This window comes from Pseudomonas extremorientalis, from assembly GCF_001870465.1.
In the GTDB taxonomy this organism is placed as follows: domain Bacteria; phylum Pseudomonadota; class Gammaproteobacteria; order Pseudomonadales; family Pseudomonadaceae; genus Aquipseudomonas; species Aquipseudomonas extremorientalis.
In genome coordinates this window covers 1-51,060 of record NZ_MDGK01000020.1, presented here as the reverse complement: position 1 = coordinate 51,060, position 51,060 = coordinate 1, and the positions used below count along the sequence as shown (strand labels likewise).

At 60.4% G+C, this 51,060-nt stretch carries 45 protein-coding genes and 2 pseudogenes; 33 read left to right on the top strand and 14 right to left on the bottom strand.

The window, feature by feature from the left end:
• The first annotated feature begins 103 nt into the window (after nt 1–103).
• The 3 genes from BFN10_RS10225 (at nt 104) to BFN10_RS10215 (ending at nt 3,484) form a co-directional block, all read left to right on the top strand.
• Complete coding sequence (locus BFN10_RS10225) at nt 104–1,252, top strand: integrase core domain-containing protein (protein ID WP_071488463.1); 1,149 nt, start codon at nt 104–106, stop codon at nt 1,250–1,252.
• 265 nt (nt 1,253–1,517) lie between these two features.
• Complete coding sequence (locus tag BFN10_RS10220; RefSeq protein ID WP_016972153.1) at nt 1,518–1,829, top strand: DUF485 domain-containing protein; 312 nt, start codon at nt 1,518–1,520, stop codon at nt 1,827–1,829.
• On the top strand, nt 1,826–3,484 hold the full coding sequence (locus BFN10_RS10215) for a cation acetate symporter (RefSeq protein ID WP_071489586.1): 1,659 nt from the start codon (nt 1,826–1,828) through the stop codon (nt 3,482–3,484). Before BFN10_RS10220 ends, BFN10_RS10215 begins: the two co-directional genes overlap by 4 nt.
• A 183-nt stretch (nt 3,485–3,667) precedes the next feature.
• Here BFN10_RS10215 and gltA read toward each other — a convergent pair whose 3' ends face one another.
• Nucleotides 3,668–4,957 (bottom strand): citrate synthase, encoded by a 1,290-nt coding sequence (gene gltA / locus BFN10_RS10210; protein WP_028615712.1) that lies wholly within the window; start codon nt 4,955–4,957, stop codon nt 3,668–3,670.
• A gap of 365 nt (nt 4,958–5,322) precedes the next feature.
• Here gltA and sdhC point away from each other — a divergent pair, with 365 nt between their 5' ends.
• From sdhC to BFN10_RS10155, 11 genes are all read left to right on the top strand, one after another.
• Nucleotides 5,323–5,697 (top strand): succinate dehydrogenase, cytochrome b556 subunit, encoded by a 375-nt coding sequence (gene sdhC, locus BFN10_RS10205; protein ID WP_003172804.1) that lies wholly within the window; start codon nt 5,323–5,325, stop codon nt 5,695–5,697.
• Nucleotides 5,691–6,059 carry a succinate dehydrogenase, hydrophobic membrane anchor protein gene (gene sdhD, locus BFN10_RS10200; protein ID WP_003172805.1) on the top strand — a complete coding sequence of 123 codons (369 nt, stop codon included), beginning with the start codon at nt 5,691–5,693 and terminating at the stop codon, nt 6,057–6,059. The genes sdhC and sdhD overlap by 7 nt, the downstream gene beginning before the upstream one ends.
• Before the next feature lie 3 nt (nt 6,060–6,062).
• On the top strand, nt 6,063–7,835 hold the full coding sequence (gene sdhA / locus BFN10_RS10195) for a succinate dehydrogenase flavoprotein subunit (RefSeq protein WP_071489585.1): 1,773 nt from the start codon (nt 6,063–6,065) through the stop codon (nt 7,833–7,835).
• Between the two features lie 11 nt (nt 7,836–7,846).
• The gene (locus BFN10_RS10190) at nt 7,847–8,551 is read left to right on the top strand and encodes a succinate dehydrogenase iron-sulfur subunit (RefSeq protein WP_003172807.1); all 705 of its coding nucleotides are present in this window, start codon (nt 7,847–7,849) and stop codon (nt 8,549–8,551) included.
• A gap of 262 nt (nt 8,552–8,813) precedes the next feature.
• Nucleotides 8,814–11,645 carry a 2-oxoglutarate dehydrogenase E1 component gene (locus BFN10_RS10185; protein ID WP_071489584.1) on the top strand — a complete coding sequence of 944 codons (2,832 nt, stop codon included), beginning with the start codon at nt 8,814–8,816 and terminating at the stop codon, nt 11,643–11,645.
• 44 nt (nt 11,646–11,689) lie between these two features.
• Nucleotides 11,690–12,910 (top strand): 2-oxoglutarate dehydrogenase complex dihydrolipoyllysine-residue succinyltransferase, encoded by a 1,221-nt coding sequence (gene odhB, locus BFN10_RS10180; RefSeq protein WP_071489583.1) that lies wholly within the window; start codon nt 11,690–11,692, stop codon nt 12,908–12,910.
• 99 nt (nt 12,911–13,009) lie between these two features.
• Nucleotides 13,010–14,446: a dihydrolipoyl dehydrogenase gene (lpdA, locus tag BFN10_RS10175; protein ID WP_071489582.1), complete on the top strand. Its 1,437-nt coding sequence runs from the start codon at nt 13,010–13,012 to the stop codon at nt 14,444–14,446.
• A 204-nt stretch (nt 14,447–14,650) separates the two neighbouring features.
• On the top strand, nt 14,651–15,817 hold the full coding sequence (gene sucC, locus BFN10_RS10170) for an ADP-forming succinate--CoA ligase subunit beta (protein ID WP_003190011.1): 1,167 nt from the start codon (nt 14,651–14,653) through the stop codon (nt 15,815–15,817).
• Entirely contained in the window at nt 15,817–16,698 is an 882-nt protein-coding gene (gene sucD / locus BFN10_RS10165; RefSeq protein ID WP_003172813.1) for a succinate--CoA ligase subunit alpha, read from the top strand. Before sucC ends, sucD begins: the two co-directional genes overlap by 1 nt.
• Before the next feature lie 417 nt (nt 16,699–17,115).
• On the top strand, nt 17,116–18,429 hold the full coding sequence (gene brnQ, locus BFN10_RS10160; RefSeq protein WP_071489581.1) for a branched-chain amino acid transport system II carrier protein: 1,314 nt from the start codon (nt 17,116–17,118) through the stop codon (nt 18,427–18,429).
• A 141-nt stretch (nt 18,430–18,570) separates the two neighbouring features.
• The gene (locus BFN10_RS10155; protein WP_071489580.1) at nt 18,571–19,308 is read left to right on the top strand and encodes a DUF599 domain-containing protein; all 738 of its coding nucleotides are present in this window, start codon (nt 18,571–18,573) and stop codon (nt 19,306–19,308) included.
• A 90-nt stretch (nt 19,309–19,398) separates the two neighbouring features.
• Here BFN10_RS10155 and BFN10_RS10150 read toward each other — a convergent pair whose 3' ends face one another.
• On the bottom strand, nt 19,399–19,641 hold the full coding sequence (locus BFN10_RS10150) for a hypothetical protein (protein ID WP_058427885.1): 243 nt from the start codon (nt 19,639–19,641) through the stop codon (nt 19,399–19,401).
• Between the two features lie 156 nt (nt 19,642–19,797).
• On the opposite strand from BFN10_RS10150, the gene BFN10_RS10145 reads away from it, so the two are divergent.
• The 4 genes from BFN10_RS10145 to BFN10_RS10130 all read left to right on the top strand — a co-directional run bounded on the left by BFN10_RS10145 (nt 19,798) and on the right by BFN10_RS10130 (nt 23,512).
• Nucleotides 19,798–20,274 (top strand): PaaI family thioesterase, encoded by a 477-nt coding sequence (locus BFN10_RS10145; RefSeq protein WP_071489579.1) that lies wholly within the window; start codon nt 19,798–19,800, stop codon nt 20,272–20,274.
• Complete coding sequence (locus BFN10_RS10140) at nt 20,271–20,723, top strand: PaaI family thioesterase (RefSeq protein WP_071489578.1); 453 nt, start codon at nt 20,271–20,273, stop codon at nt 20,721–20,723. The genes BFN10_RS10145 and BFN10_RS10140 overlap by 4 nt, the downstream gene beginning before the upstream one ends.
• Nucleotides 20,724–20,812: 89 nt before the next feature.
• Nucleotides 20,813–22,717 carry a molecular chaperone HtpG gene (htpG, locus tag BFN10_RS10135; RefSeq protein ID WP_071489587.1) on the top strand — a complete coding sequence of 635 codons (1,905 nt, stop codon included), beginning with the start codon at nt 20,813–20,815 and terminating at the stop codon, nt 22,715–22,717.
• A 66-nt stretch (nt 22,718–22,783) separates the two neighbouring features.
• A complete protein-coding gene (locus BFN10_RS10130; RefSeq protein ID WP_071489577.1) occupies nt 22,784–23,512 on the top strand; it encodes a dienelactone hydrolase family protein in 729 nt (242 codons plus the stop codon).
• A gap of 97 nt (nt 23,513–23,609) precedes the next feature.
• Here BFN10_RS10130 and BFN10_RS10125 read toward each other — a convergent pair whose 3' ends face one another.
• Both BFN10_RS10125 and BFN10_RS10120 read right to left on the bottom strand, forming a co-directional pair.
• Entirely contained in the window at nt 23,610–24,476 is an 867-nt protein-coding gene (locus BFN10_RS10125; protein WP_071489576.1) for a pirin family protein, read from the bottom strand.
• 64 nt (nt 24,477–24,540) lie between these two features.
• Nucleotides 24,541–24,957 carry an OsmC family protein gene (locus BFN10_RS10120; RefSeq protein WP_071489575.1) on the bottom strand — a complete coding sequence of 139 codons (417 nt, stop codon included), beginning with the start codon at nt 24,955–24,957 and terminating at the stop codon, nt 24,541–24,543.
• A gap of 139 nt (nt 24,958–25,096) precedes the next feature.
• On the opposite strand from BFN10_RS10120, the gene BFN10_RS10115 reads away from it, so the two are divergent.
• Nucleotides 25,097–26,119 carry an amidohydrolase family protein gene (locus BFN10_RS10115; protein ID WP_071489574.1) on the top strand — a complete coding sequence of 341 codons (1,023 nt, stop codon included), beginning with the start codon at nt 25,097–25,099 and terminating at the stop codon, nt 26,117–26,119.
• A gap of 173 nt (nt 26,120–26,292) precedes the next feature.
• On the opposite strand, the gene fabB is transcribed toward BFN10_RS10115, so the two are convergent.
• From fabB to BFN10_RS10090, 5 genes are all read right to left on the bottom strand, one after another.
• Complete coding sequence (gene fabB / locus BFN10_RS10110; protein WP_016974674.1) at nt 26,293–27,513, bottom strand: beta-ketoacyl-ACP synthase I; 1,221 nt, start codon at nt 27,511–27,513, stop codon at nt 26,293–26,295.
• An 11-nt stretch (nt 27,514–27,524) separates the two neighbouring features.
• A complete protein-coding gene (gene fabA / locus BFN10_RS10105) occupies nt 27,525–28,040 on the bottom strand; it encodes a 3-hydroxyacyl-[acyl-carrier-protein] dehydratase FabA (RefSeq protein WP_071489573.1) in 516 nt (171 codons plus the stop codon).
• 249 nt (nt 28,041–28,289) lie between these two features.
• Nucleotides 28,290–30,191 carry an ATP-binding protein gene (locus tag BFN10_RS10100; protein WP_071489572.1) on the bottom strand — a complete coding sequence of 634 codons (1,902 nt, stop codon included), beginning with the start codon at nt 30,189–30,191 and terminating at the stop codon, nt 28,290–28,292.
• Complete coding sequence (locus tag BFN10_RS10095; RefSeq protein WP_071489571.1) at nt 30,188–31,117, bottom strand: ABC transporter substrate-binding protein; 930 nt, start codon at nt 31,115–31,117, stop codon at nt 30,188–30,190. The genes BFN10_RS10100 and BFN10_RS10095 overlap by 4 nt, the downstream gene beginning before the upstream one ends.
• 1 nt (nt 31,118) lies before the next feature.
• A complete protein-coding gene (locus BFN10_RS10090; RefSeq protein WP_331714616.1) occupies nt 31,119–33,239 on the bottom strand; it encodes a TonB-dependent receptor plug domain-containing protein in 2,121 nt (706 codons plus the stop codon).
• A gap of 195 nt (nt 33,240–33,434) precedes the next feature.
• Here BFN10_RS10090 and BFN10_RS10085 point away from each other — a divergent pair, with 195 nt between their 5' ends.
• The 9 genes and pseudogenes from BFN10_RS10085 to BFN10_RS10045 all read left to right on the top strand — a co-directional run bounded on the left by BFN10_RS10085 (nt 33,435) and on the right by BFN10_RS10045 (nt 40,338).
• Nucleotides 33,435–34,460: an NAD(P)H-dependent glycerol-3-phosphate dehydrogenase gene (locus tag BFN10_RS10085; RefSeq protein WP_071489569.1), complete on the top strand. Its 1,026-nt coding sequence runs from the start codon at nt 33,435–33,437 to the stop codon at nt 34,458–34,460.
• Nucleotides 34,461–34,470: 10 nt separating this feature from the next.
• Nucleotides 34,471–34,818 (top strand): DUF4389 domain-containing protein, encoded by a 348-nt coding sequence (locus tag BFN10_RS10080; protein ID WP_071489568.1) that lies wholly within the window; start codon nt 34,471–34,473, stop codon nt 34,816–34,818.
• Entirely contained in the window at nt 34,815–35,264 is a 450-nt protein-coding gene (gene sixA / locus BFN10_RS10075) for a phosphohistidine phosphatase SixA (protein WP_071489567.1), read from the top strand. The genes BFN10_RS10080 and sixA overlap by 4 nt, the downstream gene beginning before the upstream one ends.
• Before the next feature lie 27 nt (nt 35,265–35,291).
• A pseudogene (locus BFN10_RS10070) lies at nt 35,292–36,057 on the top strand (AMP-binding protein); the annotation flags it as partial.
• Between the two features lie 30 nt (nt 36,058–36,087).
• Nucleotides 36,088–36,531 (top strand): hotdog fold thioesterase, encoded by a 444-nt coding sequence (locus BFN10_RS10065; protein ID WP_071489565.1) that lies wholly within the window; start codon nt 36,088–36,090, stop codon nt 36,529–36,531.
• Between the two features lie 97 nt (nt 36,532–36,628).
• Nucleotides 36,629–37,432, top strand: a complete 804-nt coding sequence (locus BFN10_RS10060; protein WP_071489564.1) for an alpha/beta fold hydrolase — start codon at nt 36,629–36,631, stop codon at nt 37,430–37,432.
• Nucleotides 37,429–38,283: an alpha/beta hydrolase gene (locus BFN10_RS10055; protein WP_071489563.1), complete on the top strand. Its 855-nt coding sequence runs from the start codon at nt 37,429–37,431 to the stop codon at nt 38,281–38,283. Before BFN10_RS10060 ends, BFN10_RS10055 begins: the two co-directional genes overlap by 4 nt.
• A gap of 102 nt (nt 38,284–38,385) precedes the next feature.
• Complete coding sequence (locus tag BFN10_RS10050) at nt 38,386–39,204, top strand: DUF4892 domain-containing protein (protein WP_071489562.1); 819 nt, start codon at nt 38,386–38,388, stop codon at nt 39,202–39,204.
• Nucleotides 39,205–39,276: 72 nt separating this feature from the next.
• A complete protein-coding gene (locus BFN10_RS10045) occupies nt 39,277–40,338 on the top strand; it encodes an AI-2E family transporter (protein WP_071489561.1) in 1,062 nt (353 codons plus the stop codon).
• Here BFN10_RS10045 and BFN10_RS10040 read toward each other — a convergent pair.
• Nucleotides 40,335–41,369 carry a sensor histidine kinase gene (locus tag BFN10_RS10040; protein ID WP_071489560.1) on the bottom strand — a complete coding sequence of 345 codons (1,035 nt, stop codon included), beginning with the start codon at nt 41,367–41,369 and terminating at the stop codon, nt 40,335–40,337. The two genes, BFN10_RS10045 and BFN10_RS10040, sit on opposite strands and share 4 nt — an antisense overlap.
• Nucleotides 41,369–42,133 (bottom strand): response regulator, encoded by a 765-nt coding sequence (locus BFN10_RS10035; RefSeq protein WP_058427191.1) that lies wholly within the window; start codon nt 42,131–42,133, stop codon nt 41,369–41,371. The genes BFN10_RS10040 and BFN10_RS10035 overlap by 1 nt, the downstream gene beginning before the upstream one ends.
• A gap of 259 nt (nt 42,134–42,392) precedes the next feature.
• Here BFN10_RS10035 and pyrF point away from each other — a divergent pair, with 259 nt between their 5' ends.
• A complete protein-coding gene (gene pyrF, locus BFN10_RS10030) occupies nt 42,393–43,091 on the top strand; it encodes an orotidine-5'-phosphate decarboxylase (protein ID WP_010211681.1) in 699 nt (232 codons plus the stop codon).
• Between the two features lie 67 nt (nt 43,092–43,158).
• On the opposite strand, the gene BFN10_RS10025 is transcribed toward pyrF, so the two are convergent.
• Nucleotides 43,159–44,166 carry an NADP-dependent oxidoreductase gene (locus BFN10_RS10025; RefSeq protein ID WP_071489559.1) on the bottom strand — a complete coding sequence of 336 codons (1,008 nt, stop codon included), beginning with the start codon at nt 44,164–44,166 and terminating at the stop codon, nt 43,159–43,161.
• Between the two features lie 226 nt (nt 44,167–44,392).
• Between BFN10_RS10025 and BFN10_RS10020 the strand changes: the two genes are divergently transcribed.
• The 4 genes and pseudogenes from BFN10_RS10020 to BFN10_RS30095 all read left to right on the top strand — a co-directional run bounded on the left by BFN10_RS10020 (nt 44,393) and on the right by BFN10_RS30095 (nt 48,852).
• Nucleotides 44,393–45,154: an SDR family oxidoreductase gene (locus tag BFN10_RS10020; RefSeq protein WP_071489558.1), complete on the top strand. Its 762-nt coding sequence runs from the start codon at nt 44,393–44,395 to the stop codon at nt 45,152–45,154.
• A gap of 203 nt (nt 45,155–45,357) precedes the next feature.
• Nucleotides 45,358–46,770, top strand: coding sequence for an aminotransferase-like domain-containing protein (locus tag BFN10_RS10015; protein ID WP_071489557.1), 1,413 nt, complete (start codon nt 45,358–45,360; stop codon nt 46,768–46,770).
• A 114-nt stretch (nt 46,771–46,884) separates the two neighbouring features.
• Nucleotides 46,885–47,991 (top strand): annotated as a pseudogene (locus BFN10_RS30100) (HAMP domain-containing protein); the annotation flags it as partial.
• A complete protein-coding gene (locus BFN10_RS30095; protein WP_371914378.1) occupies nt 47,971–48,852 on the top strand; it encodes a methyl-accepting chemotaxis protein in 882 nt (293 codons plus the stop codon). The pseudogene BFN10_RS30100 and the gene BFN10_RS30095, both read left to right, overlap by 21 nt.
• Nucleotides 48,853–48,888: 36 nt before the next feature.
• Here BFN10_RS30095 and BFN10_RS10005 read toward each other — a convergent pair whose 3' ends face one another.
• Together BFN10_RS10005 and BFN10_RS10000 are read right to left on the bottom strand one after the other, a co-directional pair.
• Nucleotides 48,889–49,701, bottom strand: coding sequence for an alpha/beta fold hydrolase (locus BFN10_RS10005; protein WP_071489555.1), 813 nt, complete (start codon nt 49,699–49,701; stop codon nt 48,889–48,891).
• 170 nt (nt 49,702–49,871) lie between these two features.
• Complete coding sequence (locus tag BFN10_RS10000; protein ID WP_071489554.1) at nt 49,872–50,642, bottom strand: hypothetical protein; 771 nt, start codon at nt 50,640–50,642, stop codon at nt 49,872–49,874.
• Between the last annotated feature and the right edge of the window lie 418 nt (nt 50,643–51,060).

Here is a 51,060-nt window from a genome sequence, read left to right as displayed (position 1 = left end):
TGTGGGAGGGGGCTTGCCCCGGTACAAACCGGGGACATCGTTTACATTTCTAACCGGGGACATGGTTTACAGGTTAATACGCATGATCAGGAGGTAACTGATCATGCCCTGGAACCAAGAGTCCCCCATGAACCAACGAATCAAGCTGGTTGCTGACTGGCTTTCGGGTAACTTCACGAAAAGCCAGCTGGCCCGCCGCTTCGGTGTCAGTCGACCTACCGTAGACAAATGGATTTCTCGGCATAACGGCGATTTGAAGTCGTTAGCCGAGGTTTCTCGGCGACCTCATAACAGCCCCAACAAGACCGACGATAAGATCCTGGCTCGCGTAGTGGCCATGAAGGAAGCCCACGATAAATGGGGGCCAAAGAAGCTCATTGAGCTATTGCGAATTGAAGATCCCTCTATCGATTGGCCGTCTCCCAGTACAGCCGGCCAATGGCTTGACCGACTTGGGCTGGTCAGCAAACGGCGGTTCAAGCGTCGGCACGGTACCTCGCATATTGAAATGCGAGAGGCCAATGACCCCAACAAAACCTGGTGCGTGGACTACAAAGGGCAATTCAAGATGCTCAACGCCCAGCTTTGCTTCCCGCTGACGGTTACAGACCATGCATCCCGTTTGATTCTGGCGTGCAGGGCTCATCCTAAAATCATGACCCAGCCTGTAAAACAAACCTTTGAGCGGCTTTTTCAGGATTACGGCATGCCGGAAGTCATTCGCTCAGACAACGGAGTCCCTTTCGCCTCTCCTGGCCTGGCGAGGATATCCACACTGGCCGTTTGGTGGATCCGTTTAGGTATCTATCCCGAGCGAACCATGCCGGGAAGACCTGCCCAGAATGGTCGACACGAACGAATGCATCGCAGCCTGAAACTTGAGCTACCGCTAGGGAGCAACTTGGTCGAGCAGCAGCTTTTGCTGGAGCATTTCCGGCATGAGTTCAATTACGTACGCCCTCATGAAGCGCTTGGTATGAAACGTCCGGGAGATGTGTACGTGCCATCTACCCGACGGTACCCAGGGTGCTTGCCCGATGTGGAGTATCCGGCAGAAATGCGGGTGCGAAGCGTCAGGCAGGATGGATCGATCAAGTGGAACGGCAAGTTGGTATTTGTCAGCGAGGCCCTATCCGGAGAAAGGATAGGTCTTAAAGAAGCTGAGGATGATGTCTGGGATTTGTACCTGTGTGATTATCCCTTGGGGAGGCTTGGACGAGGTATGACCCGCGTCCAAGCCTCAAATGTGTAAACGATGTCCCCGGTTTCAGATGTAAACGATGTCTACGGTTCTACACCCCGATAGCGATCTGTCAGCTATCGATGTACTGGCTGACACACTGCTATCGGGGGCAAGCCCCCTCCCACATTAATTTTGCCTCCCGCAAATCTCCCTGCGCCCCCGCAAACCCTCGCTACACTCGATCTAAGACTAAGGTCGTCTGGAACCTCTACGGCAGCCGCATACAGTGGATACGTTCCAATAATAAAAAAGCTGTGCTGCGAGGATAAAAACAATGAACGACAGCATTTACCTCTCGATTCAAAACAGCCCGCGTTTCAAGGAGCTGGTGAGAAAAAGGGAAAGGTTCGCCTGGATTCTCTCGGCGATCATGCTAGGGCTTTACTCCGCTTTCATCCTGTTGATCGCCTACGGGCCACAAGTGCTGGGGGCCAAGCTCAGCCCTGGTTCCTCGATTACCTGGGGCATTCCCCTGGGCGTCGGGCTGATTGTGTCCGCCTTCATCCTGACCGGCATCTACGTGCGCCGGGCCAATGGCGAGTTTGACGACCTGAACAATGCGATTCTCAAGGAGGCTGCGCAATGATCCGTCGTCTACTGGCAATATTCGGCGCTTCGCTTTTTGCTCCGGCCGTCTGGGCGGCAGACGCATTGACTGGTGAAGTGCACAAGCAACCCCTGAACATATCGGCCATCGTGATGTTTATCGCGTTTGTCGGTGCGACCCTGTGCATCACCTACTGGGCTTCCAAGCGCAACAAATCGGCAGCCGACTACTATGCGGCCGGCGGCAAGATCACCGGTTTCCAGAACGGCCTGGCCATTGCCGGCGACTACATGTCGGCGGCGTCCTTCCTGGGGATTTCCGCACTGGTCTACACCTCCGGCTATGACGGTCTGATCTACTCGATCGGCTTCCTGGTGGGCTGGCCGATCATTCTGTTCCTGATCGCCGAGCGCCTGCGTAACCTGGGCAAGTACACCTTTGCCGACGTGGCGTCCTATCGCCTGGGCCAGACCCAGATTCGCAGCCTCTCGGCCTGCGGCTCGCTGGTGGTGGTGGCGTTCTACCTGATCGCGCAGATGGTGGGCGCGGGCAAGTTGATCCAGCTGCTGTTCGGCTTGGACTATCATGTAGCGGTGATCCTGGTGGGGATCCTGATGTGCATGTACGTGCTGTTCGGCGGCATGCTGGCGACCACCTGGGTGCAGATCATCAAGGCGGTGCTGTTGCTGTCCGGTGCCTCGTTCATGGCGCTGATGGTGATGAAGCACGTCAACTTCGACTTCAATATGTTGTTCTCCGAGGCGATCAAGGTTCACCCTAAAGGTGAAGCGATCATGAGCCCTGGCGGCCTGGTGAAAGACCCGATCTCGGCATTCTCCCTGGGCCTGGCACTGATGTTCGGTACCGCCGGCCTGCCGCACATCCTGATGCGCTTCTTCACCGTGAGCGACGCCAAGGAAGCGCGCAAGAGCGTGCTGTATGCAACTGGCTTTATCGGCTACTTCTACATCCTGACCTTCATCATCGGTTTCGGCGCGATCCTGCTGGTGAGCACCAATCCGGCGTTCAAGGATGCGGCTGGTGCATTGCTTGGCGGCAACAACATGGCGGCGGTGCACCTGGCCAACGCGGTGGGCGGCAGTATCTTTCTGGGCTTCATCTCGGCCGTGGCCTTCGCCACCATCCTTGCGGTGGTTGCAGGCCTGACCCTGGCCGGTGCTTCGGCGGTGTCCCATGACCTGTACGCCAGTGTGATCAAGAAAGGCAAGGCCAACGACAAGGATGAGATTCGCGTCTCGAAGATCACCACCATCGCGTTGGGCGTATTGGCGATCGGCCTGGGTATCCTGTTCGAAAGCCAGAACATTGCGTTCATGGTCGGCCTGGCGTTCTCCATTGCTGCCAGCTGTAACTTCCCGGTGTTGCTGCTTTCCATGTACTGGAAAAACCTCACCACCCGTGGCGCGATGATCGGCGGCTGGCTGGGCCTGGTCAGTGCGGTTGGCCTGATGATCCTTGGCCCGACCATCTGGGTCTCGATCCTGCACCATGAAAAAGCCATCTTCCCTTACGAATACCCGGCGCTGTTCTCGATGATCATTGCGTTCGTCGGCATCTGGTTCTTCTCCATCACCGACAAGTCGGCGGCGGCAGAGAAAGAGCGTGCGCTGTACTTCCCGCAGTTTGTGCGTTCGCAGACTGGCCTGGGGGCGAGTGGGGCGGTGAATCACTAAGGTTGCAGCCCGAAAAGGAAATGCCCCGGTCGAAAGGCCGGGGCATTTTTTTTGCCTGGGGTTCTGCGTTATGGGGACCCGCGTCATCGGGGGGGGGCTTGCCCTCGATAGCGGTCGCCCAGTCGGCACAAACAAAAACGGCCTCCGCTAGGGGAGGCCGTCTTCGGTGCAACTCAGCGATGCTTACTTGCGATCTTCCAGCTGGGTGATGTCACGCGACTCGTAGCCGGTGTACAGCTGGCGCGGACGGCCAATCTTGTACGGGCTGGAGAGCATTTCTTTCCAGTGGGAGATCCAGCCCACGGTCCGCGCCAGGGCGAAGATCACGGTGAACATGCTGGTTGGAATGCCGATCGCCTTGAGGATGATCCCCGAGTAGAAGTCGACGTTCGGGTACAGCGAGCGTTCGATGAAGTACGGGTCGGTCAGGGCGATCTCTTCCAGGCGCATGGCCAGTTCGAGTTGCGGGTCGTTCTTGATGCCCAGTTCCTTCAACACTTCGTCGCAGGTCTGCTTCATCACGGTGGCGCGCGGGTCGCGGTTCTTGTAGACCCGGTGACCGAAGCCCATCAGCTTGAACGGATCGTTCTTGTCCTTGGCCTTGGCGATGAACTTGTCGATGTTGGACACATCGCCGATTTCATCGAGCATGGTCAATACCGCTTCGTTCGCACCGCCGTGGGCAGGGCCCCACAGTGCGGCGATACCGGCGGCGATACAGGCGAACGGGTTGGCACCCGAAGAACCGGCCAGGCGTACGGTGGAGGTAGAGGCGTTCTGCTCGTGGTCGGCGTGGAGGATGAAGATCCGGTCCATGGCCTTGGCCAGCGTCGGGCTGATCGGTTTGATCTCGCACGGCGTGTTGAACATCATGTGCAGGAAGTTTTCCGCGTACGTCAGGTCGTTGCGCGGATACATCATGGGTTGGCCCATGGAGTACTTGTAGACCATGGCGGCCAGGGTCGGCATCTTGGCAACCAGGCGGATCGCGGAGATTTCGCGATGCTGCGGGTTATTGATGTCGAGGGAGTCGTGATAGAAGGCCGACAGGGCGCCGACCACACCGCACATGACGGCCATCGGGTGGGCGTCGCGACGGAAGCCGTTGAAGAAGGTCTTCAACTGCTCGTGGACCATGGTGTGGTTCTTCACGGTGCTGACGAACTGGGCTTTCTGCTCGGCTGTTGGCAGTTCGCCATTTAGCAGCAGGTAGCAGGTTTCCAGGTAGTCCGATTTCTCGGCCAGTTGCTCGATCGGGTAGCCGCGATGCAGCAAAATGCCATTATCACCATCGATATAGGTGATCTTCGACTCGCAAGAGGCGGTCGACATGAAGCCTGGGTCGAATGTGAAACGGCCCGTGGCCGTCAGGCCCCGTACGTCGATAACATCGGGACCAACGGTGCCGGTTAAAATGGGCAGCTCGACGGGGGCTGCGCCCTCGATGATCAACTGCGCTTTTTTGTCAGCCATGTGGCCTCCTATTTATGCTTCAAATCATCAGACAGACCCCCCACGCAGGGCCCGCACCACTATATTGATATAAATCCAGATGTCAATTTGCCTAAAGTCTTGCACCAGAAGGCTTTAACCGTACTTTTTCCTCGAAATTGCCTGCCATTTACGCCTTTTATTCCCCCAGCGCAATCCGCTATTAGGGTGAGGAGTGCGCGTTGTCATTAGTAACCTAACTGTCTATACTCGGCCACCGACCGCCAAGGGCTTTTGGGCTTGCTTTCATTGGGGGTCGCACTCCCTGGGTGGTGCTTACCTGACCAGTCGCACTCCCCAACAACTTTGCCCTGATTGTTAGGGGCTCTTCAGTGTGAAAAAAAGCCGTGAATAGCCAACGACCTGTAAACCTAGACCTAAGGACCATCAAACTCCCCATCACCGGCGTTACGTCGTTCCTGCACCGTGTTTCCGGCATCATCCTGTTCCTGGGCTTGGGCATCATGCTTTATGCATTGAGCAAATCCCTGGGTTCCGAGGAAGGATACGCCGAGGTGAAGGCATGCTTGACCAGCCCGCTGGCCAAGTTCGTAGCATGGGGCCTCCTGTCCGCTCTGCTGTATCACCTGGTAGCCGGTGTGCGCCACTTGATCATGGACATGGGCATCGGTGAGACGCTGGAAGGCGGCCGCCTGGGCTCGAAAATCATCATCGCCATTTCCGTGGTGCTGATCGTTCTGGCAGGAGTTTGGATATGGTAACCAGCGTTACGAATCTGTCGCGTTCGGGCCTCTATGACTGGATGGCACAGCGTGTGTCTGCGGTCGTTCTCGCGGCTTATTTCATTTTCCTGATCGGATACCTCGTCGCAAATCCGGGCATTGGCTATGAGCAATGGCACGGCCTGTTTTCCCACAATGCGATGCGAATCTTCAGTCTGCTGGCCCTTGTTGCCCTGGGCGCACACGCCTGGGTAGGCATGTGGACCATCGCGACCGACTACCTGACGCCGATGGCGCTGGGCAAGTCCGCGACTGCAGTACGTTTCCTCTTCCAGGCAGTCTGCGGCGTCGCGATGTTCGCTTACTTCGTCTGGGGTGTGCAGATTCTTTGGGGTATCTGATTCATGGCTAACATTCCAACTATTTCATTCGACGCCATCATTATTGGTGGCGGCGGCGCTGGCATGCGCGCTGCGCTGCAGCTGGCCCAGGGCGGTCACAAGACTGCCGTGATCACCAAGGTGTTCCCGACCCGTTCCCACACTGTATCGGCCCAGGGTGGCATCACCTGCGCCATCGCCTCCGCCGACCCGAACGATGACTGGCGCTGGCACATGTACGATACCGTCAAGGGTTCCGACTACATCGGTGACCAGGACGCGATCGAATACATGTGTCAGGAAGGCCCGGCTGCAGTGTTCGAGCTGGACCACATGGGTCTGCCGTTCTCCCGTACCGAGCAAGGGCGTATCTACCAGCGTCCGTTCGGCGGCCAGTCGAAGGATTACGGCAAAGGCGGGCAGGCTGCCCGTACCTGCGCCGCGTCCGACCGTACCGGTCACGCGCTGCTGCACACCCTTTACCAGGGCAACCTGAAAGCCGGTACCACGTTCCTGAACGAGTACTATGCCGTTGATCTGGTCAAGAACGCACAAGGCGAGTTCGTCGGTGTGATCGCGATCTGCATCGAAACCGGTGAAACCACCTACATCCGCGCCAAGGCTACCGTGCTGGCGACCGGCGGTGCAGGTCGTATCTACGCGTCCACCACCAATGCCCTGATCAACACCGGTGATGGCGTCGGCATGGCACTGCGTGCGGGCGTGCCGGTACAAGACATCGAAATGTGGCAGTTCCACCCGACCGGTATCGCCGGCGCCGGCGTACTGGTGACTGAAGGTTGCCGTGGTGAAGGTGGCTACCTGATCAACAAGCACGGCGAGCGTTTCATGGAGCGTTATGCGCCGAACGCGAAAGACCTTGCTGGTCGTGACGTTGTGGCCCGTTCGATGGTTAAAGAGATCATCGCCGGCAACGGCTGTGGCCCGAATGGCGACCACGTACTGCTGAAACTCGATCACCTGGGCGAAGAAGTACTGCACAGCCGCCTGCCAGGTATCTGCGAGCTGTCCAAGACCTTTGCTCACGTTGACCCGGTGGTTGCTCCGGTTCCGGTTGTCCCGACTTGCCACTATATGATGGGCGGCGTGCCGACCAACATCCATGGCCAGGCGATCACCCAGAATGCCGAAGGCGAGGACGAGATCATCCACGGTCTGTTCGCCGTAGGCGAAGTGGCGTGCGTATCGGTTCACGGTGCCAACCGCCTGGGTGGCAACTCGCTGCTCGACCTGGTGGTCTTCGGCCGTGCTGCCGGCCTGCACCTGGAAAAAGCGCTGACCGACGGCATCGAATACGATGACGCGACCGACGCCAACATCGAGGCTGCCCTGGCCCGTCTGAACGCTCTGAACGAGCGTACCGATGGCGAAGACGTGGCAACCCTGCGTCGCGAGCTGCAAAACTGCATGCAGAACTACTTCGGTGTATTCCGTACCGGCGAATACATGCAGAAGGGTATTGCCCAGCTGGCCGATCTGCGCAAGCGCATCGCCAACGTCAAGATCAACGATAAGAGCCAGGCGTTCAACACTGCTCGTATCGAAGCCCTTGAACTGCAGAACCTGCTGGAAGTGGCCGAAGCGACTGCCATCGCTGCCGAGGTTCGCAAGGAATCCCGTGGTGCCCACGCCCGTGAAGACTTTGAAGATCGCGACGACGAAAACTGGTTGTGCCATACCCTGTACTTCCCGGGTGACAAGCGCGTAACCAAGCGTGCCGTGAACTTCTCGCCGAAGACGGTTCCGACGTTTGAACCGAAGATTCGGACTTACTAAGGGTGGCTGCCATGTTGAAAGTCAGTGTTTATCGCTACAACCCTGATCAGGACGCTGCGCCGTTCATGCAGGAATTCCAGGTCGATACCGGTGGTAAAGACCTGATGGTGCTGGATGTACTGGCACTGATCAAAGAGCAGGACGAAGGTTTCTCTTATCGTCGCTCTTGCCGTGAAGGTGTATGCGGTTCCGACGGCATGAACATCAACGGCAAAAACGGCCTGGCGTGCATCACGCCGCTGTCCGCCGTGGTCAAAGGCAACAAGCTGATCGTTCGTCCTCTGCCAGGTTTGCCGGTTATCCGTGACCTGGTCGTCGATATGAGCATCTTCTACAAGCAATACGAGAAAGTTAAGCCGTTCCTGCAGAACGACACGCCGGCTCCGGCCATCGAGCGTCTGCAGTCCCCGGAAGAGCGCGAGAAGCTCGACGGTCTGTACGAGTGCATCCTGTGCGCTTGCTGCTCGACGTCGTGCCCGTCCTTCTGGTGGAACCCGGACAAGTTCCTGGGCCCAGCTGCACTGCTGCAAGCGTACCGCTTCCTGGCAGACAGCCGTGACACCAAGACGTCCGAGCGTCTGGCTTCGCTGGATGACCCGTTCAGCGTATTCCGCTGCCGCGGGATCATGAACTGCGTCAACGTATGTCCCAAAGGCCTGAACCCGACTAAGGCCATTGGTCACATCCGTAACATGCTGCTGCAGAGCGGCGTGTAACTGACGTTGTAGTAAAAGCAGGACCGTTGTGCCCGTAAATGCTACGGCGCAGGCTTCAACCGGCGCCGTAGTTTTAACTTGAGCAGCGACTTACAAAGCCGCGGCTCTTATTTTGAAGAAATGAGACAAGCAGGGGCATTCGGGTTGGTACCCGAACTATCAGCGTGATCCTAAGTGGCTTGTTTTGGTCGCTGCACTTGGCCTTTTGCAAGCAAACTCGGTGTTTTCGCCGGTGGTGTCCCCAAATCGAGGGTGACCAAGCATGCAAGAAAGCGTGATGCAGCGCATGTGGAACAGCGGCTATCTTTCAGGTGGTAACGCTGCCTATGTGGAAGAGCTTTATGAGCTCTACCTGCACGACCCTAACGCTGTGCCAGAAGAATGGCGCACCAAATTTCAGACGTTGTCTTCAGACGGCAACGCTGCCACCGATGTATCGCACGCAACAATTCGCGATCAGTTTGTGCTGCTGGCAAAGAACCAGCGCCGCGCCCAACCGGTTTCCGCCGGCAGCGTGAGCAGTGAGCACGAGAAGAAGCAAGTTGAAGTATTGCGACTGATCCAGGCCTACCGGATGCGCGGCCACCAGGCGGCCCAGCTTGACCCGCTGGGGCTCTGGCAGCGTCCTGCACCTGCAGACCTGTCGATCAATCATTACGGCTTGACCAATGCCGATCTTGATACGACCTTCCGTGCCGGCGACCTGTTCATCGGCAAAGAGGAAGCGAGCCTACGCGAAATTCACGAAGCGTTGCAGCAGACATATTGCCGCACCATCGGCGCTGAGTTCACGCACATCACCGATTCCGAGCAACGTCACTGGTTCCAGCATCGCCTGGAAGGTGTGCGTGGCCGTCCGGTGCTGTCCGCCGATGTACGCAGCCACCTGCTCGAGCGCGTCACCGCTGCCGAAGGCCTGGAAAAATACCTGGGTACCAAATACCCGGGCACCAAGCGTTTCGGCCTGGAGGGCGGCGAAAGCCTGATCCCGATGCTCGACGAGCTGATCCAGCGTTCCGGTTCCTACGGCACCAAGGAAATCGTGATCGGCATGGCCCACCGTGGTCGCCTGAACGTGTTGGTCAACACCTTCGGCAAGAACCCGCGCGAGCTGTTCGACGAGTTCGAAGGCAAGAAGAAGGTCGAGCTGGGCTCCGGTGACGTTAAATACCACCAAGGCTTCTCGTCCAACGTGATGACCACCGGCGGTGAAGTTCACCTGGCCATGGCCTTCAACCCATCCCACCTGGAAATCGTTTCTCCAGTGGTCGAGGGGTCGGTGCGTGCCCGCCAGGATCGTCGCAACGACACCACGGGTGAAAAGGTCCTGCCGATTTCCATCCACGGTGACGCGGCATTCGCCGGTCAAGGCGTGGTCCTGGAAACCTTCCAGATGTCGCAGACCCGCGGCTTCAAGACCGGCGGTACCGTTCACATCGTCATCAACAACCAGGTTGGCTTCACCATCAGCAACCCGCTGGATGCGCGCTCCACCGAGTACGCGACCGATGTTGCCAAGATGATTCAGGCGCCGATCCTCCATGTGAATGGGGATGATCCGGAAGCCGTGCTGTTCGTGACCCAACTGGCTGTCGACTACCGCATGCAGTTCAAGCGTGACGTGGTGATCGACCTGGTTTGTTACCGCCGTCGCGGTCACAACGAAGCCGACGAACCAAGCGGCACCCAGCCGCTGATGTACCAGCAGATCACCAAGCAGCGCACTACCCGTGAGCTGTATGCCGAGAGCCTGATCAAGGCCGGTGTGGTTGACGATGCGCGTGTTCAGGCGAAAGTCGACGAATACCGCAACGCGCTGGACAACGGTCTGCATGTAGTGAAGAGCCTGGTCAAAGAGCCGAACAAAGAGCTGTTCGTCGACTGGCGCCCATACCTGGGCCACGCCTGGACGGCGCGTCACGACACCTCGTTCGACCTGAAGACCTTGCAGGAACTGTCCGCCAAGCTGCTGGAAATCCCGGAAGGCTTCGTGGTGCAGCGCCAGGTTGCGAAGATCTACGAAGACCGTCAGAAGATGCAAGCCGGCGGCCTGCCGATCAACTGGGGTTACGCCGAAACCATGGCGTACGCGACCCTGGCGTTCGAAGGTCACCCGATCCGCATGACCGGCCAGGACATCGGCCGTGGTACGTTCTCGCACCGTCACGCGGTCCTGCACAACCAGAAAGACGCCAGTACCTACGTTCCGTTGAAGCACCTGTACGAAGGCCAGCCACGTTTCGACCTGTACGACTCGTTCCTGTCCGAAGAAGCCGTGCTGGCGTTCGAATACGGTTACTCGACCACCACGCCGAACGCGCTGGTGATCTGGGAAGCCCAGTTCGGTGACTTCGCCAACGGTGCCCAAGTGGTTATCGACCAGTTCATCACCAGCGGCGAGCACAAGTGGGGTCGCCTGTGCGGTCTGACCATGCTGTTGCCACATGGTTATGAAGGCCAGGGTCCTGAGCATTCCTCGGCCCGTCTGGAGCGTTACCTGCAGCTGTGCGCCGAGCACAACATCCAGGTGTGCGTGCCGACAACCCCGGCCCAGATCTACCACTTGCTGCGTCGCCAGGTGATCCGCCCGCTGCGCAAGCCGCTGGTAGTGCTGACACCGAAGTCGCTGCTGCGTCATAAATTGGCCATCTCGACCCTGGAAGATCTGGCGGATGGTTCGTTCCAGACCGTTATTCCAGAAATCGACGCGCTGGATGCGGCCAAGGTGACTCGCCTGGTCCTGTGCAGCGGCAAGGTCTACTACGACCTGCTGGAAAAACGTCGTGCCGAAGGCCGCGAAGACATCGCCATCGTGCGTATCGAGCAGCTTTACCCGTTCCCGGAAGACGACCTGATGGAGGCCATCGCGCCTTACACCAACCTCACTAACGTAGTGTGGTGCCAGGAAGAACCGATGAACCAGGGCGCTTGGTACAGCAGCCAGCATCACCTGCGTCGCAGCATCGGCAACCACAACAAGGCCCTGGGCCTGGAATATGCCGGTCGTGATGCTTCCGCTGCACCTGCGTGTGGTTATGCGTCGATGCACGCCGAGCAGCAGGAAAAACTGCTGCAAGATGCTTTCACTGTTTAACGCCTTCGCGCTGACTGAAACCGAATTTTAAGGACCCACAGATAATGGCTATCGAAATCAAAGCCCCGTCATTCCCGGAATCGGTTGCCGATGGCACCGTTGCCACCTGGCACAAGAAACCAGGCGACGCTGTAAAGCGTGACGACCTGATCGTCGACATCGAGACTGACAAAGTCGTGCTGGAAGTGTTGGCCGAAGCTGACGGCGTGCTGGGCGCAATCGTTGCCGAAGAAGGCGCTACCGTTCTGTCGAACCAGGTGCTGGGCTCGATCGAAGAGGGCAGTGCTGCTGCCGCTGCGCCTGCTGCTGCACCGGCCGCCGCCGCTGCGCCTGCTGCCGCTCCGGCTGCTGGCGCTGAAGACCCGATCGCTGCACCGGCTGCTCGTCAGCTGGCTGAAGAGAACGGCATCAACCTGGCTTCCGTCAAAGGCACCGGCAAAGACGGCCGTGTGACCAAGGAAGACGTGGTTGCGGCTGTTGAAGCCAAGAAAAACGCTCCGGCTGCCGCACCTGCCAAGGCTGCTGCCCCGGCTGCCGCTGCGCCTGTGTTCGCTGCCGGCGACCGCACCGAGAAGCGCGTACCGATGACCCGCGTACGTGCCACCGTGGCCAAGCGTCTGGTTGAAGCCCAGTCGAACATGGCGATGCTGACCACCTTCAACGAAGTCGACATGACCGAAGTCATGGCGCTGCGCTCGAAGTACAAGGATCTGTTCGAGAAGTCCCACAACGGCGTGCGCCTGGGCTTCATGTCGTTCTTCGTGAAAGCGGCCACCGAAGCGCTGAAACGCTTCCCGGCAGTCAACGCTTCCATCGACGGCAACGACATCGTTTACCATGGCTACGCAGACATCGGCGTTGCCGTGTCCAGCGACCGTGGCCTGGTGGTTCCGGTACTGCGTAACGCCGAACTGATGAGCCTGGCTGAAATCGAAGGCGGCATCGCCACCTTCGGCAAGAAAGCCCGTGACGGCAAGCTGACCATCGACGAGATGACCGGCGGTACCTTCACCATCACCAACGGTGGTACCTTCGGTTCGATGATGTCGACCCCGATCGTCAACCCGCCGCAAGCCGCGATCCTGGGCATGCACAACATCATCCAGCGTCCGATGGCCATCAACGGCCAAGTCGTGATCCGCCCGATGATGTACCTGGCGCTGTCGTACGATCACCGCCTGATCGATGGTAAAGAAGCCGTGACTTTCCTGGTGACCATCAAGAACCTGCTGGAAGACCCGGCTCGTCTGTTGCTGGATATCTGATTGAAGCAGCTGCAAGTTGCGAGCTACAAGCTGTACGAAAAAGCAGCTTGGCTTGCAGCTTGCGGCTAAAAGCTTGTCGCAAATAGAGGATCTATTTTCATGACACAGAAATTTGACGTCGTAGTGATTGGTGCAGGTCCTGGCGGCTACGTTGCCGCGATCAAGGCCGCACAACTGGGCCTCTCGACTGCTTGCATCGAAAAATACACCGACAAGGAAGGCAAACTGGCGCTGGGCGGTACTTGCCTGAACGTCGGTTGCATTCCTTCCAAGGCGCTGCTGGACAGCTCCTGGAAATTCCACGAAGCCCAGGATGGCTTCGCGATCCACGGCATCAACCATGCTGGCGTGACCATGGACGTACCGGCGATGGTCGGTCGTAAAGCCAACATCGTCAAGGGCCTGACTTCCGGCGTTGCCACCTTGTTCAAGGCCAACGGCGTCACTTCCCTGCAAGGCCACGGCAAGCTGCTGGCTGGCAAGAAAGTTGAAATCACCAAGCCAGACGGCTCGACCGAAATCATCGAAGCCGAAAACGTGATCCTGGCTCCAGGTTCGCGTCCAATCGACATTCCGCCTGCTCCAGTCGACAACAACGTGATCGTTGATTCGACCGGCGCCCTGGAATTCCAGGCTGTGCCTAAGCGCCTGGGCGTGATCGGCGCCGGCGTGATCGGTCTGGAGCTGGGTTCGGTGTGGTCCCGCCTCGGTGCTGAAGTGACCGTGCTGGAAGCCCTGGACACGTTCCTGCTGGCTGCCGACACCGCCGTTTCCAAGGAAGCGCTGAAAACCCTGACCAAGCAAGGTCTGGACATCAAGCTGGGCGCTCGCGTCACCGGCTCGAAAGTCAACGGCGAAGAAGTTGTCGTCAACTACACCGACAAGGATGGCGAAAAAACCATCACTTTCGACAAGCTGATCGTAGCCGTGGGTCGCCGTCCAGTGACCACCGACCTGCTGGCTGCCGACAGTGGCGTGAACATCGACGAGCGTGGTTTCATCCACGTTGACGATCACTGCGCGACCACCGTGCCGGGCGTCTACGCCATCGGCGACGTGGTTCGCGGCATGATGCTGGCGCACAAGGCTTCCGAAGAAGGCATCATGGTTGTCGAGCGCATCAAGGGTCACAAAACCCAGATGAACTACGACCTGATCCCATCTGTTATCTACACCCACCCGGAAATTGCATGGGTCGGCAAGAACGAACAGCAGTTGAAAGCTGAAGGCGTTGAAGTTAACGTCGGCACCTTCCCGTTTGCCGCTTCTGGCCGTGCCATGGCAGCCAACGACACCGGTGGTTTTGTCAAAGTCATCGCTGATGCCAAGACTGACCGCGTATTGGGCGTCCACGTGATTGGCCCGAGCGCTGCAGAACTGGTTCAGCAAGGCGCGATCGGTATGGAATTCGGCACCAGTGCCGAGGACCTGGGCATGATGGTCTTCTCCCATCCGACCCTGTCCGAAGCGTTGCACGAAGCAGCGTTGGCAGTGAATGGCGGCGCCATCCACATCGCCAACCGCAAGAAGCGCTAAGCGAGATAATAAGAAACCACGGCGGAGTTGCCCGTCGTGAGCCTTGCGCGCAAGACTCACCGCGGAATATCCGCTGGACGCAGCCTTGCGCAGCTTTACGGGCCTTGAGCCCCGCAAGTTGCGCGAGCAGCAGTCACAGGTGGCGCGGCACTCATAATGAGCGCAGCGCCGAATGCGCAGTACCTAACGAAGACGGTAAAAAGCATGAATCTTCACGAGTATCAGGGTAAGCAGCTGTTCGCTGAATACGGCCTGCCAGTTTCCAAGGGCTACGCAGTAGACACCCCGGAAGCAGCAGCAGAAGCTTGCGACAAAATCGGCGGCAGCGAGTGGGTTGTCAAAGCCCAGGTCCACGCCGGTGGTCGCGGTAAAGCGGGCGGCGTTAAGCTGGTTCGCAGCAAAGAAGACGCCAAGGCCTTCGCACAGCAGTGGCTGGGCAAGCGTCTGGTGACTTACCAGACTGATGCCAATGGCCAGCCAGTCACCAAGATCCTGGTTGAATCGTGCACTGATATCGCTAAAGAGCTGTACCTGGGCGCTGTCGTTGACCGTTCGAGCCGTCGCATCGTGTTCATGGCTTCCACCGAAGGTGGCGTGGACATCGAGAAGATCGCTCACGAAACCCCAGAAAAAATTCTGAAAGCCACCATCGACCCACTGGTTGGCGCTCAGCCATTCCAGGGTCGCGAGCTGGCTTTCCAGCTGGGCCTGGAAGGCAAGCAAGTTGCCCAGTTCGCCAAGATCTTCGTTGGTCTGGCCAAACTGTTCCAGGATCACGATCTGGCCCTGCTGGAAGTGAACCCGCTGGTGATCAAGGCTGACGGCGATCTGCACTGCCTGGACGCCAAGATCAACATCGACGCCAACGCCATGTACCGTCAGCCTAAGCTGAAGACTTTCCACGATCCGTCGCAAGACGATCCGCGCGAAGCGCACGCTGCCAAGTTCGAACTGAACTACGTAGCGCTGGAAGGCAACATCGGCTGCATGGTCAACGGTGCTGGCCTGGCCATGGGTACCATGGACATCGTCAACCTGCATGGCGGCAAACCAGCCAACTTCCTCGACGTGGGCGGTGGTGCTACCAAAGAACGCGTGACCGAAGCCTTCAAGATCATCCTGTCCGACTCCAACGTCGCAGCAGTACTGGTCAACATCTTCGGCGGCATCGTTCGTTGCGACATGATTGCCGAAGGCATCATCGGTGCAGTGAAAGAAGTCGGCGTTAAAATCCCGGTTGTTGTTCGCCTTGAAGGTAACAACGCTGAACTGGGCGCTAAAGTACTGGCAGAAAGCGGTTTGAACATCATCGCGGCTACCAGCCTGACCGACGCTGCTCAACAAGTTGTCAAAGCTGCGGAGGGCAAATAATGAGCGTCCTGATCAATAAAGACACCAAAGTTATCTGCCAGGGTATTACCGGTTCGCAAGGTAGTTTCCACACCCAGCAAGCCATCGAATATGGCACCAAGATGGTTGGCGGCGTAACTCCGGGCAAAGGCGGCACCGAGCACCTGGGCCTGCCAGTGTTCAACACCGTGAAAGACGCTGTAGCGGCCACTGGCGCCACCGCCAGCGTGATCTACGTTCCAGCTCCTTTCTGCAAGGACTCCATCCTGGAAGCGGCATTCGGCGGCATCAAGCTGATCGTCTGCATCACCGAAGGCATTCCTACCCTGGACATGCTGGACGCTAAAGTTAAGTGCGACGAGCTGGGCGTAGTCCTGATCGGCCCTAACTGCCCAGGCGTGATCACTCCAGGCGAATGCAAGATCGGCATCATGCCTGGTCACATTCACTTGCCAGGCAAGGTCGGTATCGTTTCCCGTTCCGGCACCCTGACCTACGAAGCTGTGAAGCAGACCACTGACGCCGGTTTCGGTCAGTCGACTTGCGTCGGCATCGGCGGTGACCCGATCCCGGGCTCCAACTTCATCGACATCCTGAAGCTGTTCCAGGAAGACCCGAAGACCGAAGCGATCGTGATGATCGGTGAGATCGGCGGTTCGGCTGAAGAAGAAGCGGCTGCCTACATCAAGGCACACGTGACCAAGCCGGTTGTTTCCTACATCGCTGGTGTGACTGCCCCTGCGGGCAAGCGCATGGGCCATGCTGGCGCAATCATCTCTGGCGGCAAAGGCACTGCAGACGAGAAATTCGCTGCGCTGCAAGACGCGGGCGTTAAAACCGTGCGTTCGCTGGCAGACATCGGCAAGGCCCTGGCCGAGCTGACCGGTTGGGCTGTCAAGTAAGCCTCGCGCTTAGCTGACGCTTCACCACACAAAGGTCACCTTCGGGTGGCCTTTGTGCTTTCCGGGGTTTAATAAAGATCAAAATGTGGGAGGGGGCTTGCCCCCGATTGCAGTGGGTCCGTCAATAAATACAGTGACTGACACGCCGCCATCGGGGGCAAGCCCCCTCCCACATTTGCCTGTATTGCCAAATTAGGTATGAAAATGCGACATGCAGATGTCGCTTATCGGACAGTCCGCCCCGCAACAGTGCGTTCGTCAGCCAATTTCTGTAACCTAGCCGCCTCTTTATGCGTGCGCATCCCAAAAGGAAGCCTCGCGCTAGACCGGTCGGCCGCCATAAGGGCTGGCAGCATTTCCCTCATCCACAGGGAATCCCTCTCTAAATTCCGATTCAGTAGTGTGGTATTTCCCGAAATGAAAGTGTTGAAAAGCCAGGACATCCTGGCGTTGGGCTTTATGACCTTTGCCCTGTTCGTGGGCGCCGGCAACATCATCTTCCCGCCTATCGTTGGACTGCAGTCGGGGCCTCACGTCTGGATGGCAGCGCTGGGCTTCCTGATCACCGCAGTCGGCTTGCCGGTGGTCACCGTGATCGCCCTGGCCAAGGTCGGTGGTGGCATGGACGCGTTGAGCAGCCCGATCGGCAAGATCGCCGGTGGCCTGCTCGCGGCGGCGGCGTATCTGGCGGTAGGGCCGCTGTTCGCCACCCCGCGTACCGCGACCGTGTCCTTCGAAGTGGGCCTGGCGCCGCTGACCGGTGAAAGCCCGCTGGCGCTGTTCCTCTATAGCTCGGTGTACTTCCTCGTGGTGTTCTTTGTCTCCCTGTACCCAGGTCGGCTGCTGGACACCGTGGGGCGTTTCCTGGCGCCGCTGAAAATCATCGCCCTGGCCATTCTCGGCATCGCCGCGTTTGCCTTGCCGGCCGGTGATGTGGGCGTCGCTACCCCGGAATATGTCGCCGCACCGTTTTCCCAAGGCTTTATCCAGGGTTACCTGACCATGGATACCCTGGGTGCCCTGGTGTTTGGCATCGTGATCGTCAATGCCATCCGCTCCCGTGGCGTCGAGTCGCCCAAGTTGATCACCCGTTACGCCATCATTGCGGGCTTGATTGCCGGCGTGGGCCTGGCCCTGGTGTACTTCAGCCTGTTCCGCCTGGGTTCGGGCAGCCATGCAGTGGCTGCCGGTGCCACGAACGGTGCTGCGGTGCTGCACGCCTATGTGCAACACACCTTCGGCTCCCTGGGCAGTGGCTTCCTGGCCGTGCTGATCTCCCTGGCGTGCCTGGTGACCGCGGTAGGCCTGACCTGTGCCTGCGCCGAGTACTTCAGCAAGATCCTGCCGCTGTCCTACAAGACCCTGGTGGTGATCCTGGCGCTGTTCTCGTTGTTCGTCTCGAACCTGGGCCTGACCAAGCTGATTGCCTTCTCGATCCCGGTGCTGACCGCGATCTATCCGCCGTGCATCGTGCTGGTGGCGCTGAGTTTCTGCAAAGACTTCTGGCAGGAGCAGGGCCGTATCGTTGGCCCTGTAATGCTGGTGTCGTTCATCTTTGGCTGCATCGATGCGCTCAAGGGCGCTGGCCTGGCGGGCTGGATGCCTTCGCAATTGGCCAACCTGCCATTGAGCGAGCAGGGCCTGGCGTGGCTGGTGCCGTCAGTGATGACACTGGTCGTGGCGTTCGCGGTCGATCGCATGCTCGGCAAGCGCAGCGAAGCTATCGCATAACCCACGTTTCTCGCTGTACTGAAATGCCCCGTATCAATCGATACGGGGCATTTTTTATGGGTGAACGGCAGTGTCTTTTTATGTGCGCTAACGTCGAACTGACGCAAATACTTTTCAGCCCTCATTCTGCAAAGGACCCGCATGTCGTTCATCGAAACCAATCAGATCCACCTGCTTGCCGCCCTATGGTTCGCCCTTTGCTGGGGTGGCTATACCCGGTACGCCATTTGGAAGGCCCGCGACACGGCCTGCCTCGCCAGCGTGCTGCACCTGTACCGCGAAGACTGGATGCGCCGTATGCTGCTGCGCGACAACCGCATCGCCGACGCCAGTGTGATCGGCAACCTGGAGCGCAACGCTTCGTTCTTCGCCTCCAGCACGTTGATCATCCTCGCCGGCATTCTCACGGTGTTGGGTGCTTCAGAGCGGGCGGTGTCGTTGCTGGCGGACATACCGATGGTGCAACAAGCATCCCAAGGCATGTCGGAGATCAAGCTGCTGTGCCTGGCGCTGGTGTTCGTCTATGCGTTCTTTACGTTCAGTTGGTGCATGCGTCAGTACAACTTCGCGGCGGTGCTGGTCGGCTCGGCGCCGATGATCGGCGAGCGGGATGTGTCGGAGCAGGAGCGCAAGGCATTTGCTCTGCGTGCGGCGCGAGTCATCTCCATGGCGGCCAACCAGTTCAACTTTGGCCTGCGCTCTTATTACTTCGGCATGACCATGCTGGCGTGGTTTGTCAGCCCCTGGCTATTCATGTTGATGAGCGCCGGGGTGGTGTTGGTGCTGTATCGGCGGGAGTTTCATTCCGACGTGCTGCAAGTGATGGTGTTTACCCAGACGGATACACCGCCGTCGGAACCGGTTAAAGAAGCAGTTTGATCAACCCTTCAAGTAAAAACACCAGGCAAAGTAAAGCCCGCTATCTAAGCGGGCTTCCTTTTTACAGCGAAGCTGTTACAAACCGCGGTCTCAAGAACCGGTAGCAGGTGCTGCTTCTTTTGCGGCGGCTTGGTTCGATTCAGCCTGAGCTTTGGCAGCTTCGGCGTTTTCTTTCGCAGCGTCGTTCACTTTATCCTGAGCCTTGGCCATATCTTTCTGAGCTTGCTCAGAATGGGCTGCAGCGTCTTGGGCTTTGTCTTCGGATTTCTTGTCGCAGGCAGCCAGACCGAGGGCAGCGGCCAGCATCATGGAAATAGCTAAAGTCTTGCGCATGGGTGTTTCTCCTTATTGAAGATATCTACTGGCCTTTCGAGCATGGCGGTTCGGCATTAGTTCCTTTTATTCGGTAGATATATAAATCGCTGACTAACAGGAACTTTTGCCCTGCCGCCCATTCTGCGGATCAACACTAATAAGAGTCTGGAACGAATGAGCGAAAATCCCCTGTTAGAGCGTGCGAAGCGCTTTGTATCGGCCTTGCGCCACTGTCAGGTGCTGGGCATTACCGCTCATCAGGCCAGCGAGGAGGGCATCACGCTGATCATGCCGTATGCGCCCCATCTGGTCGGCGATCCCCAATCCGGGGTGATTCACGGTGGCGCGCTGACCTCCCTGATGGACACCGCCTGCGGCATGGCCACCCTGTGCGTATTGCCGGAGTTCGAGGTTTGTCCGACCCTCGACCTGCGCGTCGACTACATGCATCCCGCTACCCCACACAAACCGGTGTACGGCTTCGCCCAATGCTACAGGGTGACCACCGACGTGATCTTCACCCGTGGCTTCGCCTACCAGGATGACCCGCAGCAACCCATCGCCCATGTGGTTGGTACATTCATGCGCATGGGCAAGCGCCTCAAGGGCACGCAAGGACTGGGCAGCACGATCAAGGGGGAGCAGGCATGACGCACCGATTCAAGACCCGCCTGGAGCAGGCCCACGGGCGCGGCGATTACGCCGCGCTGCTCAACCTGATCCCCTACGCCAGGCTGATCGGCATCGAATGCACCCGGCTGGGGGATGAGCTGCTGTTTCGCCTGCCGGCCAACAAGGACAATATTGGTAACCCCATATTGCCGGCGCTGCACGGCGGGGTGATCGCGGGCTTCATGGAGCTGTCGGCGGCCTTGCACCTGCTGGTGTTCACGGGCGCGCCGGGCATTCCGAAAATCATCGATTTTTCCCTGGATTACCTGCGCGCCGGCCAATTTCGCGACACTTACGCCAAATGCCAGGTATGGCGCCAGGGCCGACGGGTGGCGAATGTGGCGATCACCGCCTGGCAGAGCACCGCGGCCGAGCCCATTGCCACGGCTCGCGCGCATTTCAAGATCGAGGAACCAGGTCGCCCTTGAAATCCTGCTCTTAGCCCCCAACTTTGATGACAACCCGCCGCCAACCCTCTAGGGCGCGGCCATTGCCATCCAATTGGAGTTTGATGACCATGAGTGTGGAAACTCAAAAGGAAACCCTGGGCTTCCAGACCGAGGTGAAGCAACTGCTGCACCTCATGATCCATTCGCTGTATTCCAACAAGGAAATCTTCCTTCGCGAATTGATCTCGAACGCCTCTGACGCTGTCGACAAATTACGTTTCGAAGCCCTGTCCAAGCCTGAGTTGCTGGAAGGTGGCGCCGAACTGAAAATTCGTGTGAGCTTCGACAAGGACGCCAAGACCGTCACGATCGAAGACAACGGTATCGGCATGAGCCGTGACGATGCGGTGGCCCACCTGGGCACCATCGCCAAATCTGGCACCGCCGATTTCATGAAGAACCTCTCGGGCGACCAGAAGAAAGATTCGCACCTGATCGGCCAATTCGGCGTGGGCTTCTACTCGGCCTTCATCGTTGCCGACAAGGTTGAAGTATTCAGCCGCCGTGCCGGCCTCGACGCCAGCGAAGGCGTGCACTGGTCCTCCAAAGGCGAGGGCGAGTTCGAAATCGCCACCGTCGACAAGGCTGACCGCGGCACCCGTATCGTGCTGCACCTGAAGTCCGGTGAAAACGAATTCGCCGATGGCTGGCGCCTGCGCAATATCGTCAAGAAGTACTCCGACCACATCGCCCTGCCGATCGAACTGCCGAAAGAACAAGCGGCTGCTGAAGGCGAAGAGGTCCCTGCCCAGGAATGGGAAGTGGTCAACCGTGCCAGCGCGCTGTGGACCCGTCCGCGTACCGAGATCAAGGACGAGGAATACCAGGAGTTCTACAAGCACATCGGTCACGACTACGAAAACCCGCTGAGCTGGAGCCACAACAAGGTCGAAGGCAAGCTGGAATACAACTCGCTGCTGTACGTGCCGGCCCGTGCTCCGTTCGACCTGTACCAGCGTGAAGCGCCAAGAGGCCTGAAACTCTACGTACAGCGCGTGTTCGTGATGGACCAGGCGGAATCGTTCCTGCCGCTGTACCTGCGCTTCATCAAGGGTGTGGTCGATTCCAACGACCTGTCGCTGAACGTGTCGCGGGAAATCCTGCAGAAAGACCCGATCATCGACTCGATGAAGTCGGCGCTGACCAAGCGCGTGCTCGACATGCTGGAAAAACTGGCGAAGAACGAGCCTGAGCAATACAAGGGCTTCTGGAAAAACTTCGGCCAAGTCATGAAAGAAGGCCCGGCGGAAGACTTTGCCAACAAGGAAAAAATCGCCGGCCTGCTGCGTTTTGCTTCCACCCAGGACGACGACGGCGAGCAGGTTGTGTCCCTGGCCGAGTACCTGGCGCGCGCCAAGGAAGGTCAGGACAAGATCTACTACCTCACTGGCGAAACCTACGCCCAGGTCAAGAACAGCCCGCACCTGGAAGTCTTCCGCAAGAAAGGCATCGAAGTGCTGCTGCTGACCGACCGTATCGATGAGTGGCTGATGAGCTACCTCAACGAGTTCGACGGCAAGCCCTTTGTCGACGTGGCCCGTGGTGACCTGGACCTGGGTAATCTGGACTCCGAGGAAGAGAAGAAAGAAGCCGAAGAAGTCGCCAAGTCCAACGAGGGCCTGGTCGAGCGCATCAAGGCATCCTTGGGCGATGCTGTCAGCGAAGTGCGCGTGTCGCACCGCCTGACCGATTCCCCGGCGATCCTGGCCATCGGCGAGCAGGACCTGGGCATGCAAATGCGCCAGATCCTCGAAGCCAGCGGGCAGAAGGTTCCGGACTCCAAGCCGATCTTCGAATTCAACCCGGCTCACCCGCTGATCGAGAAACTCGACGGTGAGCCGAGCGAAGAGCGTTTTGGCGACCTGTCGCACATCCTCTTCGACCAGGCGGCCCTGGCCGCTGGTGACAGCCTGAAAGACCCGGCTGCCTATGTGCGCCGCCTGAACAAGCTGTTGGTTGAACTGTCGGTTTGACCCTGATGTAGAAAAACCCGCTTCGGCGGGTTTTTTCGTTCTAACGCACCTCAACTGGAGTAAATGATGAGCCAAGTCACTGTACGTTCCGTGGTCTATCAGATTGATGGCCAGTCCTACGAAAGCCGCCTGGCGTTCGACGCCAATCATAAAGGCCCGCTGCCGGGGCTGTTGATGGCGCCGAACTGGATGGGGGTGAGTGCGGGTGCCGAAGAGATCGCCAAAAGTGTGGCCGGCAAGGGCTACGTGGTACTGATCGCCGACCTGTACGGGCAGACCGTACGCCCGTCGAATGGCGATGAGGCCGGCGCAGCGATGATGCCGCTGAAGAACGACCGTGCGTTGTTGAACAAGCGTATGCAGGCGGCCTTCGAGCAGTTGCAGGGACAGACCGAGGCCGTTGTCGATACGTCGAAACTGGCGACCTTTGGTTTCTGCTTCGGTGGTTGCTGCTCCCTGGAGCTGGCGCGTACCGGTGCGCCGGTCAAGGCAGCCATCTCGTTCCACGGCACCCTCGACACGCCAAACCCGGCGGACGCAAAGAACATCAAGGGCTCAGTGCTGGTGCTGCACGGCGCTTGCGACCCGCTGGTGCCGAAGGAACAACTGCCGGCGTTCGAAGATGAAATGAACGCAGCCGGCGTGGATTGGCAACTGCTGAGCTACGGCGGCGCGGTGCATTCCTTCACCGACCCCCATGCCAATGTGCCGGGCAAGATGATGTACGACGCCAAGACCGCCAAACGGGCGTTCCAGTCGATGCATAACTTGCTGGATGAAGTGTTCAAGGCCTGATTTTTCAGCGCCTGTCCGGGCCTAATCGGGGGCAAGCCCCCTCCCACACTTGGATGCAATCACTGATCAAATGTGGGAGGGGGCTTGCCCCCGATGGCTATCTCAATGGCAACTCAATTCTTTCAGACTCACCCGGCACCGTCGGCCAATCCCCGGCTGCCCAGCGCTGCCTGGCCTGTTCAATCACCGCCGGATCACTCGCGACAAAATTCCAATTGATCCGCCGTGGCCCATCCAGCGGCGCGCCACCAAACACCACAAGGTGGCAATCGCTCTCGGCAAACAGTGTCATCTCCTGCCCCGCGGGCAATACCACCAGGCTGTGCACTTCCAGCGCCACGCCGTCCAACTGAGCTTCACCCTCCAATACATACACCGCACGTTCTTCATGCTCTTCAGGCACCAGCAGGGTCGTAGCCGTCTGCATCCGCACCTCCGCATACAAGGTGGGCGACAGCACCGGCACCGGTGACTTGAGACAGAACCCATCCCCTGCGATCAGGCGTATCTGCACGCCCAGGTTCTCACTCACCGGCAGACTCGCCGCCGGGTGATGGCTGTAATGTCCCGGCCCGGTCTCGTGGTCTTTGGGCGAGGCCAGCCACACTTGCAGCCCGTGCAGGCTGAAACCCTCGGCCCTGAGGGCTTCGGGTGTGCGTTCGACATGAGCGATGGCACTGCCGGCGGTCATCCAGCTGACGTCGCCGGCCTGCACCACCTGGTCCGAGCCCAGGCTGTCCTTGTGCTGCAACGCGCCTTCGAACAGATAGGTGAGGGTGGACAGCCCGATATGCGGGTGTTGGCGGATATTCATGCCATCGCCCGGTGCATAGCGGGTCAGCAGCATATGGTCGAAAAACACAAAAGGCCCGACGCTGCGGCATTCGCGCGACGGCAGCGGGCGCAGGATCGGTTGCCCTTCGACATCTTCGGGGCGAGGGCGGATCACGGTGAGGGTGGTCATGGTGCGTCCCAGTCTGAGCGGGTTGGATGCTGCTGAGCATAACCCGCTCGACGGGAGGTTGCCGCTATTGGCTGAAGGCGCCTTCCGACAGCTTGGTGTCGATGCTGATCTCGGCGGTAGTCATCAGCTTGTGCACCGGGCAGCGATCCGCTACGCGATGCAGCTCATCGCGTTGTTCGTCAGTGAGTACGCCCTTGAGCGTGAGCTTGACGTTGAGTCTGTATTTGCCCTTTTGTTCTTCGGTGGCGTCGTGGCTGACTTCCACGGTCACGCCGGTGAGCGGGATGTCTTTTTTCTGGGCGTAGAGCTTCACGGTCAGGGCTTTGCACGAGGCCAGGGCAGCGTCGAAGTAGTCATGGGGGGAGGGCGCCGAATCGTCACCGCCCAGCCTTTTGGGCAGGTCGGTGAACAACTCGTGGTTGTCGATGTTGAGGCTATGGCGAAAGTTGTCCTGGTTCAGGGTGTTTACGGTAACTGGCATGGCAAACCTCACAGGGTGGCAGGATGAAGGTCATGCAGTTATAGAGCATGCTGGCACTTCGGTGTTCCTTGTTTTTGCCGGATGAACCCCGGCAAGGCGTTCAGGGTCTACCCGTATCAGCCCCTATCGAGGTGTTACCGTGCCCTGGACTCGCCTGACTCTTGCCCTGTTGTTCGCCGCCGGCAGCCTGGCCGCGCAGGCCCGCGACTATGCCTATAGCGATGCGCACCTGCATTACGTGGACTTCTTCCAGGAAACGGCGGGCATGGACAAGCTGCTCAAGGCGATGGCCGACAATCGCATCGATCACGTGATGATTTCTGGTATTCCCGTTGCGAAGAAATGGCACGAGGACGAACCCAAGCGACCGCGCTACTACGCCGGCGACGACGCGGATGCCTATTGGTACAGCGCCACCGATGTGATCGTGGCCGCAGCGGTCAACAAACTGACCCCTGGGCAGCGCCAGCACTTTCATCCGTTCCTGTCCGGCTTCAACCCCAACGACAAGAACTCGGCCGCCCATATCCAGCGTATGCTCGATCTCAATCCAGGGCTGTGGCAGGGCATCGGCGAGGTTTTTACCCGACATGACGACCTCACGGCCATCACTGCTGGCGACACACCACGGGCCAATAACGAAGCCATGACCCGCATCTATCACCTGGCGGCGGAAAATGACTTGCCGGTGATGCTGCACTCCAACATCACCTCCAAGCGCGAGCGCAACCCGCTGTACCTGGCTGAGGTCGAAGAACCCCTGCGCAACCACCCGCACACCCGTTTTATCTGGGCCCATGCTGGCACCAGCAAGGAGATCCATCGTCACCAGGTACAGATGGACTTTTTGCTGCCCACCTTGAGCCGCATGCTGGAGGCGTACCCCAACCTTTACATCGATCTGTCCTGGAGCGTGCTCACGCCCTACTTGCTGGATGATGCAGGCCAGCCTCGCCCCGAGTGGGTAAAACTGGTGGAGCGCTTTCCCGAGCGCTTTATGCTCGGCTCGGACGTCGTAGGGCGCTTCAACAAGTTGGGTAAGCAAATGCGCAGCTTCGACCCGTTCCTCGATGCACTCTCCGAAGGGGTCGCCCGCAAAGTGGCCCGCGATAACTTCCTGGCGATCCTGCCTGAGTCGACTCGCGATGGCGCCGCTGATTGATATCGCCTTTTGCTCTTGCGTCGGTATAGGGCACAGGCAGTTGCAAGCCTTGAGCGACAAGCTGCAAGTGGTTCGAGTGCTCTTCCCTTGCGGCTATAGCTTGAAACCTATAGCTCTGAAAGCAAAAAGCCCCGAACCAGTCGGGGCTTTTTCATGCAATCAAGCTACAGGTCTTACTGACCCTGCCAGCGTTTCAGCACCAGGGTGGCGTTGGTGCCACCGAAGCCGAAGCTGTTGCTCATCACGGTATCGATTTTTGCATTCTCGACAGTCTTGGTTAGGATTGGCATATCCGCCACAACCGGATCAATCTCGTCGATGTTGGCTGAGCCGGCCATGAAGTTGCCTTCCATCATCAGTAGGCAGTAGATCGCTTCGTGAACGCCGGCGGCGCCCAGGGAGTGACCGGACAGGCTCTTGGTAGAGCTGATGGCCGGGGCCTTGTCGCCGAATACCGCACGCACGCCTTCCATTTCCTTGGCATCGCCGACCGGAGTCGAGGTGCCGTGGGTGTTCAGGTAGTCGATTGGGGTGTCCACGGTGGACATGGCCATCTGCATGCAGCGGATGGCGCCTTCACCGCTTGGGGCAACCATGTCGTAGCCGTCGGAGGTCGCGCCGTAGCCGACGATTTCCGCGTAGATCTTGGCGCCACGGGCCAGGGCGTGCTCCAGCTCCTCGACCACCACCATGCCGCCACCGCCGGCAATGACAAAACCGTCACGCTTGGCGTCGTAGGCGCGGGAGGCCTTTTCCGGGGTTTCGTTGTACTGGGTGGACAGTGCACCCATGGCGTCGAACAGGAACGACTGGCTCCAATGTTCTTCTTCACCGCCGCCGGCGAACACGATGTCCTGCTTGCCCAGCTGGATCTGCTCAACGGCAGTCCCGATGCAGTGAGCGCTGGTGGCGCACGCGGAGGAGATCGAGTAGTTCACGCCCTTGATCTGGAACGGCGTGGCCAGACAGGCCGAAACGGTGCTGCCCATTGTCCGTGTGACACGGTACGGGCCAACGCGCTTCACGCCTTTTTCGCGCAGGATGTCCAGCGCTTCCATCTGGTTGAGGGTCGATGCGCCGCCGGAGCCGGCGATCAGGCCGGTGCGTACGTTCGATACCTGGTCGTCGCTCAGGCCGGAGTCGGCGATCGCGTCTTTCATCGCCAGGTAGGCGTAGGCGGCAGCGTGGCCGACGAAGCGATAGATCTTGCGATCGATCAGTTCTTCGAGGGGCAGGTCGATGGAGCCGGAAACCTGGCTACGCAGACCCATTTCGGCATATTCCGGGTTGAAGCGGATGCCAGGGCGACTTGCACGCAGGTTAGCGGTGACGGTCTCTTTGTCATTGCCCAGGCAAGAAACAATGCCCAGACCAGTGATAACGACGCGGCGCATGCGGATAACCCTTAAAAGTTGTCAGTGGAAGTGAATACGCCGACCCGAAGGCCTTCGGCAGTATAGATCTCGCGACCGTCGACGCTCACCGAACCATCGGCGATGGCCAGGTTCAGCTTGCCCTTGAGGACGCGCTTGATCTGAATGTTGTAGGTGACTTTCCTGGCGGTCGGCAGGACCTGGCCAAAGAACTTCACTTCGCCCGAACCCAGGGCGCGACCGCGGCCCGGCAGGCCTTGCCAGCCCAGGAAGAAACCGACCAGCTGCCACATGGCGTCAAGGCCCAGGCAGCCCGGCATCACAGGGTCGCCTTCGAAATGGCAGGCGAAGAACCACAGGTCCGGGGTGATATCCAGCTCGGCGACCAATTCACCTTTGCCGTACTTGCCACCCTCTTCGCTGATATGGGTGATGCGATCCACCATCAGCATGTTCGGGGCGGGCAGTTGCGCGTTACCTGGGCCGAACAGCTCACCGCGACTGCAGCGCAGCAGATCTTCCCGAGTAAAGGCGTTTTGTTTGGTCATGCGAGCTCCTCAATAATCCCATGCGGCAGGGTAGGGCAAATCTTCCCGAACCGAATGAAGCGTTCATGCCTCATGTCGGCAGCCTACACGTAGACTATTGCGTTGTAGTGAAAGTCACAGCGGCAAGGTACTGAATGTACACTTGTTCACTGAAATTTTAAACCGGGCCCGTTTATGGGCCCGTTCGGGTGCCTAAGACTGCCGCACTTTCGTCTTTCACGCCAGTCGGAGTTGGCTGATGGCGCGGCGCTATTGCACCCAGCGCTGCAGGATTTGCTGCAAATCCGTACGTTTGAACGGCTTGGCCAGGTAATCGTTCATTCCGGCTGCCAGGCAGGCTTCACGGTCGCCCTGCAACGCGTTGGCAGTCAGGGCGATGATTGGCAGGTCGGCGCAGCCCGGCAGTTGACGGATCTTGCGGGTGGCCTCGTAGCCGTCGATCAACGGCAGCCGGCAATCCATCAGGATCGCGGTGAAAATCAGGCTCTCGGCACTGCGGATCGCTTCGGCACCATCGGTGGCCAGGCTCACTTCAAAGCCCAGGCTGCGCAACATGGCTTCGACCACGGTGCGGTTGACCGGGTTGTCCTCCACCAGCAATACATGGCGACCAGCGCCGGCGTTAGCTTTGCCGTCGGCGCCTTGCGCGATGGCCGGCACGCTCTGCTGGTCGATGGCCAGGGGAATTTCCAGAGTAAATACCGAGCCGCGGCCTTCTTCACTTTGCGCGCGCAGGGTGCCGCCCATGCGTTCGGCCAGGGTACGGGCGATGGGCAGGCCGAGGCCGGTGCCGCCGTAACGTCTTGAAATGGAACTGTCGGCCTGCTGGAACGCGTCGAACATCAACTCCAGGCGTTCGGCGGAAATCCCGATGCCACTGTCGCGCACGGTGCAGGTGAACCACACCAGTTCATGGTCAAGGGTCTGCCAATGGGGTTCGACACTGACGCTGCCCTGCTCGGTGAACTTCAGCGCGTTGCCGATCAGGTTCACCAGGATCTGGCGGATTCGCGTCGGGTCGCCCTGCACGCGCAAGGCGTCCAACCCCGGGGGTATCGACAGTTTCAATGCCAGCCCGCGCTGCTGGGCGCTGTGCTGGAACGCCTGGGCGCAGCTGTTGATCAGGTCCGCCAGGTTGAACGGAATATGCTCCAGTTCCAGGGCAGCGCGTTCGATGCGCGAGAAGTCGAGGATGTCGTTGATGACCTTGAGCAAATGCTCGGTGGACTCGGAGGCCAGCGCCGCGTACTCGGCCTGCTCCTCGGTCATCTCGGTGGTTTCCAGCAACTGCAACATGCCCAGCACGCCGTTCATGGGCGTGCGCAGCTCATGGCTCATCATCGCCAGGAAATCCGACTTGGCGTTGTTGGCGCGCTCGGCCTCTTCGCGGGTCTGGATCAACTGGGCCATGGCCTGCTGCTGTTCGCGGCTGGCCTGGTTGAGGCCTTCGGCCAGGTTATTGATGTGTCGCGACAGGTCGCCCAGTTCCGAGTCGTCCACGATCGGCAGCGGCGTCTTGTAGTCACCTTGCTGGATGGCTTTTACCGCGTGGCCCATGGCGCTGATCGGCTGAGACAGGCTGGCGGCCAGGCGCCGCGCGAGCAGGAAGGTAAACAGAAGGGCGAACAGCGCCAGGATGCCGGCCTTGAACAGGATTTCCTGCTGGCGCTGGCTGAATGCGTCGTTGGACATGCCGACGATCACCCGGCCCAGGTAGTCGGCCCGCGGTGCCTTGGGTTCGTTGAGGTTGTCCTGGAAAAAATCATTGCCCAACTGGATGTGTTGCAGGCGAATCGGTGCCTGGAACACTTTGACGGACAACGAACGGTCGTGTTTTTCCGACGGTTGCTCGACATACACCAGGATGTTCTCGCTGCTGTCCTGGATCTCCAGGAACCGCACATGGGGCGTAGCGAGCGTGGCGCGCAGCAGGCTGTCGAGCACTTCGTTGTTGCCGGAGATCACCCCGTACTCGGTGGCGGGCGCCAGTTGGTTGGCGATCAACTGGCCGGTGTGGTCCAGTTCCTGGCGCAAGTCCTGGATCCGCACGAAGGTGAAAAAGCTGATCAGCAGCAACGTCAGCAACAGCGCCGGGCCCAGGGTGATGAGCTGGGTGCGGGTGTTGATGTCCCAACGACGGCGCAAGGTCATGGGCGTTTTTCTCCTTCGGCCAGGCGGATCGCGACGCCGGCTTCGTCCACCTGTTCGATCCCCAGTGAGCGCGCGACTTGCGGGTTGCCCACGACTTTGAAGTGTTCCGGGTACAGCGAGCGCGGCCAGTTGGCCGGCGGGTGGTCGAGCAAACGGTCAAGCACGGCCAGCCAGTCGGTCTGGTCGCTGTAGGTGCTGGCCAGGCTGCCGGCCCGCACAAAGCCTGCATTCGGGCCCACCAGCGGCAATTGCTGGGCATAGCTGCTCAGCAACAGGTTCTTCGCGGTTTTCGAGTTGTACAACTGCGGGTCATCCAGGCCGAGCAGCACGTCACTGTTCCTGAACAGATTTTGCAGCGGGCGGCTGTCATTAATGTTGTCCCAGAGCTGTGGCACGATTTCCAGGCCGAGGGGTGTGGCGTGCTGGCGCAGTTCGGGCAGCAGGAACTCACTGTCGGCGCCGTAGAGCACGCCGATGCGCCGCGCCTGGGGCAGGATGGCGGCGATCAGGCGCAGTTGGCGTTCCAGCGGTGGGTCGCTCCACAGCAGGCTGATGTGCGGGTGAGGTGTGGTGCCCAGGCGTTGATGGGCCTGCAACCTGCTGATACGCAGCACCAGGGTCGGCGGGCCCTGGGTCTCCTGCAGGCGCCAGTCGAGGCTGGGCAGGTCGAGCAGGATCAGGCGTGTGTTGGCCGGCAGTCGACCAGGGGCTGGCAGGTTTTTGAGCGGGGTGAAGGTGATGCGGTCTTCGGGGCGTTGCTGGGCCAGGGCCTGGGCAAAGGCCTGGACGCCAGCGCCGTCTTCGGCAGCGGTCAGCAGGATCTCGGCACTCCAGGCCGGCGCGGCAGACAGCAGGCAAGCGAACAGCACAATGCGTCGCCAGAGCGTGTAGATAAAAAAGCAGGTCATCCGTGACGAGTCGCCCATGTCAGAACTCTAACTCTGCGCTGAAGTAGAGCACGTGGCGATGGTCATAATTGTTATCGGCCCAGGTGGTGGGCTGGTGATCCAGGCGTTCTTGCAACATGCCAGCCAGCTCCACGTTGGCTTTGCCCAGGGCAATGCGCTTGGCCACCCGCAGGTCGACCCGTTCGAAGCGATATTGGTTGAGTGCGTCATCGCCGTAGTAGAACAGCGCGCTGGACCAGCCTTGGCCCCATTCACGCAACCAACCGGCAGAGCCACTGTTGCGTGCGGTCTGTGCCTTGTCCCGCGGGTTGCTGGTGCTGGCATCGACATAAGCATAGGTCAGCCGCAGGCGGTCGGCGTTGCTCACGCGCCAGTCGAACTGGGTTTCGGCACCGGTGAAGCGTGCGCTGTTGGCGTTGCTGGCAATGTACTGGTTATTGCGCAGCGGCGAACTGATCATGTCGGTAATTTCGTCGTAGAACAGTTTCACGTCCATGTTCAGCCCGATGTCGGCAAAGAAGCCGTTGTACCCCAGTTCCCGCGACTTCATCATCTCTTTATCGAGGTTTCCCGGCCCCCGCGTCTTTACGAAGTATTGCCCGGTGGTCTGACCGTAGGCCGGGGAGCTGAGGTTGGTGACGCGATAACTCCAGTTGACGTTGTTCTCGAACATGTCCGGCGAGCGGATGGCTTCGGAGTACACCGCGCGCAAGCCATGGCGCGGGTTGATCAGGTAGTTGACCGCTACCCGTGGCGTCAGCGAGTTGCCGCTCAGGTGCGTGTCTTCATACATGGCGCCGCCTTGCAGCAGCCAATGTTCGCTGGCGCGCCATTCCAACTGGCCGAACAGGCGCCAGGTGGTGTCGTCCAGGGTGCCGTTGAAGTAGGTATCGGAGTCGGCGCGGTCGTAGCGGTAGTTCATGCCGCTGACCAGGCGCAGGCTGTCGGACAGGCTGAGTGTGTCCTGGATTTCCAAGTCATAGCGACTTTCGCGGGTGCTCTGGTCGATGTCGCCGCACACGCTTTGACTGGCACCGTCGCGCCACTGCTGCAACACCTGGTTGGCCAGCGCTTGCTCGGCAGCGCTACCCGGCGGCGCGCTGCCCTGGCTGTAGGTGTCCATGTGACGGGCCAGCAGCTCGGCGTAGTTGGGGTTCATCTGCCACAGCTGGGTCAATTCCGGGCTGAACGACACCTTGGCGTCGCAGGCCTTCCAGATTTGCCGGCGATCCCACTGCTGGGCCGAGCCCTGGATGTAGAGGCTGTGTTCAGGGTTGAAATCGAAATTCCAGCGCAGCGAGCCGGCGTAATCCTTGGCCGTGACGTCGGAGTTGTTGCCACCTTCGGTAATCCCGGCGAATACCGGGCTGTAGGTATACGGACGTTGGTTGGTGCCTTCCTTCGCATCCAGTTGCCAGTCGATGCTCTGCTGCGCGTTCAACGTCTGGCTCACCGCCAGGCTGAAGCGATTGAGACGACGCCCGTCGCGGCGGTCGGCGCCAGCGGCGTCGCTGTCGAACCCATCGTCCTGCTGGCCGGACAGCGACAGGCGCAAATCGCCGGTTTCCCAGCCGATGCCCTGGCTGGCATAGAAGTCATTGATGCCACGCTCGCCACGCACCACTTTGACCCGTGTGCCGTGGCTGTTACCCGGCGAGCGCGTGAGAATGTTGACCACCGCCATCAAGGCATTGGCGCCGTAGCTGACGGTGTTGGGGCCGCGGAAGACTTCGATGCGCTCGATATCTTCCATCGCTACTGGAATGTCGCTCCAGTCCACGGTGGCCAGGCCGGCGCGGTACACCGAGCGGCCGTCGATCAGCACCTGCATGCGCCGCGCATCGCTGGCGCTGGTGCCGTGGTAGTTCACCGCCGCCTGGTTGCCGGAGGTGTAGCCGACCATCATCCCCGGCACCAGGCGCAGCAACTCGCTGATATCCCGCGCGCCGCTGGCCTTGATCAACTCGCTGTCGATCACAGTCATGCTGCCGGGCACTGCGGCGGCCGATTGCTTGAGACGCGTGGCGGTCAATACCTGGGGCAGCGGCTGGCTGTCGAGGAACAGGTCGTCGGCCATGACAGGCGCACTGCACAGCAGCATCAACCACAGAGATGAACGGGGAGGAGGGCCCAAATACACGGCACGGCCTTGATAATTACGGATAGCCGCCCATGTTAACTGAGGTGGGGCCATTTGCCAGTCGCCGAACTTGCAATTACTTCATGTAAGTGTGGCATTTTCCGACAAGCGCACGAATTGATACGGGGGCTGGCCGCCGACGGGTCGGCCCGTATAATGCCGCCATCGCCACTGGTATGGATTAACGGATTGCATATGACTGAACAGCGCCCTATCGCGGTCCTGGGAGGCGGAAGTTTTGGTACCGCCGTGGCTAATCTGCTGGCCGAGAACGGTCATGCTGTGCGCCAGTGGATGCGCGATCCCGAACAGGCCGAGGCCATTCGGGTGCACCGGGAAAATCCGCGTTACCTCAAAGGCATCAAGATTCATCCGGCGGTCGAGCCGGTTACCGACCTGCTGGACACTCTCACGGCCTGCGACCTGTGCTTCGTCGCGCTGCCGTCCAGCGCCTTGCGCTCGGTGCTGGCGCCCCACGCCGAACGCCTGGCGGGCAAGTTGCTGGTCAGCCTGACCAAGGGCATCGAAGCGCAAACCTTCAAGCTGATGAGCGAAATTCTCGAAGAGATCGCGCCCCAGGCGCGCATTGGCGTGCTGTCCGGGCCGAACCTGGCGCGGGAAGTCGCCGAGCACGCGCTGACCGCCACCGTAGTCGCCAGTGAAGACGAAGAGCTGTGCGAACGGGTCCAGGCTGTATTGCACGGCCGTACCTTCCGGGTCTACGCCAGCAGCGACCGCTTTGGCGTCGAGCTGGGCGGTGCGTTGAAAAACGTCTACGCGATCATCGCCGGCATGGCCGTGGCGCTGGGCATGGGCGAGAACACCAAAAGCATGTTGATTACTCGCGCCCTGGCCGAGATGACCCGCTTTGCGGTCAACCAGGGGGCCAACCCGATGACCTTCCTCGGGCTGGCGGGCGTGGGCGACCTGATCGTCACTTGCTCCTCGCCGAAAAGCCGCAACTATCAGGTGGGGTTCGCCCTCGGCCAGGGCCTGAGCCTGGAAGACGCGGTCACGCGCCTGGGCGAAGTGGCCGAGGGCGTCAATACCCTCAAGGTGCTCAAGGCGAAGGCCCAGGAAGTCGGCGTGTATATGCCGTTGGTCGCCGGGCTGCACGCGATCCTGTTCGAAGGGCGCACCTTGAACCAGGTCATCGAGTTGCTGATGCGCGCCGAGCCCAAGACCGATGTCGACTTTATTTCCACCAGCGGTTTCAACTGAGGAACGCGTCATGAACGATCCGCAAGCAGCCCCCAAGTACGAATCCATTGCCCTGCGCATCCTGTGGATGCTGGTGTTTGCCCTGGTTTGGCAGGTGGCGCAGTTCCTGCTCGGCGCGCTGGTGGTGGTGCAACTGATCTACCGCCTGGTCTACGGCGCCCCGAACCTGGGCCTGATGAACTTCGGCGACAGCCTCAGCCAGTTCCTGGCGCAGATCGGTCGTTTCGGCAGCTTCCATACCGAGCAAAAGCCGTGGCCGTTCGCCGACTGGCCGACCCCGCGCGCACCCGAGGGCGAAGCCGCCCACAGCGTGCCGCCGGCGCCGCACCCGGTGCGTGATGAAGAGCCGAAACTATGAAGTTGTGGATACTGCGCCACGGCGAGGCGGAAGGGCATGCGCGCACCGATGCCGAACGCAACCTCACCGAGCATGGCCGTGGCGAAGTGTTGCGCAGTGCCGCGCACCTGATCGGCCAGCCCCTCAGCGCGATTATCGCCAGCCCCTATGTGCGGGCGCAGCAGACCGCGCATCTGGTGCGTGATGCGTTGGGCTTCGAGGCGCAGATTCGCACGGTGCCCTGGCTGACGCCCGATGGCAGCCCGTTGCAGGTGCTGGAAAAGCTCGACACCGACGACAATGTGCTGCTGGTCAGCCATCAGCCCCTGGTGGGCAGCCTGATCAGCTTTCTGCAGCATGGTCATCAGCGCCAGCCGCAGCCGATGCACACCGCCAGCCTGGCGGAACTGGAAGGGGATTTCCCGCTGGCGGGGCTGATGAGCCTGGTCAGCGTGAAGAATTCGTAGGCGTTATCGCGGCTTTGTGTGTGCTATCCCAAAGGCGTGATGCACAGCTCCGGCGCTGGGGTTTGCCGCCACCCGTGGCACCGAATTATTCGGGTTGGGGGAGGGCGACCGCCTGCTGTCCTACCTGCCGCTGTGCCATGTGGCCGAGCGCATGTTTGTGGAAATGGCGGCGATCTACACCGGGCAGACAGTGTTTTTTGCCGAAAGCCTGGAGACGTTTCTGACCGACCTGCGCAGGGCACGTCCGACCGCACTGTTTGGCGTACCGCGTATCTGGACCAAATTCCAGATGGGCGTCTACGCCAAAATCCCGGAAAAACGCCTGGACACCCTGATGCGTCTACCCTTCATCGGTAAGCGCGTGGGCCACAAGGTGCTCGCTGGACTGGGCCTGGATGCGTTGCGCATCGCACTGTCCGGGGCGGCGCCGGTGCCCGAGGCCCTGCTGCGCTGGTATCAGCGCCTGGGCCTGGACGTACTGGAGGTGTATGGCATGACCGAGAGCTACGGCTACTCTCATGTATGTCGCCCCGGTCAACAGTCCATCGGCTGGATCGGCCTGCCGTGCCCTGGTGTCGAGGTGCGCATCGATCCTGCGGGCGAAGTGCAAATGCGCAGCGGTGCGACCATGCTCGGCTACGACAAGGACCCGCACAAAACCGCTGAGACCATCACCGCCGACGGCTTCCTGACCCCGACGCTCAAGATCAAACGCAATGTGATCGAATCGACCTACGGTGAACATTTCCAGACGTGGAGCGAGCGTTCCGAAACCTTTCTGTGGCAGGATTAGGGCCATCATAAAACCAACAAGGACAACCGCATGAGCCTGTGGCGCACTCAACCGAATATTGACCAACTCAATGCGATCCAGAAGAACACCATCGGTGAATTGCTGGATATCCGTTTTGAAAGCTTCGATGACGAATCGCTGACCGCCAGCATGGTGGTCGACCATCGCACCCATCAGCCTTATGGCTTGTTGCACGGTGGCGCATCGGTGGTCCTGGCCGAGAGCGTCGGCTCCATGGCCGCCTATCTTTGCATCGACGCGAGCAAGTTCTACTGCGTGGGCCTGGAGATCAACGCCAACCACCTGCGCGGTGTGCGCAGTGGGCGGGTGACGGCGGTGGCCAAGGCGATCCATATCGGCCGCACCACCCAGGTGTGGGACATTCGCCTGACCAGCGACGATGGCAAGGCCAATTGCGTGTCGCGCCTGACCATGGCGGTGGTGCCGCTGGGCGAGAACCCGCCGGCGCGATAGGCGTGGCGTGAGTGTCATCATTCCTGGCAGTTACAGTCATTGCTGTGGCGGTCGGGGCTGGTGACAATCAATCTCTGTTTTTGTCGATGGATCCGGTATGTCGCAGCATGTGTTTTTCGCCCACGCCAATGGTTTCCCCTCGGCCACCTACGGCAAGCTGTTTGCCGCCCTGGCCCCGGAATATGCAGTGGCGCACCTGCCGCAGCACGGTCACGACCCCAGGTTTCCGGTGGACGATAACTGGCAGAACCTGGTGGATGAGCTGATCCACCACCTGGAGCGGCAGCCGGAACCGGTGTGGGGTGTGGGGCATTCCCTCGGGGGCGTTTTGCATCTTCATGCAGCCATGCGTTGCCCTCAGTTATATCGTGGAGTGGTCATGCTCGATTCGCCGGTGCTGACCCGCGCCGACCGCTGGGTGATCCGTGCGGCCAAGCGCTTTGGTTTTATTGACCGCCTGACCCCGGCCGGGCGCACCCTGGGACGCCGCGAAGAGTTCAGCGACCTGGACGCCGCGCGCAGCTATTTCGCCGGCAAGACCTTGTTCCGTGGCTTTGACCCGGAATGCTTCGACGCTTACCTGCAACACGGCCTGCACCAGGTCGGTGACCGCCTGCGCCTGCGCTTCGACCCGGCCACCGAGATCAGCATCTACCGGGGCGTGCCCCACACCAGCCCTGGCCAGGTGCGCCAGATGAAGGTGCCGCTGGCGGTGGTGCGCGGCCGCCAGAGCCGGGTGGTGATGCGTCACCACGCCAGCGGCGTCGGTCGCCTGCCCATGGGCGAAATGCTCACCATGCCCGGCGGCCACATGTTCCCCCTTGAACGCCCCCAGGACACCGCGACCTTGATCAAGAACCTGTTCTCCCGCTGGGAAGCCCGCGAGCGCAGTTGCGCATGAGCACACCGGTCGAAGAAGTGCGCCTGAGCCTGCCGCATATCGAGTTGGCGGCCCATCTGTTCGGGCCCGAGGACGGTTTGCCGGTGATCGCGCTGCATGGCTGGCTGGACAACGCCAACAGCTTTGCGCGACTGGCGCCGAAACTCCAGGGCTTGCGCATCGTTGCACTGGATATGGCCGGGCATGGGCATTCGGCGCATCGTCCTATCGGCGCCGGTTACGCCTTGTGGGATTACGTGTACGACGTGTTGCACGTCGCCGAGCAACTGGGTTGGAAACGTTTTGCATTACTTGGCCACTCCCTCGGCGCCATCGTTTCCCTGGTGCTGGCCGGTGCGCTGCCGGAACGGGTGACGCACCTGGGATTGATCGACGGGGTGATCCCGCCCACTGCCAGCGGTGACAACGCCGCCGAACGCTTGGGCATGGCGTTGCAGGCGCAATTGAACCTGCAGGACAAACGCAAGCCGGTCTATAGCACCCTGGATCGAGCGGTCGAGGCGCGCATGAAAGGCGTGGTGGCGGTCAGTCGCGAAGCCGCGGAACTGCTGGCCCAACGCGGTCTGATGCCAGTGCCGGGCGGTTACACCTGGCGCACCGACAGCCGCCTGACCCTGGCTTCGCCGATGCGTCTGACCGATGAGCAGGCAATGGCTTTCGTGCGGCGTGTGGGTTGCCCTACACAGTTGGTGGTCGCGGCTGATGGCATGCTGGCGAAACATTCCGAATTGCTTTCCCAGCTACCCTTTACCGTGACCACGCTGCCAGGCGGCCATCATTTACACCTGAATGACGAGCCCGGCGCGGTCCTTGTTGCAGACTGTTTCAATCGGTTCTTCTGCGCGCCTTGACTTGGGGCGGTCAACTGCCGAGGCTGGGCGGATTGAAAGGGAGTCAACCATGAACTACTTCAACACCGCTGTGACCGCCGATGGCCAGGGCTCGTTGATCCTATGAGCGTGCGTAACGGATGTATCCGTATCCTGGGCTTGGGCCTGCTGAGCCCACTGGTATTTGCCGCCGACATACCGGGTAGCCAGGACTTGCCCACCGTGGCCCGCCAGGTCGACGCGCAAATCGTCGACTACCGTCCCGCCGAAGAAAAAGAACGCATCTACCCCATGGGTGCCATCCGCAAGATCAGCGGCCAGCTGCGTTACGAAGGCCAGGCCACCGCACGGGGCCAAGCCACCGCCATCACCTATGAATTACCTGCCGAACACAGCTCCAGTGCTGCATTTACTGCGACGCGCGAAGCGTTGCAGGCGAAGGGCGCGCAGTTGCTGTTCTGGTGCCAGGCCCGGGATTGCGGCGAAAGCAGCCTGTGGGCCAATGAAGTGTTCGGCAACGCCAAGTTGGTCGGCGCCGACGGCCAGCAGGAATACCTGCTGCTGCGCCTGGCAGCCCCCCAGGAAAATTCCCTGGTGGTGCTGTATGGCATCACCCGTGGCAACCGTCGCGCCTATCTGCACGTGGAGCAACTGGACGCCAACGCGCCGCTGGCCGACCTTCTGCCCACCTCCGCAACGCTGCTGCGAGAGCTGAAAAGCACCGGCGAGCTGGATTTCCCCGCGCTGGGCGGCGACCCTGACGACACCTGGCTGACCCTGATTTCCCGTGGGTTGAACCTTGATACCACCTTGCGCGTCAGCCTTACCGGCCCGAACGCCGAAGCCTGGCGCCAGGCCCTGGTCGACAAAGGTGTGCGCGCCGCGCGCATGGAAACCGGCTCCGCTGAAACCAAAGGCCTGCACCTGCATCTGATACGCTGACCGTTACAAGGCGAACGGACCCGCGCCGTTCGCCTAAGCTCTCTTCCTACAGCCTTCTTCTAGAGATACTCCATGCTCAATAACGATCGCCTACTGGTGCAAATCCTGCTGCTGGTGCTGTTCGGTGCCAGTTTCTGGGTGATGGCGCCGTTCTGGTCGGCGCTGTTCTGGGGCGCGGTACTGGCATTTGCCAGTTGGCCGTTGATGGTCCTGCTCACCCGCTGGCTGGGGGGGCGCGAATCCCTGGCCGCCGGCATCCTGACGTTGGGTTGGATGCTGCTGGTGGCGCTGCCGCTGGTGTGGCTGGGCTTCAACCTCGCGGATCACGTGCGCGATGCGACGGCGTTGATCAAGGATATCCAGGTTGACGGCCTGCCGGAGGCACCTGCCTGGCTCGGCTCGATCCCCTTAGTCGGTGAGCGGCTGGTGGCCATGTGGGACAGCATTGACCAACAGGGCGCGGCCTTGATGGTCAGCATCAAGCCCTACCTGGGGCAGGTCGGCAATTGGTTGTTGGCGCGCAGTGCGCAAATCGGTGGTGGGATTCTAGAACTGACCCTGAGCCTGGTCTTCGTGTTCTTTTTCTACCGGGACGGGCCGCGCCTGGCGATGTTTGTTCACCGCCTGCTGGAGCGCTTGATCGGCGAGCGTGCCGGCTATTACATCGAACTGGTGGCCGGCACCGTGCAGCGCGTGGTCAACGGCGTGATCGGCACGGCCGCCGCCCAGGCCCTGTTGGCGCTGATCGGTTTCCTGATCGCCGGGGTGCCGGGTGCGCTGGTGCTGGGCATCGTCACCTTCCTGCTCAGCCTGATTCCCATGGGCCCGCCACTGGTGTGGATCCCGGCCACGGCGTGGCTGGCCTGGAAGGGCGATTACACCTACGCGGTGTTCCTCGGCGTGTGGGGCACGTTCATCATCAGTGGCGTGGACAACGTGCTCAAGCCTTACCTGATCAGCCGCGGCGGCAACCTGCCGTTGGTCATCGTGCTGCTCGGGGTGTTCGGCGGCTTGATTGCCTTTGGTTTCATCGGCCTGTTTATCGGCCCGACCCTGCTGGCGGTGGCCTACAGCCTGTTGATGGACTGGAGTGCAACCCAGGCCCAGGGGCGGCGGGAAGACAAGCCGCTCTAGACGCGTGGTAACCACATCACGGCGGTCAAACCACCGCCGGGGGTTTCTTCCAGGTGCAGCCGACCGCCGAGGCGTTCCGCCGCTTCCCTGGAAATCGTCATGCCCAGGCCGACCCCGCCAGAGTTGCGGTTGCGTGAGCCTTCCAGCCGATAGAATGGTTCGAACACCGCCTCACGCTGGTCGGCGGCAATCCCGGGGCCATGGTCGATGACACGGATGACCAGCGCCTCGCGGCTGTCTGTCAGCTCGATGCGCGCCGAACCGGCGTACCGCAGGGCGTTGTCGATCAGGTTGTTGAGGCACGATCGCAAGGCCATCGGCTGCACTTGCAGCGGTGCGCAGGTCCCGCCGAACTGCACATCGGAACCCTGGTCCTGGGCGTTTTCGCTCATCGACTCGACCAGCGCCTGCACGTCCAGCCAATGCCGGGTTTCGCTGGTGCGTTGTTCGTGCAGGTAGCTCAGGGTCGCGTCGAGCATGCCGATCATGTCGTCCAGGTCCTGGCGCATCTGGCCTTGCAGCCGGGTGTCTTCGATCTGTTCCAGGCGCAGCTTCAGGCGTGACAACGGGGTGCGCAGGTCATGGGAGACGGCGCCGAGCATACGGGCGCGTTGGCTGACTTGCTCGCGGATGCGTCGCTGCATCAGGTTGAAAGTCGACGCCGCTTGCTGTGCCTCACGCGGGCCAGATTCGTCGAGGGGCGGGCTGTCGAGGTCCAGGCTCAGGCGCTCGGCAGCTTCGCTCAGGCGCTGGATCGGCCGGCTCAGCAGCTTGGCACCGTACCAGGCGGCGATGATCAACGAGATGAACTGGAACGTCAGTGGCACCACCGGGCCACCAAACCATGGTCGCTTGTGCCTGGCCAGGTGTTTCATCGTGCCGTCCGGCTGCTCGACAAAGGTCTCCTGAGGCGGTGGCGGAGGCGGGCCGTAATAGCGAAACCAGGAAATGGCCAGCACATGAGCCAGCACAATCGCCACCAGCAACACGCCAAACAGTCGACCGAACAGCGTGTTGAAGGCGTTGCGCATCAACCGATATCCCGGGCGTCGAACAGGTAGCCTTCACCCCGCACGGTCTTGATCAATTGGGGCGCCTTGGGATCATCCCCGAGTTTTTGCCGCAGGCGCGACACCAGCAAATCGATGCTGCGATCAAAGGCTTCGATGGAGCGGCCACGGGCGGCATCCAACAGTTGTTCGCGGCTCAACACCCGGCGCGGACGTTCGATGAATACCCACAGCAGGCGAAATTCCGCGTTGGACAGCGGCACCACCAGGCCATCGTCGGCGACCAGTTGGCGCAGCACGCTGTTGAGGCGCCAATTGTCGAAGCGGATATTGGCGCGTTGTTCGGTACGGTCGTCACGCACACGGCGCAGGATGGTCTGGATGCGCGCTACCAGCTCACGGGGTTCGAAGGGCTTGGACATGTAATCGTCGGCGCCCAGCTCCAGGCCGATGATGCGGTCAGTGGGTTCGCAGCGGGCGGTGAGCATCAGGATCGGGATATCCGATTCCGCGCGCAGCCAGCGGCACAGCGACAGGCCGTCTTCGCCCGGCAGCATCAGGTCGAGCACCACCACGTCGAAGGTTTCGGCCTGCATGGCCTGGCGCATCGCCGTACCGTCGGTGACGCCGCTGGCGAGAATGCCGAAGCGGGCCAGGTAGTCGATCAGCAGTTCACGGATCGGTACATCGTCGTCAACGATCAGCGCGCGGGTGTTCCAGCGTTTGTCGTCGGCGATCACCGCGCCTTTTTGCTCGTCGTTCATGGAGACGGAAGGGGTATGCATAGTGCGATCATCTGCCCTGTTGTTGCGCTCAGCATAGGCGCCCAGCCCCATGGCTGGAAGTGCTGGTCGGTGGGTCGTGCAAGCGAGGCTAGCCGTGAGGCGTGTTGGGGGCATGTCGTGAATGTATCGGCTTTGAAATAATTCCCTGAAATGCCCGCCCGATAGCGCTTGGTCAGTATTTACCGATCATCGGATCCCGCAACGCCGCCGCTTGCGCTACAATCCGCGCCGATTTCGACTTGCCTGAGAGCCCATTCCAATGTCCGTCTGCCAGACTCCTATCATCGTCGCCCTGGATTACCCCACTCGTGACGCCGCACTGAAGCTGGCTGACCAGTTGGACCCGAAGCTGTGCCGGGTCAAGGTCGGCAAGGAATTGTTCACCAGTTGCGCGGCGGAAATCGTCGGTACGCTGCGTGACAAAGGTTTCGAAGTGTTCCTCGACCTGAAATTCCACGATATTCCGAACACCACCGCGATGGCGGTCAAGGCCGCCGCCGAAATGGGCGTGTGGATGGTCAACGTGCATTGCTCCGGCGGCCTGCGCATGATGAGTGCCTGCCGTGAGGTGCTGGAACAGCGCAGCGGGCCTAAACCGTTGTTGATCGGTGTGACCGTGCTCACCAGCATGGAGCGTGAAGACCTGGCCGGTATCGGCCTGGATATCGAGCCCCAGGAGCAGGTACTGCGCCTGGCTGCCCTGGCGCAAAAAGCCGGCCTGGATGGCCTGGTGTGTTCGGCGCTGGAAGCCCAGGCCCTGAAAACCGCGCACCCGTCGCTGCAACTGGTGACCCCGGGTATTCGTCCGGCGGGCAGTGCCCAGGATGACCAGCGCCGTATCCTGACCCCGCGCCAGGCGTTGGATGCAGGTTCCGATTACCTGGTGATCGGTCGCCCGATCAGCCAGGCGGCCGATCCGGCCAAGGCATTGGCGGCAGTCGTCGCCGAAATCGCCTGATTTTCGAATGTGGGAGCGGGCTTGCCCCTCCCACATTCAGATCTCCAACATTTAGATCTATGGGTGGTCAGCTGACCTTGAGCACCAACTTCCCGAAGTTCTCACCGTTGAACAGCTTCATCAGCGTTTCCGGGAACGTCTCCAGCCCCTCCACGATATCTTCCTTGCTCTTGAGCTTGCCCTGGGCCATCCAGCCGGCCATTTCCTGCCCGGCAGCGGCAAAGCCTGCGGCGTGATCCATCACCACAAACCCTTCCATGCGCGCGCGATTGACCAGCAGTGACAAGTAGTTGGCCGGACCTTTCACGGCTTCCTTGTTGTTGTATTGGCTGATGGCGCCGCAGATCACTACGCGTGCCTTCAGCGCCAGGCGGCTGAGCACGGCGTCGAGGATATTGCCGCCGACGTTATCGAAATACACATCCACGCCCTTGGGGCACTCGCGCTTGAGTGCGGCAGGCACATCTTCGCTTTTGTAATCGATAGCAGCATCGAAGCCCAGTTCATCCACCAGGAACTTGCACTTGTCGGCGCCGCCGGCAATGCCCACCACACGGCAGCCTTTGAGCTTGGCGATCTGCCCGGCAATGCTGCCCACGGCACCGGCCGCGCCGGAGATCACCACGGTTTCGCCAGCCTTCGGCGCACCGGTGTCCAGCAGTGCGAAGTAGGCGGTCATGCCGGTCATGCCGAGTGCCGACAGGTAACGGGGCAGGGGCGCCAGTTTCGGATCGACCTTGTAGAAACCCCGCGGCTCGCCCAGAAAGTAATCCTGCACGCCCAGGGCGCCGTTGACGTAGTCCCCGACTGCGAATGCCGGGTTGTGCGAGGCAATCACTTTGCCCACGCCCAGGGCGCGCATTACTTCACCGATACCGACCGGCGGGATATAGGACTTGCCTTCATTCATCCAGCCGCGCATGGCGGGGTCGAGGGACAGGTATTCATTGCGCACCAGCACCTGGCCGTCCTGGGGCGTGCCCACCGGGACTTCCTGGTAGGTGAAGGTGTCCCGGGTGGCCGCGCCGACCGGGCGCTTGGCGAGCAGGAATTGGCGGTTGGTCTGGGCGCTCATGGCAGTGACTCTTCTGGAAATGAACCTGAAGTGATAGACCTTGAACGGGCCGGGAGCAAGGTTCACCGAGCGTGCGAATGCCGGTCGATAGGTGTTGCTGATAGTCAGGCGGCGGCTGTTATCACTACGATTCATGCAGCTTCAACCGGCCTTTTGATAGTGCTGACGCGTCTGGCGCGGCGTTGGCTAGACTCGACCCACGACTTTCCCTCACAGGACATCCCTCATGAGCATGACGTTTTCCGGCCAGGTCGCCCTGGTGACCGGTGCTGCCGCCGGTATCGGCCGCGCTACGGCACTGGCGTTCGCCGCCGAAGGGTTGAAGGTGGTGGTCGCTGACCTGGACGTTGCGGGCGGCGAAGGCACCGTCGCGCTGATCCGCCAGGCCGGCGGCGAAGCGCTGTTTGTGCGCTGCAACGTCACGCTGGAGGCGGATGTTCAGCAATTGATGGCCCAGACCCTCGCCGCCCATGGCCGCCTGGACTACGCCTTCAATAATGCCGGGATCGAGATCGAGAAGGGCAAGCTGGCGGATGGGACCCTGGACGAGTTTGACGCCATCATGGGCGTCAACGTCAAAGGCGTGTGGTTGTGCATGAAGCATCAATTGCCACTGCTGTTGGCCCAGGGCGGCGGGGCGATTGTCAACACCGCGTCGGTCGCGGGGTTGGGCGCGGCGCCGAAGATGAGCATTTATGCCGCGTCCAAACACGCGGTAATCGGCCTGACCAAGTCGGCGGCCATCGAGTATGCGAAGAAGAACATTCGCGTCAATGCGGTCTGCCCGGCCGTGATCGACACCGATATGTTCCGGCGTGCCTATGAAGCCGACCCGCGCAAGGCCGAATTCGCCGCTGCCATGCACCCGGTGGGGCGCATCGGCAAGGTCGAGGAAATCGCCAGCGCGGTGCTGTACCTGTGCAGCGACGGTGCGGCCTTTACCACCGGTCACGCCTTGGCAGTGGACGGTGGCGCGACGGCTATCTAGGACCTCAGGTCGCCCTCCATTCGAAAAGGCCTGGGAGGGTGTGAGGTTTTTCCATAGCTGGCACGGTGCCTTGTCAGAATGTGTGTCAGCAGGTAAATAACTCAATAAAATCAATAATTTAATAAAAGTTGGCGAGGGGCCGACATGGGCTTCTGTGCTTAACTGTCCCGGGTTGAATTACAGACAGTTGAAGTGAGTGGCGCATGGATTTAGGGATCGATCGACAAGCCCTTGTACCGGTGGTGCAGCAAATCATCAGCGCGGTGGCGCAATGGATTCGCACGAGTGGGGCGAGCCCTGGTACACGCTTGCCCTCCGTTCGCCAGGTGGCCCTCGATAACCTGCTCAGCCAGTCCAGTGTGATCGAGGCATTCGAGCGGTTGGTCGCCCAGGGCGTGCTGGTTTCGAAACAGGGGTCGGGTTTCTGCGTGGCCCAGCCACCGACGGTGCACGAAAACCAGTGGTATGAAGGTGCCGAGCGAGATTGGGGCGCCTTTGCCGATAACCCGTTGGGCGAGCTGAAACTGGGCTGCGGCTGGCTGCCTGATGCCTGGCGCGAAAGCGATGACATCAGCTACGCGATTCGCGAAGTCACCCGCTGCGACACGGCGGCGCTGTTCAACTACAGCACCCCATTGGGGCTTCCGGCATTGCGTGAGCAATTGCTCAAGCGCCTGACACAGGTCCACATCCCCACCCAACTTGACGGCATCCTCACCACGGCGGGCGCCAGCCATGCACAGGACCTGCTGATACGCACCCTGCTCAAGGCCGGCGATTGCGTGATGGTTGAAACGCCGGGGTACGGCAACCTTTATCGGCAATTGGTATTTCATGGTGTGCAACTGCTGCACGTGCCACGCACCCGTGGCGGGCCGGACATCGCGACGCTTGAGGCCTTGCTGCAGCGTCATCGGCCCAAATGCCTGTTCATCCATAGCCTGTATCACAACCCCACCGGTTCCAGCCTGAGTCGCACCGTGGCGGAGCGTGTGTTGGAGCTGGCGCACCGCGATAACTTTTTGATTATCGAAGAGGACGTGTTTGGCGATCTGCAACACGCCAGTTGCACACGGCTCTCGGCGTTACCCCACGGTGACCGGGTGATCTACGTCGCAAGCTTTTCCAAGACCCTCAGCAGTGCCTTGCGCGTGGGTTATTTCAGTGCGAGCACGGCGATCATCGCGCAATTGGCCAGCCTCAAGACCCTGACCGGCTTCGGGACTTCGCGGTTTGCCGAGGCCGTAGTGGCGACGCTGCTGGCTAATGGCACCTATCGCAAGTGGGTGCAGCGCTTGCGCAAGCGGCTGAGTGCACAAATGGCTGCGACCTTGCAGGTGCTGGAGGATGAGGAATGGGAGGTGTTCGCCAACCCTGCCGGCGGGATGTTCGTGTGGGCGCGGCCAGGGGCTGGGGATCGGTCGCGGTTGCAGGCGTATGCCCGGCGGCTGGGGGTTTTGTTGTCACCGGGGGCACTGTTCAGTCCAACGGATGAGCCGAGTGAGTGGCTGCGAATCAATGTGGCCTATGCTGATGATCAACGGGCACTGGCGTTATTCCGCGCCATGGGACCTGCCAGATCGACCTCGACCATTCTGAAAACGACGAGCGTGTAGCTTTTTGCCATTATTGTGGCGCCAATGACTTGTGTTCGGTGCCTTGTGGTTGCCAATCTCGCTTGTGTAAACCGGGCTTGATGGCATCTGCCATTGCAAGAGGATGCAAGTGCAATGATTTCGGCCGTGCAACGACGCTTCGCCAACCTCGGTATGGCAAAAAAACTGGGCTTGGGCTTCACCCTGGTATTGCTGTTGACCGCTCTGGTCGCGGCCATCGGCGTGTGGTCCCTGCAATCCGTTGGCCAGCGCTTCGAAGGCCTCAAGGCCATGTCGTCGCTCAACAGCGGCTTGCTCAAGGTGCGCCTGATCGAGCAGGACTACGCGTTGCATGCCGACCCCAAGGCCGTCGACGCCCTGCATGAAAGTGTCGACGCCTTGGCCGCGCTCGCGGCGAGCCTCAAGGCCCAGTCGGCGGCCAACGTGCCCGTCATGACGGATGTGGAACAGGCCCTGGCCGCCTACCGCAAGGCGTTCGATGAGTTTGTCGAATTGACCCAGACCAAGGACCTGGCGTTGGAAATGGCCAGTTGGTCAGTGTCCAGCGTGGCCAACAACCTCGATGTGCTGCAGGCCGGGCTGGCTGACGACGGTGCCTATGGCCTCAAGGAAAGCCAGGGCAAGGAGGGCGCCGAGTTTATCGAGCAGGCAGGGCAGGTCAGCCAGGTTTCACGGCTGATGTTGCAAGCCATGAACGAAGCCCACGTACGTCTGGACCAGAGCCGCAAGGTAGACGCCGATGACGCCGAGCAAGGCAAGATCGAGCAGGCCGACCAGGCGCTGGCCCAGGTTGAAACACTGAAAACCGCGGTCAAGGACCCCGGTTACCAGACGGTATTGAATGAGGTCTCCGGGCATATTGCTTCGTTCAGTGAAAAACTCGGCGAGTACACCGGCCTGCTGGCCCAGGAGAAGGTGGTCTACAAGCAGTTGCATGATCGGGCCGAGCAAGTGGTCGGCCGGGTCAACCAGGCGTACGACACTGAAGACCTGTCGATGCAGGCACAGTTGAAGAAAAGCGCGATGCTGATCATCGGCTCTTCGGCCTTGGCGCTGTTGGTGGGGTTGATCGCGGCCTGGGTGATCACCCGCTTGATCGTCGCGCCGCTGCGCAGTGTGATTGCGGTTGCCCAGCAGATTGCGGCCGGCGATTTGAGCGGGCGCATGGAGGTCAGTCGCCGCGATGAGATCGGCCAACTGATGCAGGCGATGCAGCAGATGGGCAATGGCCTGAGCCATATGGTCAGCGGCCTGCAGGCCGGTATCGAGCAACTGGCCAGCTCGGCTCACTCATTGTCCAGCGTTACCGAACAAACCAACGTCGAAGTCAGTAGCCAGAAAGAAGAAACCGAGCAGGTCGCCACGGCGATGAACCAGATGACCGCTACCGTGCATGACGTGGCGCGCAACGCCGAAGAAGCCGCGCAAGCCGCACAAACGGCGGACGACAAAGTCGACAGCGGCCAGCGGGTGGTGCGCCAGAGTTTGCAGCGTATTGAATTGCTGGCTACCTCCAGTACCAGTGCCAGCGCCAGCATCGAGAGCCTGAGCGCCGAGATCCAGAACATCGGCACTGTGTTGAGTGTGATCAAAAGCGTGGCCGAACAGACCAACCTGTTGGCCCTCAATGCCGCCATCGAAGCCGCCCGTGCCGGCGAGCAGGGCCGTGGTTTCGCGGTGGTGGCGGATGAAGTGCGGGCGTTGGCCAAGCGTACCCAGCAATCGACCGAAGAAATCGAGCGGCTGGTCAGTACCTTGCGCAACGCGGCCCAGTCCTCGGTGCAGCAGATCCAGCAAAGCGGCGAACTGGTGAAGCTGGCGGTGAGCGATGCCTTGGAGACCGAGAGTGCCTTGGGCAGCATCGCGGTGGCGGTGTCGCTGATCCAGCAGATGAACCAGCAGATTGCCGCGGCGGCCGAGGAGCAAAGCTCGGTGGCCGAGGAGATCAACCGCAGTGTCACCAGTATCCGTGCCAGTGCCGATCAGTCGGCATTGAGCATGCAGGGCAACGCCGCATCGAGCATTCAGCTGGCGCAGCTGGGCGCGGAACTCAAGGGGATGGTCGGGCACTTCCGCCTGTGATCGCAGCGTTCATGCGGCGATCACAGGGGAGGGCGGTCAGGCGTTGTTGGCGAGGAAGGTCAGCAGGGCTTCGTTGACGAAGTCCGGGTTTTCCCTGGCGCTGATATGCCCGGCTTGCGGGATCAGGATCAGGCTGCAGCCGATCAGGCCGGCCATTTCCTCGGATTCGGCAGGTGGGCGCGGTTTGTCCTGTTCGCCGCACATCACCAGGGTGGTGTCGGCGTCCAGCTTGGGCAACTGTCCCAGTACATCTTCGCGACTGAAGATCAAGCGACCCAGGGGCACGATGCTCTGCAGCAGGCGCTCCTTGGAGTAGCCCTGCAATTGCTTGCGGAAATCCTGATACAGCGCGGATTCGCGGTCGATACCCGGGCGGAAGAAGATCGGCGCGACCACGTCCAGCAACGGCCCGGGGATAGTGCCGGCGTCTTCGATCATCTTGAACAGCGAGAAGTAATACTGGCGCGTGGCTTCGGGCTCGGCACCCAGGTAGGTGTCCATCAGCACCAGGCTGTTGATGCGCTCGGGAGCCAGCAGCGCCAGGCGTGCGCCCCACATGCCGCCGACCGAGAGGCCGATCAGGTTGATCTGTGGAATATCCAACTGGTCCAGCAGGGCCAGGGCCTGGCGCGCGAGGTCGTCGAGGGAGCGGGTTGGTGCGGGCAGCGGGCCGGATTCGCCATGGCCCCACAGCTCGGGCACGATCACCCGGTACTGTTGCGACAGGGCTTCGATCTGCGGCGCCCACATGTCGCGGTCCCACAGGTAGCTTGAGCCCAGCAGGACGACGGGGCCGGAACCCTGGTCGACGTAGTGCAGCGGTTGTCCATCAATGACGGCGACAGGCATAGCGGGCCTCTGACTTCATGGAGTGAGGGGCACTTTTTTACGCTAGTCGGGGGCGGGGGGATAGATGCAAAGTGATGGCATCTTGTGAAGCAGCGAGGTGGTTTGTACTGGCGTGGCTTTTATTGCTGTGGTGAGCGGGCTCACCACAGGCCAGTCTTCCAGCCGGCGAATCAGTCGTAGATGACTTTCTTCTTCCACTCGGCGTCGGCGTCGACCACTTTGAGGCCTTCGGTCAGTTCGTTGACTTCGTCTTCGGCCGGCTTACTGTTGGTCAGCACCGTGGAGTTGGCGCGTCCCAGTTGGGCTTCCAGGTGTTGCAGCTGTGCGCTGTAGATCACCGGCTCCGGCTGTTTGCGCAGGTACTGCACGCCACGCTCGAATGCCAGCCGCGCCTGGCCCGGCTGGCCTTGTTGCAGGGCGTGCTGGCCGAGGTTGTTGAAGAACTCGATATGCAGCAACACCAGGATATGGCGGATCTCGCGGATCCAGTGCTTGGCCTCGTTGGCCGGCAGGAAACCATCCTGGGCCGCACGGGTGACCTGGCCGTGCAGGGCTTCGAGCAGGAAACGCACATCCTTGGCCTTGGCTTCGGTCTGGATCGGCGCGGGCGGGTTGTTCACCGGGATCGATTCGCCCTGGGCGACCAGCGTATTCAACTCGGTGATGCGGGCCTTGAGCGGCGCGCTGCCTTTGTTGAGGTTCAACAGGCGTTGGTTGACGTTGAGTTCCAGGCGGGTCAGCAACAGCTTGAGCGCCGGGGTCATCAACTGGCCAGGGAAGGTCTCGGTGATTTCACCGCAACGGCGCAGGCGATCGTTAAGCTCGATCTCGGTGCGCTTCTTTTCCAGCTTGTTGTTTTCCACCACGTGGTTCATGTAGCCAATGGCGATCAGTATTGCGATCCCGGCTATTACCAGCAGGGTGATCATGAGTGGTGTCACCGGTGTGACCTCTTTATAGGGTTTACAGTGGAGTGTAGTGACTGGGCCATCCGGCGGATAGGACTGATCGACCAGTTGCCCGGGTAGTTTGCTTCTATAGGCATAGGCGCTCCCTGCATGGATGCACATTGCCATCATTTGCTGGAGCGAACTATAGCGTCTTGTCGGGCGCCAGAATATAGGCGTCAAAGCCCGGACGCGCACAATCCCCCCATGAGCCCGAAAAGCTGGGGGAAGTCATTGATTTTAATAAATTTATCCTTGGGGGTTGACGATCTTTCAATCCGTCCATAGAATGCGCGCCACTTAACGCGTAAAGCACACAGCAAAACGCGGTTAAGCAGTGAATGTTGTACGTGTGTCCCCTTCGTCTAGTGGCCTAGGACACCGCCCTTTCACGGCGGTAACAGGGGTTCGA

Coding starts and splice junctions, on each gene's coding strand:
- BFN10_RS10050 (WP_071489562.1), top strand. CDS start 38,386: ATGAGCGTGCGTAACGGATGTATCCGTATCCTGGGCTTGGGCCTGCTG.
- BFN10_RS10130 (WP_071489577.1), top strand. CDS start 22,784: ATGAGCCAAGTCACTGTACGTTCCGTGGTCTATCAGATTGATGGCCAG.
- BFN10_RS10225 (WP_071488463.1), top strand. CDS start 104: ATGCCCTGGAACCAAGAGTCCCCCATGAACCAACGAATCAAGCTGGTT.
- pyrF (WP_010211681.1), top strand. CDS start 42,393: ATGTCCGTCTGCCAGACTCCTATCATCGTCGCCCTGGATTACCCCACT.
- BFN10_RS10140 (WP_071489578.1), top strand. CDS start 20,271: ATGACGCACCGATTCAAGACCCGCCTGGAGCAGGCCCACGGGCGCGGC.
- sucC (WP_003190011.1), top strand. CDS start 14,651: ATGAATCTTCACGAGTATCAGGGTAAGCAGCTGTTCGCTGAATACGGC.
- BFN10_RS10060 (WP_071489564.1), top strand. CDS start 36,629: ATGTCGCAGCATGTGTTTTTCGCCCACGCCAATGGTTTCCCCTCGGCC.
- BFN10_RS10015 (WP_071489557.1), top strand. CDS start 45,358: ATGGATTTAGGGATCGATCGACAAGCCCTTGTACCGGTGGTGCAGCAA.
- fabA (WP_071489573.1), bottom strand. CDS start 28,040: ATGACCAAACAAAACGCCTTTACTCGGGAAGATCTGCTGCGCTGCAGT.
- BFN10_RS10020 (WP_071489558.1), top strand. CDS start 44,393: ATGAGCATGACGTTTTCCGGCCAGGTCGCCCTGGTGACCGGTGCTGCC.
- sucD (WP_003172813.1), top strand. CDS start 15,817: ATGAGCGTCCTGATCAATAAAGACACCAAAGTTATCTGCCAGGGTATT.
- BFN10_RS10185 (WP_071489584.1), top strand. CDS start 8,814: ATGCAAGAAAGCGTGATGCAGCGCATGTGGAACAGCGGCTATCTTTCA.
- BFN10_RS10125 (WP_071489576.1), bottom strand. CDS start 24,476: ATGACCACCCTCACCGTGATCCGCCCTCGCCCCGAAGATGTCGAAGGG.
- BFN10_RS10035 (WP_058427191.1), bottom strand. CDS start 42,133: ATGCATACCCCTTCCGTCTCCATGAACGACGAGCAAAAAGGCGCGGTG.
- BFN10_RS10095 (WP_071489571.1), bottom strand. CDS start 31,117: ATGGGCGACTCGTCACGGATGACCTGCTTTTTTATCTACACGCTCTGG.
- BFN10_RS10080 (WP_071489568.1), top strand. CDS start 34,471: ATGAACGATCCGCAAGCAGCCCCCAAGTACGAATCCATTGCCCTGCGC.
- htpG (WP_071489587.1), top strand. CDS start 20,813: ATGAGTGTGGAAACTCAAAAGGAAACCCTGGGCTTCCAGACCGAGGTG.
- BFN10_RS10100 (WP_071489572.1), bottom strand. CDS start 30,191: ATGACCTTGCGCCGTCGTTGGGACATCAACACCCGCACCCAGCTCATC.
- BFN10_RS10085 (WP_071489569.1), top strand. CDS start 33,435: ATGACTGAACAGCGCCCTATCGCGGTCCTGGGAGGCGGAAGTTTTGGT.
- BFN10_RS10215 (WP_071489586.1), top strand. CDS start 1,826: ATGATCCGTCGTCTACTGGCAATATTCGGCGCTTCGCTTTTTGCTCCG.
- lpdA (WP_071489582.1), top strand. CDS start 13,010: ATGACACAGAAATTTGACGTCGTAGTGATTGGTGCAGGTCCTGGCGGC.
- BFN10_RS10150 (WP_058427885.1), bottom strand. CDS start 19,641: ATGCGCAAGACTTTAGCTATTTCCATGATGCTGGCCGCTGCCCTCGGT.
- BFN10_RS30095 (WP_371914378.1), top strand. CDS start 47,971: ATGCAGGCGATGCAGCAGATGGGCAATGGCCTGAGCCATATGGTCAGC.
- BFN10_RS10045 (WP_071489561.1), top strand. CDS start 39,277: ATGCTCAATAACGATCGCCTACTGGTGCAAATCCTGCTGCTGGTGCTG.
- BFN10_RS10065 (WP_071489565.1), top strand. CDS start 36,088: ATGAGCCTGTGGCGCACTCAACCGAATATTGACCAACTCAATGCGATC.
- brnQ (WP_071489581.1), top strand. CDS start 17,116: ATGAAAGTGTTGAAAAGCCAGGACATCCTGGCGTTGGGCTTTATGACC.
- BFN10_RS10190 (WP_003172807.1), top strand. CDS start 7,847: ATGTTGAAAGTCAGTGTTTATCGCTACAACCCTGATCAGGACGCTGCG.
- BFN10_RS10145 (WP_071489579.1), top strand. CDS start 19,798: ATGAGCGAAAATCCCCTGTTAGAGCGTGCGAAGCGCTTTGTATCGGCC.
- BFN10_RS10040 (WP_071489560.1), bottom strand. CDS start 41,369: ATGCGCAACGCCTTCAACACGCTGTTCGGTCGACTGTTTGGCGTGTTG.
- BFN10_RS10005 (WP_071489555.1), bottom strand. CDS start 49,701: ATGCCTGTCGCCGTCATTGATGGACAACCGCTGCACTACGTCGACCAG.
- BFN10_RS10025 (WP_071489559.1), bottom strand. CDS start 44,166: ATGAGCGCCCAGACCAACCGCCAATTCCTGCTCGCCAAGCGCCCGGTC.
- BFN10_RS10220 (WP_016972153.1), top strand. CDS start 1,518: ATGAACGACAGCATTTACCTCTCGATTCAAAACAGCCCGCGTTTCAAG.
- sixA (WP_071489567.1), top strand. CDS start 34,815: ATGAAGTTGTGGATACTGCGCCACGGCGAGGCGGAAGGGCATGCGCGC.
- BFN10_RS10055 (WP_071489563.1), top strand. CDS start 37,429: ATGAGCACACCGGTCGAAGAAGTGCGCCTGAGCCTGCCGCATATCGAG.
- BFN10_RS10120 (WP_071489575.1), bottom strand. CDS start 24,957: ATGCCAGTTACCGTAAACACCCTGAACCAGGACAACTTTCGCCATAGC.
- sdhD (WP_003172805.1), top strand. CDS start 5,691: ATGGTAACCAGCGTTACGAATCTGTCGCGTTCGGGCCTCTATGACTGG.
- gltA (WP_028615712.1), bottom strand. CDS start 4,957: ATGGCTGACAAAAAAGCGCAGTTGATCATCGAGGGCGCAGCCCCCGTC.
- sdhA (WP_071489585.1), top strand. CDS start 6,063: ATGGCTAACATTCCAACTATTTCATTCGACGCCATCATTATTGGTGGC.
- fabB (WP_016974674.1), bottom strand. CDS start 27,513: ATGCGCCGCGTCGTTATCACTGGTCTGGGCATTGTTTCTTGCCTGGGC.
- BFN10_RS10155 (WP_071489580.1), top strand. CDS start 18,571: ATGTCGTTCATCGAAACCAATCAGATCCACCTGCTTGCCGCCCTATGG.
- odhB (WP_071489583.1), top strand. CDS start 11,690: ATGGCTATCGAAATCAAAGCCCCGTCATTCCCGGAATCGGTTGCCGAT.